The organism is Micromonospora sp. NPDC049282 (assembly GCF_043197045.1).
Classification (GTDB): domain Bacteria; phylum Actinomycetota; class Actinomycetes; order Mycobacteriales; family Micromonosporaceae; genus Micromonospora.
The window spans coordinates 338915-396585 of record NZ_JBICSL010000001.1 but is presented as its reverse complement, the minus strand read 5'-3'; the positions used below and the strand labels follow the sequence as shown (position 1 = coordinate 396585).

Sequence of the window (57671 nt, the reverse complement as noted above, 5' to 3'; positions counted from 1 at the left end):
CCCGACTCGGACGCGGCTCTGCTGCGGCATCACACCAACGCCGTCTACGCCGTCGGGGACGTCGTCATCAAGATCGCCCCTGGTGACCAGGACTTGGACCGGGTGCGCGCGATGGTGGCCGTGGTCGACTGGCTGGTGGACCGAGATTTCCCCACAGTCAGCCTTCACCCGGGCCTGTCTCAGCCGTTGAAGGTGGGCGGACACGCCGTTACGGTCTGGCAGCGTCTGGACCCCGCACACGACCGTCCCATCACCGTCTCCGAACTCGGAAGCCTTCTCCGGGACCTACACGCCTTGCCGGCACCGCCGGTGCGATTGCCGGTACTACGGCCGATCCACGGCATCGAGCGATCCGTGACCCGTTCGGAGATCCTGAACGGCAAGGAACAGGATCTGCTGATGAGCCGGCTCGAGGCGCTGGCCGCCGGCTGGGAGGCGATGCGGTTTCCCCGCGGCACGAGCTTGATCCAGTCCGATCCGCAGATCCGCAACGCGCTCCGGCGCTTCGACGGCAGGCCCGTACTGGCTGACTGGGACGGCGCCGCCGTCGGGCCTCGAGAGTGGGACATCGCCACGGTCGCTGTCCACTGCCGCCGGTTCGACCCGCCCGGTCCCGAGGCGTTCGCCGGCTTCACCGTCGCCTACGGCTGGGATGTCACATGCTGGCCGGGGTTCGAGGAGCTGTGCCAGCTCCGCGAATTGCAGATGATCGCCACCAACGCCCGCAAGTCCCGGCCCGGAACCGACGCCGCCGACGAGGTGCACCACCGGATCGCAGGCCTTGTTCACGACGGGCCGGAACTCCGCCGCTGGCACATCCTTTGAGATGAGTCTTGTAGGGACGGGTAGTACCGCCTGTCCTCCTCGTATCGGTCGAGGCCGACCACAGTGAGGCTCACCGTGGCCCACCACGCTGGGTCTGTCTTGGGCCCGTGCCGCCCGCGATTGTGGACGTCAGGAACACGTCGGCGGAACGGTCCAGGATCATCCTGATCCCATGGCGCTGGCGGGTCAGCGGCAATGTCACGCCAGGGAGAACCAGATGGACGTGTCGATCGGCGACAGGTCGGAATGCGACCCGACGCACCGGCAAGTGCTCGCGCCGAGCACTCCGTCGACCGTACGGGTGAATCCCCGTTCGCGTACCGCCAGCGAGGCTGTGTGGGCGGGTGACCGGCGGTCTGCTCCCCGCCGCCGGCCGACGGCGGTGGGCTTGCCGGCACGCCGGCGAGCCCACCGCACTCAGGCGGCGGACCCGAGCGGAGACCGGCCGTGACCGTCTATCTCTCGCGCAACGTGACGATGGGCGACCCAACGAGAGACTGCCCGGCAGCGGCTCAAGCGGTGCGACCAGCGTCGGTCGATCCGCCGCTGCTGACGCATGTCTGGCAGATCCTGTTCGAAAGGCAAACGCGGGAGCGTGAGGCTCGATGAGCAGCGACCGGAGCCCCTACGCGGAGATCGGTCCGCCTATATCCCTGGCGCATCTGCGGTGCGTCGGCTGGCGCTGCCGGGGTGGTCGGGATGACGGCCTCTGACGAGCACTCCCGGCCGCACGTGCCGATGCGGCCACTGTGGCTGTGCCGACGGTGCGGCCAGCCGTGGCCCTGCGGCGCGGCGAAGGTCGCCCTTCTGGCGGAGTACAGGGACGACCTGGTCAGTCTCTTTCTCTACCTGGCCAGCTGCCTGCATGACGCGATCGACGATCTGCACCAGCTCCGGCCCAGCGACACCGGCAGCACCGCCCATGTCTTCGACCGTTTCCTCGGCTGGCCCGCCCGGCACACCCGCTCCTACCGGCTCTCCACCAGAACTTCTCTCAATGAGGAGGAATCTCCATGAGCAGCACTGACGTCATCAACGCCCCGCCGCAGACGATCCGGTTGAGGGTCCCGGCAGGAGCGGCAAATGCACTCTGCCAACTGGGGCCGACGCTGAACGGCACCATCTCGGCCACGGTGGAGGTGCGCGGCGGGCGGATCGAGATCGAGGCGCCGGCCGCCGGCACGGTCCTCATCCCGACTGACGTGGGGCTCACGTTGCTGAGCGCGCTCAACGCCGACCCGGGCCTGCCTGTGGCGCGCGCCCGTGCCTTGGATATCGGGTGCGGCTCCGGCTTGTATACCGTGGCGCTGGCCTCGGCGGGCGCGGCACATGTGACCGCGTTGGACGTCAACCCGGCATGCGCGGAGGTGACCCGCGACAACGCGTCCCGCAACGGCATCCCGGCCGCCCAGGTGGCCACAATCGTCGGGGACCTTGCCGAGATGGCAGTCTCCGAACCCTGGGACCTGGTCGTCTGCAACCCTCCGCACTTCCCGCATGATCCGGCCTACGCCGCTGACGATGGCATTGAGGCCGCACTGGTCGGTGGCAGTGACGGGCGGGCGTTGTACGACGTCCTACTCGCCCGCCTCGACGAGCTGCTCGCTCCGGGCGGCACCCTGCTGCTGACGCATTCGTCCCTGACCAATATTCCCCATACTCGCCAGACGCTACGACGCAACGGATACGAGTGCCGCACGGTGCAGATCTGCGAGCTGGACATCCCCATGCGCCGCTACGCGAAGCACCGCGACGTGTTGCTGTCGCGGTTGTACCCACTGAGGGCCGCCGAACGGGCAGCTTTCCGTGGCCTCCGGTTCGAGGTGCACACCCTCGCTGCCACCCGAATCGATTCCCTGGACGGATCAGGTGAGTGACATGAACCAGTTCGTAACCGATGTTGTCGTGGCCGGCTCCGGCCTGCTCGGGCTCGCTACCGCGTTCGAGCTGCTCAGCCGGGACCTGGACGTCACCGTGGTCGGGCCTCGGACCGGTGACCACGCGGGGCAGGCATCGCGGGCCGCCGGGGCGATGCTCACCGTGTTCAGCGAGGTCGAGGCGAGCCATGATCCCCAGCGCGTCAGCCTCGAAGTTGGCGAACGGTTGGCCGCCCGGACCGGATACGAAGCCTGGCTGGACCGCGTCGGCACGGCCAGCAAGCGGACCCTACCGCTGGTCCCAGGCGTGTGGGTGATCAGCAACGGCTACGGGCCGGACGACGCAGCGAACCTCCGGGCCATCGTGATGGCCGCCGAGACCCACGGGTGCCGCGCCGAGTCCGCCGCACCGACCGACGTACCGGGGCTGGCACCGCAAGTCCGGGCGCACGAGGCGCTATGGCTGCCGGACGAGGCAAGCGTGGACCCCATGCTCTTGGTCGAGGCGCTGGCCACGGCACTGAGCGTCAATCCCCGCTGTCGATGGCTCGACACCAACGTCACCGCCGTCAAGGAGCGCGGCGAGCATCTGGCCGTTGACGCGGCTGACGGCAGCACCGTCCTGGCCGCTCACTTGGTGCTCGCCGCCGGTACCGGGACGACGGGTCTGCTCGCCCCAGCGCTCGCCGAGCAGGTCGACGCACCTCCGTTGCGGTCCGGGCGAGGCGTGTCACTTCTGGCCCGCGTCCCGTTCTCGCTGCCCGCTGCGGTGCGAACCCCGAACCGGGGCTTCGCCTGTGGCAGCCACATGGTCCCGCGCGGCGACGGCACCATCTATCTGGGGGCGACGAATAGGCTCTCCACCGCACCCGACTATAGCCAACCCGCCGCTCTTGACGAGATCGCCACCTTGATCCATGACGCGACTGCTGAACTCAACACTCAGCTGCGCGATGCCGCGCTGATCGAGGTCCGAGTGGGGCACCGGCCGGTAACCCTCGATCACCTGCCACTGATCGGCTGCACCGGACATCCGATGATCCACCTTGCGACCGGCACCTACCGGTGCGGCGTGCTGCTGGCTCCGCACGCCGCAGTCATCGTCGCCGACGGGATCACCGCTCCTGGTTCGACCGCCACCCATCCCTACAGCCCTCGGCGCGCGATGCACCTGCCAGCACTCGACGACCTCATCGGCGGCGCGACCCGCGGCCTGGTGGACATGCTCTGCCAACCGGGTGGCAGCCTCCCGCCGGGCACGCACGAGATGCTGGAGCGGTTCCTCGAGGCGGCTTTGCAAGAGTTCGCCTCCGGCACCTCGACCAGGGCGGTCGCCGTCCGCAGGCTCTGGCAGCGTGCGCCGATGGCCGAGTGCCTGCCGCTGCTGCTCGACGCCGCCGGGCGGGTCCGATGAGCACGGGCGCTCTGAACCGGCAGGCAGTAGTCCGGCAGATTCTCGTAGAGATCAGCGGCCGGGCCATCGACACGATCATCGCCTCCACGCGGCTGTCCGATCTCGGTCTGGACTCGCTCGACCGGCTCACACTCGCGGTGCTGCTGGAGGAACGAACCGGTCATCCCCTGCCCGACGACGAGCTGATCAGCGTCAGGACGCTGAGCGATCTGGAGCGGCTCCTGAAACCCGCGGAGCGTTCGGTATGACCAAGACGCCAGTACCGACACCCGGGCGCACGTCGGACACGCCCTTCATCGCTGAGTCGGCTGAGGTCGCAGACGCAGCCTTTGTCGGCGCACGAACCAGGATCTGGCACCACGCTCAGGTCGACGGGGACGTCCGGATCGGCGAGGACTGCGTACTCGGCAAAGGCGTTCATGTGGCCTCGGCAGCGGTCATCGGCAACCGGGTCAAGATCCAGGACGGATGCGGAGTGTACGGGGCTGTTCTGGAGGACGGCGTGATGCTTGCCCCCGGCGTCTACCTGCTGGAGGACTCCGCACCTCGAGCTGTCAACCCCGCCGGCCACCTGAAGGGCCGCGACGACTGGCGGCGGGAACCGGTGACGATCCGCTACGGCGCCACCGTCGGTGCCAACGCGGTCATCGCCCCAGGCGTCACCATCGGCCGATACGCCATGGTCGCCATCGGCACCGTTGTGGGACATGACGTGCCGGACTACGGCCTCGTCATGGGCAACCCGGCCCGGCAGATCGGCTGGGCCTGCAGGTGCGGACACCGCCTCGACGACAACCTCACCTGCCCCGCCTGCGGGCGGTTCTACCGCCAAGGATCGAACGGTTTGTCCCTGGCTGCGTAACCGCCGACTGTCCCGCCCGTGCCTGCTCAACCACTTCCTCTGCTAAAGGAACGTCACATGACCGAAGTTCGCTATCGTGTCCGCCCCGCCGGCCCGCTCAACGGGACCGTCGTCGTGCAGGGCGCCAAGAACGCGGCCCTGCCCATGATCGGTGCCGCGCTGCTCGCCCGACGCGGTCAGACGGTGCTGCGTAACGTCCCCGCGATCACCGATGTCCAGCATGCCGTGGACCTCGCCCGGCTTCTTGGCGCTGAGGTCGAGTACCACCCGGGCGACCGACTGCTCGTCATCGACGCCACCGAGATCACCAGCTCACGGCTACCAGCCGATCTCACCCGCCAGTTTCGGGGCAGCGTCTTGTTCCTTGCCCCGGTGCTGCACCGTCGAGGCGAGGTGATCTTCGAGGGTGCCGGCGGCTGCGCCCTCGGCACCCGGGGGCTTGACTTCCACTACCGGGGCCTGGCCCGCCTCGGCGGACACATCGAGGAACACGGCACCACGATCAGCATCAAAGCCAGCAACCTGCGCGGCGCGGACCTCTACCTCGACACGCCCTCGCACACCGGCACCGAGAACCTCGTCATGGCCGCAGCCCTGACGCCCGGCCGGACCGTCATCGAGAACGCCGCGCTGGAACCCGAAGTTCTCGACGTAGTCGCGATGCTCACGGCCATGGGCGCCCAGATCACCGGCGCAGGAACTGGCCGCATCGCCGTCACCGGGGTCGACGTGCTCAACGCGGTCGAATACACGATCATGCCGGACCGTATGGACGCCGGCGTGCTCACCATCGCGGCTGCCATCACCGGTGGGGCGATCAACCTCGTCGGTGGGACCGTACTGGATCACTTCGGAGTCGCCGCGCACAAGCTCCACCAGATGGGCATCGAACTCAGCGCCGCCGGAGCGGTCACTAGCGTCATCCGACCCGGTCAACTGCATCCGATCAACGTCATCACCGACACCCACCCCGGGTTCGCCACCGACCTGCAGCCTCCGCTGATGGCCCTCGCCACCCAAGCAGCCGGGACAAGCTACTTCCGTGAGCGCATACACGACGCCCGCTACGCCCTCGCCGGTGAACTGACCAAGCTCGGCGCGGACCTCACCGTCGACGGCGAGAAAGCCGTGGTCCACGGTGGTAAGCCGCTGCGCGGCACCGAGGTCATCGCCCGGGATCTGCGGACCGGCATCGGCCTCGTGTTGGCCGGACTTGTCGCAAACGGCGAAACCGTTATCGGCAACGGCGCCATGATCGACCGGGGCCACGCAGACCTGACCGGCCGTTTCACCGCCCTCGGCGCCGACATCACCCGCGAGGAGTTCGGACGACGGGCTTGCTGAGCGAGCACAAAACCTCCTGCCGTGCCGTCCCCGGCTGAGGAGCGCCATTTGCAACCTGTGGCAGGCCGCCGCGACGATCGCCGCCGCCGAGGCCACCCTCGCCTCGGCGACAACCGATAGCTCCGTTACGACGTCTGGTGGCGTCGGTGCCGTGCCGGTAGGTTCAACCCTCCTGAGAGCTCTCGTGGCTATATGGAGGGATCCGGCAGCGTGTCGCACGTCGAGAGGATCACTACTGAGCTACGTACGCTGGCCGTCGGGGTCGAGCGTGCGCAGGGTCTGGCTGCCGCTGCTGATCAGCAGGCGCAGGAGATCGCGCTGCGCGCGGCGGGTGCCGGGTTCGTTGCGGTCGCCGCCGGTGTGGCGCGGCTTCGCGGTGCCATCGCCACCATCCGGGGTGGACTGGGTGGACTCGCTGGTGCTGTCGGTGATGCCGCGAAGGTGACCGCTGGTGTTCCGCAGCAGGCCAGTCCGGGGGAGACGATCAGCGGGCTGACTCCGGTGCAGAGTGCGGTCGACAGCATCCGCGACCAGACGGCCGCCACGATCACCCAGGTTGGTGAGGCGCAGCAGCTTGTCGTCGGGGTGTTACAGGGTGGGCAACCGGGCCCGCTGCTACAGGCCCTGGAGAGCATCAAACAGGTGCTTGTCATGCTGGTCCAGCGCACCGCCACGACCCGCCAGGCCGTTGACGCGGCGATCGCCGAGGCACGACAGCTGGGGTCGTCGGGAAACTGAGCGGGGCTGGCGGTGCCGTGCCGACCAGCCCTGCCTCGGATCCCACACCGTCCGCCGGCACACCAGTGACGACACCGTGGACGCGCAAGCCCACCGGCGAGCACGGCGGCTCGCCCACCGGTCGGCGTACCCGGATCCCTCCGAAGGAGGACGAACGCGTGCGGCGCTCCCTGGAACTGGAGAACCAGTGTGCCGACACCGTCGCCGCGAAGAGCTACCGGCTCCACCAGAACCCGACCCGGCAGGAGGTCGCTGACGCCCGGCTCGGTACCGGTGATTCCGGTAAACCGGGTAAGGACCCCGACTACCTGGTCGAGGGACACGTCTTCGACTGCTACTCCCCGACGCCGGCCAAGAGTGTGCGAGGCGTGTGGAGCGGGGTTGCCGACAAGATCGCCAGTGAGCAGACCCAACGGGTGGTGGTCAACCTCCACGACTGGCGTGGCGATCTCGCGGCGTTGCAGAAGCAGTTCGACGACTGGCCGATCGCAGGGTTGAAGGAACTGGTGGCGGTGACGCGCAGTGGGGCGATAATCCAGATCCTGCGACGAGACTGAAGGGCTATCCATGGCGACCGAGTACCGCTTGACGCTGGCCGGCGACGTTCCGCTCGATGTGCTGGCCGGCGTCGTCGCCCCAGACGGTGCCTTGGAGTCGGCGGGAGATGGCAGGTCGCGGGTGTTGAGTGCGGACCTGAGCGATCGGTGTGGCTACACGGTGAGCATCTACGGCGGCTCCCACGGCTACTTCGAGGCCGAGGATGGTGACGGCTCGATGTGGGAGTGGGAACCGGAGCGGTACGTCACCATCGGCTTCCGGCTGCGCAAGGACGAGTCCTCCGAGCGGGCGACGCGGGAAATGCTGGCGTCCGTGGCCCGGGTCCTGAGCGAGCGGTCGGAGGACGCCGCGCTGATCCTCGACGCTGACTGGCTGCTGCTGACCCGGCTCTCGGGAACGCTGCGCAGGCACGCGCCGAGTTGGTGGGGTGTGCACGGCGGGGAAGATCTTGTCGACCGGTGAGTGGTTCGGAGCCGGTCGTTGTCGATGACGCCGGTGGCGTGAGGAGACCTCGCCGGCTTCGTGTGCAGGGGGCGACCCCTATGTCCCGGTACCGGGCTGTGGTCGAGGGTCCGTGTTGACGACTAACTGTTCGAGGTCGCGACTCCATCCTCAAGGTAGACACCGCCATGGCCGATAGCGGCGATCGCCGCGGTGACCCGCCGAGCCAGTCGGGGAATCAACATCTCGTCCAGGCGTTCCGGCTCGACGAACTCGAAGCCGTCCAACTCGTCCCGGCACAGTCGCATCGCCGCGATCTGATCCGCCGTCAGTACTCCGCCGTCGAAGACGAACATGAGTCCGCCGTCCCACGGTGGGTTCGCCGGCACCCAGTCGACGCACAGCAGCCCTCCTGCGGGTATCGACAGGCCCAACTCCTCTCGGATCTCGCGGGTGCAGGCGTCTGCCGGGGACTCGTCCGGCTCCACGGTACCGCCGGGAACTTCCCACACGTCCTTGTAGACCGGGTGGACCAGCAGCACCCGGCCGGCCTGGTCGCGGAGAATCACACCGGCCGCCGCGCGGACCCGCGTCACGCTGGCGATATAGGACAGGTCCGGTTCGGTCCACGTCTCGGCCACGCGACCGACCCTACGGGCTTGCCCTCGGCGCATCGCCCGTTCCTGAAGGAAGACGCGGCAACATTCCCCCGGGCGTTGTTACTCGGAGTAACCGTCAATTCGGCGCGTGGCGTTCTATCGTTGAGTCGGCCTGGCTTTGTCTCGGGCCTCCGACAGATCGGTGCCGCAGTCCGGCGTCGATCACGGAGATCAACTAACGGCGGTCTGATTTGACCGTACCGCGTTTTCTATCCTCAGCTCTTCGGCTGATTCACTGAACAGTGATCATCAAAATCGGCCCCAAAACCCCGGTTTGTATATGTGGGTGCTCGCACGGCCCGCCGACGCCCCGGTCGACGGCCGACGGCGAGCGCTGTCTCCGGTCACGGCGGTCCCGGCTTCCGATGTTCCCGTCGGCGCATTGACCACTCTCTGTTACTGCTGTCAGGACCGGATGTCGGACCGTCGACGCCAGGAGGATCATCAGGGGATGGGCGACCAGGGTGCCACGCGGCGGTTGTCCCCGCGGCGGTGGCGGATCCTGTCATACCTGGCGCAGCATGGTGCCACGACGACACTGGACGTGGCGCTTGTCTGCGGAGTGTCGCGGCTGACGGCTCACCGGGACCTGGTGGGGCTGCACGAGGCGGGATTGGTGCGCCGCGACCGCTCGGCGGAGGACCGGACCCACACCTGGTGGTACGAGGTCACGGCCGAGGGAACCGACGTGCTCCGGCGAGCCCTGACAGCAACGGGGCGGCCGGTTCCGCTGCGGCTGGGGCAGCGTTCCTCCGGTCGGGCGGATGCCTTGCTGTTCCTGCCGTTGGTGGAGGTGTCGCGGCGCGACTCGGGGCGGTGCGAGCTGTTCCAGTGGCTGGCGATGATGGAGACCTCGGCGTGGTTGCGCCAGCACGACCTGGCGCAGGTGCGGGCCGATGGCTATGGCGTCTGGCTGCAGGACGGGCGGTGCCTGCGGTTCCTGGTCCACGTCGACCGTGGCCCGATCGGCGGCGTTGTCGCCGAGCACGAGCGAGCGACGTCAGGTCTGGGTGGATTGTTGGCCGGGTACCGGCGTGCGGACCGGCTGGTGCCGGTCGGGGCGGTTCTGGTGATTGCTCAGGACGCCGAGCGGGAGGAACGGCTGCGGGCCGACCTGCTCCGCGAGCCGCTGCGGAACGTGGTCGCCACGACCACGCAGCAGTTGTTGTACCGCCACTGGCCGGACGACCAGGTATGGCAGGTACCGGGCGAGAGTGGCATGCGTCGCCTCATCGAGGTCGGATCCTGACCGCACCACGTCACGATTCCCGGGCTGCGGCCGACGCCAGCGGGATGGTGGGGGACCTCACCAGCGACGGCCCCGACTGGCAGACAGCCGTCCGGCGCGGCACCCGCGACGGCTGGAAGCTGGCCCTACTGCGCCCGCCTGAGCCAGCTCCCGATGACAGTGAAGTCCTGCTCGGTCAGGCCGCGATGTGGATCGACCCGATGCAGCAGGGCCGGGCCAGGGTGATGAATCGATACCCACTGCTGATCGGCGTGGGAGATCTCGTCGTCGACCCAGACGAAGGGGCGTCCCTGCGCCCACTCGACGAGCCCACGGGTCTTCCAGTGCAGGGGGCCTATCTCGTCGGAATCGGGCCAGTCCACCACGGGCAGGGTCGGGAGCCCGAGCAGCGGTGCGAGCAGGTCGTTCGCGTCGCTCATCCAGGTCGTCGCCCAGACCAGATCACACGGCAGGGCCCTCAGTCGGCGGCCGTGTTCCGGATTGACCTTGTGCAGCAGGGGATGGGCGTCGGCCGGTAGGGCCGGTGTCTCGGTGTGGCCGTGCCGCATCCCCTGCTGAACCGCCGTGGGTGTGCCGAGCGGGATGAGGGTGCCGTCCACGTCGAGGAACAGCAACGGGCGTGTGGCAGGGGCGGACATGACCGAGAGGCTAGCCCTCACCCCGCCAACGGCTACCTCCACGCGCTTGCCCCAAGGCCATTCGTCGCGCCGTTGCTCCCGGCGGTCGGCACTTACGAGCCGCTGACGGCTACCACGGCAGGGGAGGCGCCGGGATTCATCTCACCGGGCTCTTTCCATTTCGGCGGCGCTGTCGTGCCCGGACCAGGCCACCAGCACCACATTTCACATCCTCAACCAAGGAGTTCCCGTGTTTTCGTTGACACCTTCAACGACTGCCGTAGGCATTGGCAGTGACGAGGTCCGGCTTGATCCCCGTTCGGGGGTCGGGCTTGGCGTCAGCGTTGACGTCAGTCTTCAGCCGGACCCCCGAACCGACCCCCTGTTTCCTCTCACACAGCAGGCCAGCGCGTCTGTCAGCGCCGTCGGCTTGTCCTGCGACAGACCCTGCTGGTCTCGGGTCTCTCCCCTGGGGCTGGCATTCCCTACCCGGGAAGGAGGTGGTAGCCGGTGGATGATCCGGTCCTTCGGGTCCAGTCCCAGCTGACCGGCCGTGACCGTGTGCTGCTGGGCTGGTTGTACGACCACGGCGTGTTGACGTCGTTCCAGCTCGCGACCGCCCTGTTCCCGTCCCTCGATTTCTGCCAGCGGCGACTGCGGACCCTGTACCGGCTGCGCCTCGTCGCTCGGTTCCGGCCACAGCGGGCCGACGGCGGCTCGTACCCGTACCACTACGTGATAGATCAGCTCGGCGCCGAAGTCGTCGCGGCCAGCCGGGACGAACGTCCACCGCGGCGGGACCACGCCCGGGTGGAGCGGCGGCGCTGGACCTCGACCCGCAGCCTCGCCCACCGGCTCGGGGTGAACGGCTTCTTCACCGACCTGGCCGGGCACGCCCGTACTCATCCGGGCACCGGGCTGGTGGAGTGGCTGCCGGAGGCGGTGTGCCAGCGCGCCGGGACGTTCACCAGCCGGCAGGATCCGGGGCTGATACGGGCGTTTCAGCCGCGGGTACGCCCGGACGGCTACGGCCGGTGGGTCGATGGCGGTGTCGAGGTGCCGTTCTTCGTCGAGTACGACACCGGCGCGGAACAGCTGTCGATCCTGGTTGGCAAGGTGGACGGCTATCAGGAGCTGTTCGGCATGCTCGGGCGGGCGTGGCCGGTTCTGTTCTGGCTGCCCTCGGCCGCTCGCGAGCGCAACCTGCGCCGCGTGCTGGCAGACGTGCCGCTGTCGGTGCCAGTCGCCACCGGGACCCGCGACCACGCCGCGACGGCGGGCCTGGGCCCGGCAGAGGCGGTGTGGGCCGTAGCCGGTGGGGAAGGGCAGCGGCTGCGGCTGGTGGATCTTGCCCGGTACGCCGTTGACGCCTCCAGCCAAGCGGGTGAGGCCGCGTGATCGGCGACAGCACGGCGGCGGCGGACGCAACCTCTGTCGAGGAGCGGACCGTGAGGGCTGGCGTCTGTCACGGATCTGTCGTAAGAGGCTCGGCCGGTGCTGACAGATCCGTGAGAGCCCCGGACATCCGCTCCCACCGCGCGGTGACCGCGGCCCCGTCCGGCGTCCGTGGCAGGCGGTCCGCAGCCGGCGCCTGGGCCCCGTGCCGACAGGTGTCCGCCGTCGGGCCGGTCCGCGATCTGGTCCGGCCACCTCGGCTGGCGGACGGGCCGTCGCCCCGGTCCGGGTCGGGGAGGTGATCGGCCACGACGGCACCGATCCCTGACCCGAACGCCCGTCCGCGCGGCAGCCGCGTCGAGGGCGTCGTCCAGGTCGTCATCATGCTGGCCATCGGCGGCGCAGCGGGGGCGGCCAGCTTCACCCACGTCCACAACGTGGCCGCCGCGCACGGCCAACCCGGCTGGTTGGCCTGGGCCGACGCGATCGTCCTGGAACTGATGTCCATCGCCTCCGGCCTGGAACTACGCCGCCGCAAACGCACCCACACCTCCACCGTCTTCCCGGCCACCGTACTGGCCTGCGCGGTCACCCTGTCCCTGGCGGCCCAGGTCGTCGAGGCCGAACCCTCGATCATCGGCTGGATCGCCGCCGCCGTACCCGCGCTCGGATTCCTCGTCATGGTCAAGATCGCCCTCGGACGGACCAGCACCACCACACCCGCCTGGACGCTTGGGGACGGCCGACGGGATTCGGCCGGGCGGACCGTTCCGGACAGCGGACTGGACGAGGCGACCCAGTCCGCTGTCACGGCGGGGGAGCGGCGGTCCCGGACCCGGACCGTCCGCTCACCGGATGCTCGTCGCCGATACGGCGGACGGACCCGGCAGCGAGCGGACCGGGGACGGTCCGCGCAGCCGTCCGGCGACGTGGCCGAGCTGTTGCCGGCGGCGCGCAAGGTCCGGGACCGGCTCGCCGCGGACGGTCAGGCACTGACCCGGGCGGCGCTCGCCGAAGCGCTGCGCGCAGCCGGTCACACCGTGTCCAACACCCGAGTATCCGAACTCCTCAAGACCCTCAAGGTCGAGTCGTCGGCACCACCCGAGCTGATCGTTAGCCCGGCCGTGCCGACGAATCCGATGCCACCGCCTCTGTCACCGGAGCGGCGCAACGGTGGCGGAGCAGCCACCCCTGCGCCGGTCGACCCTGACGGGGCTACCCCGCTCCTACCGCATTGCCATCCCTCTCACAGCCAGGAGAAGCCTGATCATGAACAGCCCAGCGAACCCAGCTGACCAGACCACCCGCACCACGACCGACAGCACCACCACCGCGTCCAGCATCGGGGAGGTGTGGACGATCGAGCGCGTCCGTGCCCTCGGCGTGACCACCACCCTCGCCACCACCGCCTCCGTGCTCGGGATCAGCCGATCCCAGGCGTACCGGCTCGCCGCCACCGACCAGTTCCCCATCCCGCTGATCCGGGCCGGCAGCCGCATCATCGTCCCGGTCGCCGGCCTTCTCCAGCTCCTGCTGGTCGCGGACCCCGCTTCGACCAACGACCACCGACAACTTGATGCCGACGCGAAGGTGAGCGTGGATGCGATGACCCCGCCACCAGCGGATTCCACCCGACACCGCTGGCGGCACCATACGAAGCATCCGGGAGACGATGAGTGAAGGGATCCACCTTCAAACGCTGCGGCTGCCGCGACACCACCACCGGCCGGCGACTGGGACGCTCCTGTCCCCAGCTTCGCCGGCCCGGCGGCGGCTGGTCCCGCACCCACGGCCACTGGCACTGGCAGATCGAAATCCCCGCCCGCGCCGACGGCACCCGCCGCCCACTCCGCCACGGCCCCTACGCCACCCAGGCCGACGCCGACGCCGTCCTCGACCGCATCCGGGCCGCGCTCGCCGTCCCCGACCCCACCGACCCGCACACCACTGTCAAGACCGGCGACCTGATCGAGGCCGCCGTCAAGACCGGCGCACCTATCCCCACCCCGGATCAGGTCCGGCGGGCGCTGCACCTGGATATCACCCCCACCGAGCTGCCCACCATGCAGGCGTACCTGACCGACTGGCTCGCCGGGCGCAAAAACATCAAGAAGGGGACTCTGCGCTCCTACGAAGGACACATCCGCCTGTACCTGATCCCGCACCTCGGCCACCTGCGCATCGACCGGCTCCGCCCCGGCCACATCGACGCCATGTACGACGCCATCGCCGAACGCAACACCACCATCGCCACCCTGCGCGCCAGCCGCCACCCCGCCAAGCGCGACCAGGTCAAGAACCAGCGGACCGTCGGTAACCGGACCCTGCACGTCATCCACGCCACCCTGCGCAAGGCCCTCAACGACGCGATGCGCCGCCACCGCTACATCGACACCAACCCCGCCCTCATGATCGAACTACCCACAGCCCGACCACCCAAGCCCACCATCTGGACCGACCAACGCATCCGCACCTGGCGCGACACCGGCAAAACCCCCAGCCCTGTCATGATCTGGACCCCCGAACACACCGGCAAATTCCTCGACCACACCCACGACGCCGGCGACCGGCTCTACGCCCTCTACCACCTCATCACCTTCACCGGCCTACGCCGAGGGGAAGCCTGCGGCCTGCACTGGGACGACCTCGACCTCGACGCCGCCACCCTCACCGTCCGCTGGCAACTCGTCCAACACGGCTGGGCCACCGCCGTCGACACTCCCAAAACCACCGACAGCGAGGCCGCGGTCGCCCTCGACACCGAGACCGTCGCGGCGCTACGCGCCCACCGCGCCCGGCAGCACCGCGAACGCCTCGCCGCAGGTGCTGCCTGGACCCCTACCGGGCTCGTGTTCACCACGCCCACCGGTGGCCCGCTCCACCCTGCCCACGTCACCGACCACTTCCATCACCTCGCCACGCAAGCCGGGCTACCACCCATCCGGCTTCACGACCTTCGGCACGGCGCTGCCACCATGGGACTCGCCGCTGGCGTTCAGATGAAGGTCATCTCCAACCGGCTCCGCCACTCCAGCCCACACTTCACCGCCAAGTTCTACGGCGACGTCCTCCCCGAGCTCTCCCACGCCGCCGCCGAAGCAACTGCCTCGATCGTCCCGCGCCAGCGCGCCGCTCAAGGTCGGCGTAGCCCGGCCCAACACCCTGTCGACCACTGACCCCGAACAATCAAGATCAGCCGCGGAGACGGGTCGCGGCCTCGAAGGCGATCTGGAAGGCGTTCGGCGGTGCCTCGCTGCCGCTGCCGACGCGCACCAACGATCAAGGCCCTGGCCTGGTAGATCTCGGCCAGGTCAGGGCCTTCTTCACGTACGCCGGTGGTGGTTTGTGGCTCGATGGGTGCTGGGCAGCTGTTGGACCGGGATCGGCGTCGGTAGGACGCGATGCGATGCAGCGGACAGACGAGTAGATCAGGACCAGCTTTCAGCTGGCTGACCCAGTTCGGCGGCAAACCGCACGCTCGCCTAAGGTGACGGGCAGGTAACCGGAGGTTACCTCGCAGTTGGCATACGGAATGTTCGGCGAGGCCACTCCCTTGTCGCGCCGACGAGCTCTGGTAAGACTTCACCCTGTGACGACAGAGCCAGCCTGGACCACCGCTGCTGAGGACCGCAAGAAGGAGCGGGAGCGAGCTGAACTTCACCGGGTGATCTGGAAGATCGCCAACGACCTGCGTGGAAGCGTGGATGGCTGGGACTTCAAGGCGTATGTGCTGGGGATGCTCTTCTACCGATTCGTCTCCGAGAACTTGACGGCCTACCTCAACGAGGCGGAGCGCAGCGCAGGCAACGGGGACTTCGATTACCGCTACCTGTCCAACGCCGACGCCGAGCTCGGGCGCGAGGAGACGGTGAAAGAGAAGGGCTTCTTCATCCTGCCCCAGGACCTGTTCGCGAACGTGCGTGAGCGGGCCAGCAAGGATGAGAATCTCAACGAGACTCTGACGCGGGTGTTCACCAACATCGAAGCCAGCGCGGTCGGCACCGCTTCCGAGGACGACATCAAGGGCCTTTTCGCCGACCTCGACGTCAACAGCGGCAGGCTCGGCCCCACCGTCGCGAAGCGCAACGAGAGGCTGGTCAAGCTCCTCGACGCGATCGGATCGCTGAACTTCGGCAACGGTGAGTTCAACGAGAACACCATCGACCTGTTCGGTGACGCGTACGAGTACCTGATGCAGATGTACGCCTCCTCGGCCGGCAAGTCCGGCGGGGAGTACTACACGCCGCAGGAGGTCTCCGAGCTGCTCGCCAGGATCACGGTGGTCGGCAAGACCGAGGTGAACAAGGTTTACGACCCCGCCTGCGGCTCGGGTTCGCTGCTGCTGAAGTTCAAGAAGGTGCTGCCCAATGGGGTCCGGCAGGGCTACTTCGGTCAGGAGATCAACCTGACCACGTACAACCTGTGCCGGATCAACATGTTCCTGCACGACATCCCGTACGAGAAGTTCAACATCGCCCACGGCGACACGCTGATCGACCCGTACCACTGGGACGACGAGCCGTTCGAGGCGATCGTCTCCAACCCGCCCTACTCCACGCGCTGGGAAGGTGACTCAAACCCGCTGCTGATCAACGACGAGCGGTACGCCCCCGCCGGTGTGCTGGCGCCAAAGTCGAAGGCTGACTTGGCGTTCACGATGCACATGCTGTCGTGGTTGGCGGTCAACGGCACGGCCGCGATCGTCGAGTTCCCGGGTGTGCTCTACCGCGGCGGTGCGGAGCAGAAGATTCGCAAGTACCTTATCGACAACAACTACGTCGATACCGTCATCCAGCTCCCACCCGACCTCTTCTTCGGGGTGTCGATCGCGACCTGCATCATCGTGCTGAAAAAGTCAAAGATCGACAATCGGGTGCTCTTCATCGACGCCGCGGCAGAGTTCACGCGCCAGGGAAATAAGAACAAGATTGCCGCCGACCACCAAGCCAAGATCCTGGAGGCGTTCACCCGCCGGGAGGCCGTCGACCACTTCGCAGCCTTGGTCGACTACGAGATCATTCGCGACAATAACTACAATATTGCGGTTAGCTCCTACGTCGCGGCTGAGGACGTCCGCGTAGCGGTCGACATCAAAACGCTTAATGCCGAAATCGCCCGGATAGTCGCCCGACAGGCTGAGCTGCGCACCCAAATCGACGCTATTGTCGGTGATCTGGAATCCGACGATGCGACTGTCTGAATTGTTGTCCAAAGCCCCTGCCAACGAAGAGGCGCAGGTCGAGCGATTCCTCAATACCCGCCTAGCCTGGGGCAAGCACAAGACGATCGAGGTTGGCAAGGTCGCCATCAACTTCAAGTGCAAGAACTGCGACGACGTTCGGACGTTCATGTCGGGCGACAAGCTGTCCTGCCTTGGTGTTGGTGACCGTGTGGTCAGCATCGACGCGTGCCTAAAATGCCCAGTCTGCGAAGCGGCCATAGAAGCCTGGTTCCTTGTGGTGTCCAGGGATGAACTGGACGGGCCGGCACCAACCGTACGGTTGGAGCGCTATGTAGAAAACCGGCGCGGCATGGCGAGTCGGGTGGGAGTTGGCGCCGGTGGTTTCGATGATCTGCTGGAGCGCGCGCAGCTTGCCTACGAGGTACAGCTCGGTGCCGGAAGCATGGTCTACCTCCGGAAGATCTTCGAAGCAATCACCAACCAGGTCGCCAATATCGCAGGCATACCCACCACCGGCAACAACGGCGGTCGCAAGCCGTTCCGCAACCTCCTGCAAGAAGTCGATGAGCAGCACCACATCATCCCGTTGGCATTCTCCAGTGACGGATATAAGTTGTTCAAAGAGCTGAGTGAAATCGTCCACGGAGATTCAAGTGACGAAGTGGCCCTGCAGAAGTATGACCCATGCCGAAGACTGGTCATCGGAATCATCCAGAATGTCGCTAGCGATCAGGAGATGAAGCGGGCAATCGACGCACTCGGATGGAATGTTGACAGGGTGAACCTGCCTTCGAGTGGGGCGATGGCGCCATGAGCGAGATCGATAGGTTACTCGCCGAGCACTGTCCGGATGGTGTCGAGGTAATGACGCTCGGCGAGATCGGAAGCTTTGTCCGCGGACGTCGCTTTACCAAGGCTGACATGGTCGAGAAAGGAATCCCCTGTATTCACTACGGGGAGATCTACACACAATATGGCGTGTCCGCGCGCACGACCATCTCGTATGTGAGGGAGGGCCTGCGCAATCAGCTGCGCTACGCCCGCCCGGGGGACGTGATCGTCGCTGGCGTCGGTGAGACGGTCGAGGATGTCGGCAAGGCCGTGGCGTGGCTCGGCGAAGAACAGGTGGCGATTCACGATGACTCGTTTCTGTTCCGGAGCGAACTCAATCCGACATACGTTGCCTACTACTTCCAGACCAGCGCCTTCCACGCCGAGAAGGAGCAGCATGTCGCTCGCGCCAAGGTGAAGAGGCTCTCCAGTAGCGGTCTGAGTAGGGTCACCATCCCGGTTCCTCCCGCTGAGGTTCAGAGCGAGATCGTACGGATCCTCAACAAGATGACTGAGCTACGAACTGAGCTGCGAAGTGAACTGCGAGCCGAGCTGCTGGGCCGCACGCGCCAGCACCAGTACTACCGCGACCGAGTTTTTACTCTTACTGAAGGCGAAGGCGCCAGGCATGCAAGGTTGGGCGAACTGCTGAGAGAGCCTTTGACTAACGGGCGATCGGTCCCAGATGGATCTGGATATCCGGTTCTTCGTCTTACGGCACTGCACGGGTCTGTTGTGGATACTGGCCAGCACAAACTTGGCAATTGGGATGACGCGACTGGGCGGCGCTTCCGCATCGAGTCCGGAGACCTGCTCATTGTGCGTGGGAATGGTTCGAAGGACCTAATCGCGCGGGCATGCATGGTGGAACGCACGGAAGAGGTCGCTTTCCCGGACACGATGATTCGAGTTCGGCCCGATCTTAGTCAGGTGTCGCAGCGATATCTGTTTCATGTTTGGGAGAGTCCCGCGACGCGAGTGCAGCTCCAGAGATCGGCGAAGCTCACCTCGGGAGTGTGGAAAGTCAGTCAGCGCGATCTGTCTGAAATCATTCTTCCTGTGCCCCCGCTTGAGGAGCAGGCGCTGATCGTGTCGATGCTCGACAAGTCTGACAGAATAGTGACCGACTTGTCTGCCGGCCTGTTAGCGGAGATCGAAGCTCGGCGGAAGCAGTACGAGCACTACCGGAACACGCTTCTTACGTTTAAGGAGCGGGTGGCGTGAGTCAGGGCGGCGGTGTGGAGGCACCGAATTCGGGGCTGCGGTACGAGCCGATCGTGGTAAGCGACGAGGCGACGGTGGTCGCGACGTACGAACCGGACAACGGCAGCGATCAGGGCTACCAGTCTGAGGCGGAGCTCGAGGCCAAGTTCATCGAGATGCTGAGGCAACAGGCGTACGAGCGTCTCCACATTAAGTCGTCGACCGACCTGGAGGTAAACCTGCGGCGTCAGTTGGAGTTGTTGAACAATGTGGTCTTCAGTGACGACGAGTGGAAATGGTTCTTCGCTAAAAAGATTGCCTCGAAGAATGAGGGCATCGTCGAGAAGACGGCGCGCATTCAGGAGGACCCGATTCAGGTCCTCGCGCGTGACGACGGCACGAGCAAGAACATCAAGCTGCTCGACAAGTCGAACATCCATTCCAACCGACTCCAGGTGATCAACCAGTACGAGGCGGTCGGTCAAGGTGCCGGGACGGCTCGCAAGCACCGCTATGACGTGACGATCCTGGTCAACGGGCTGCCGCTGGTGCATATGGAGCTGAAGCGGCGCGGGGTTCCCTTGAAGGAGGCGTTCAACCAGATCAACCGCTACCAGCGGGAGTCGTTCTGGGCCGATGCCGGACTGTTCGAGTACATCCAGCTCTTCGTGATCTCCAACGGCACGCACACCAAGTACTACGCGAACACGACTCGTGCCCGAAAGGTGGCTGAGTCCGAGGGCGGCAAACGTAGGCGGAAGCAGACATCAAACTCGTTCGAGTTCACCTCGTGGTGGACCGACGCGGAAAACCGGCGCATCGGCGACCTCACCGCGTTCACGCGGACATTCTTCTCCAAGCACACGTTGCTGAACGTGTTGACGAAGTACTGTGTTTTCGATGTCTCTCGTACCCTGCTGGTGATGCGGCCTTACCAGATCGTGGCGGCTGAGCGGATTATGCGGCGAGTGGAGTCCTCGGCGAAGGCGACCGGGCCGAAGGCCGGCGGCTACATCTGGCATACCACCGGGTCGGGAAAGACGCTGACATCGTTCAAGACCGCGCAGCTCGCGTCGAAGATGGATGGTATCGACAAAGTCCTCTTCGTAGTGGACCGCAAGGATCTCGACTACCAGACGATGCTGGAGTACAACCGCTTCGAGAAGGACTCGGTCAACGGGTCACGCTCGACCGCCGAGCTCAAGCGTCAACTCCAAGACCGGAACGCCTCGATCATCGTCACCACGATCCAGAAGCTGTCGCGGTTCATCGAGCAGAACAAGGGCCACGAGATCACCGAGGGTCACGTGGTGTTGATCTTCGACGAGTGCCACCGGAGCCAGTTCGGGGACATGGGGACCGCGGTGCGCAAGGCGTTCCGCCGCTCCCACCTCTTTGGGTTCACCGGCACCCCGATCTTTCCGCAGAACGCCGGCGGGGCGACAAAGGATACTACCGAGAAGATTTTCGGCGACCGACTACATAGCTATACGATCCTGGACGCGATCAACGATGGAAACGTGCTGCCCTTCCGCGTCTCCTACCAAAACACCGTGCGTGCAGCGGACGACGTCGAAGACAAGCAGGTCGTCGGAATCGACACCGAAGAAGTGCTGCGCCATCCCGAGCGAATTCGGAAGATCGTGGCGTATGTCCTCGACCACTTCGATACCAAGACCATGCGCACCCAAGGGTACAGCCTGGGTGAGAAGCGGGTACGTGGCTTTAACTCGATGCTGGCGACCGCGTCAATCCCCGCCTTGAAGATTTATTATGACGAGTTCGCCCGGCAGCAGACCGAGCGTGCGGTCGCGGACCCGGCCTACCAGCGGCTGAAGATCGCCACGATCTTCAGCTACGCGGTCAACGAGGACGAGGAGGTCGGCGGCATCCTCGATGACGAGGCGATGGACGCGGACCAGCTCGACGCCTCCTCCCGCGACTTCCTCGCACGCGCGATCAGCGACTACAACGCCGACTTCGGCACGACGTACGACACCTCGGCGGCCAAGTTCGAGAATTACTACAAGGACCTCGCGCGTCGAGTGAAGGATCGTGAGGTCGACCTGGTCATCGTGGTCAATATGTTCCTGACCGGGTTCGACGCAACCACACTGAACACGCTATGGGTAGACAAGAACCTCAAGTCCCACGGGCTGATCCAAGCGTTCTCCCGCACCAACCGGATCCTCAACTCGGTCAAGGCCTACGGCAACATCGTCTGCTTCCGCAACCTGGAGCAGGCCGTCGACGATGCTCTGGTGCTCTTCGGCAACTCCGAGGCCAACGAAGTGGTGCTGCTCAAGCCGTACACCTACTACCACGCTGCGTACGTCGGCCTGGTTGAGCAACTCCTGGAGCAGTGCCCACCCGGAACCGAGCCGTTCGGGGAGGCTCAGGAGAGGGCGTTCGTCGTGCTCTTCGGCCGGATTCTCAGAGTGCGCAACATCCTGACCTCCTTCGACGAGTTCGCTCACGACGAGTCGCTGCCACCGAGGCGACTACAGAACTACACGAGCGTCTACAACGCACTGTGGGAGAGGCACCGCAAGCGGGACAACGGCGAGAAGGAGTCGATCCTCGACGATGTCGTCTTCGAGATCGAGCTCATCAAACAGGTTGAGGTCAACTTCGACTACATCCTGATGCTAGTACAGAGGTGGCGTGACGAGGGTCAGGCCAATATCGGTGAGGACGGCAGGATGCCGCTGCGTGCCATCGAGGACGCCATCGATGCCAGCCCATCGTTGCGGAACAAGAAGGACCTGATCATGGACTTTGTCGACTCCATGTCGGTCACCGGCGATGTCAACGACGACTGGCGCGTCTTCGTCACTCGACGACGAGAAGCCGAACTCGCCGAGATCATCGACGCCGAGCGCCTTCGGGCCGAGCAGACGAAATCGTTTATTGAAGCGGCCTTCCGCGACGGCGCGATCGCAACCAACGGAACGGCGATCACCCAGGTCCTGCCGCCGGTCTCGCGCTTCGCGAAGGACAACAACCTCGGCGCCAAGAAGGAGCGCGTCATCGCGAAGCTGACCGAATACTTCGAGCGCTTCTCCAAGTTGACCTGAAGGTGCCGCCTATCTGGCCCACCAGGGAGCAAGCGCGTCGAGGTGGGCGCGTACGGCATCGGTGAAGGCGGTCTCCAGCGGGGGCAGCGACGATAGGTCGATGACTGTCGGCGGGATGTTCATCCCGGGGTCTTCGGTGATTGGCGTGGCTTGCCATGCCTCGCGCATCGCACCCCCGGCGACCTTCCGCAGTTCGCGCACGAGGGCGGTGTACGCCTCGCCTACAGTGCTGGACTCGGCGGCGGTCCAGGCGGTGAAGTAGCTCAGTTTGCTTTGGATCTCGCGCGTTGCTTCGGACAGGCGGACACGTTCGGCGGCCCCGTCGTCGTGGCGGCGCCTGCGGATTGCGTACGGCATCTCCTTGTATGTCGCGTACGCCTGAAACGCGCTGGCGAAGAGGTCACGTTGCCGGGCTCGTTCCTCCTCGCGACTCTTGCGCCGCGCTGTCCACACCGTGATACAGGCGGTTAGGACCGCAGCGAACACCGCCCCAGACAGCACGCCAGCCACTGCCAAGGTGGAGACCGCCTGCGGCTGTGGGGCCTGGGGCGGCGACCCGGTGCCGACCGTCGCCACGGTGGTTGGGCTGTTTGAGGACCGAACCGGTGGGGCGGTGCCGGAGACGGCCGGCATGGGGCCGGCCGATGCTGTCGGCGGTGGCGTAGGGGGCACACGTTCTCCTAAGTGTCGTGGGGTGCTTCGTTGCCAACCCACTCGCCGGTGCGGCGCCACCATTCTTCCCGAACCAGATGCGCGATGACGTGCCCGAGCAGCGCTGCAGCGCCGTCGCGGCGCAGCCACCGCTGCTCCGGGTCGTCGAACGGCAACCACATGCATAGCTCCCCACCGTCGTAGCGGTGCGGGGACTCAGTGGGTCCGTCTACGAACACCCGTGGCACCTCCGGCGAGCCGGTGGAGAACACGATGGTCACCTGCCTCGGTTCGATACCCGGCGGGTACACGGTGCACCGCACCGCGTACCCGCCCCGGAACCGCCGAGGTGGGCGAACTACCCCGACTGGCACGCCGGTGGCGGCGAGCTGAGCAGCGAACCGTAGCCGTGGAGCCGGCTTGGCGAACCAGGCCGGCTCCCGCCAGGGCCTCCGGGTCACCGCGGCGACCGGCCGCCGTAGGCGCGGGTCGGGACCACCAGCGCCGCCGGCCCGGCGAGCCCCAGCGCGGTGGTGGGTACCGGCTGGCGCTGGCGCAGCAGGTCGGCTGCGGCGGCCAGCCCGTTGTTGTTCGGGTCGTCGATGTACTTCCAGAACATCTTGTGCAGCGCCGCCTGCACCGCCATCTCGTCGGCGTCGTTCGCGAGGGCCTCGGCGAGCGCGTCGGCGGCCTTGCGCAGCCGGGTCGCCACGACCGTGCGGTCGAGCAGCAGCTTCAACGGTGCGGACACCCCGGCGGGGTCGGGCGTGGCGTACCCGCGGCTGATCCGGGTGGCCGCGCTTTCGAGCACCGTGTGCAGGGCGGTCGGCACGCCCATGCCGGTGTCGACGAACTCCCACGCGAGCGTGGACAGGTGGAACGACGACATGCCCGGGGCCGTGTACTGCTTGTTCCAGGCCTTGAGGAGCCGGATCACGATCCGGCGGGTCGAGCGCAGCGAGGCCGGGCCGGCGTTGAACAGCTCGACATGGCCCTCGGGGTGCGAGGCCTCCCAGCGGTCCTTCTCCAGGTTCGGGATCCACAGGCCGTCGCCGTCGCGGCGGGTCAGTGCCACGACCAGGTCGACCGTCGGGTCCTGGCCATCGACCGGGGCGCTGAACGACAACTTCGGTCCACGCTTCGAGGTGCCGCAGCGTGCCTTCGGGTACGTCTTGCGGACTCCCGGACCGAGTAGCGCACACAGCTGCTCGGCCACCCTGGTCGGCGTCTCACCCCCGCCCTCCGGGCCGAGGTTGGGGTAGCAGCGACGGTCGAGCACGAGCCCGCCGTCGCCGTCGGTCACCGGGTGGTTCATGGTGTGGTGCGCCAGAGAACCGCTGGCGTAGGTCCGGAGCGAGCCGGGCAACCCCGTCGCGAGGTCACGCACCAGCTGCAGCCGGACGCGGGCCTCCTTCAGCGGGACGTCGCTGGCGTCGATCTGGAGACGGACGGTGGACAGGAGTTCGGCGGTGTGACCCATATGGTGGCCCCCAATCCGCGCTGCATCGCGGCGCAGCGCTTCGTCGGCAGCACCCTGGTCGGGGTGCTGAAGGGCCGTCGTTGGCCCTCATCCACCTCTGACGACGCATCTCGGGATCCGTCCAACCCTGCGATGAGGCGCAGGTCAGAGGCAGTCCCGGCAAACCGTTCCGCCGGCCGGGAACATGGCCAGCCCGTACGTCAACATGCAATGCTCGCAGCGGCGCTCGCGTTTCAGCGTGCATGTGCAGTGTCCGGAGGGACAGCGGGGCTCGTTGCAGGTGGCGCAAAGGCCGGTCACCTCGAAGAGGTTGCCGCACACCTCGCACTCGGCCTCGGTCGGCTGCCGCTGGGCCGGCACGCCGGGCCGGGGTGGGGAGAACGTCTGCCACGGGGCGTGGTCCGTCACCAGGACGGCGATCAGGTAGCCGTCGCACCACGCGGCCTGCCCGTAGAGCGGGTCGCTGCTGTGTCCGGAGCGGTAGCGGATCGTGGTGCTGTCGACGGTGAACGCCGCGCCGTCGGCACGCCACGGGTCGCGCAATGCGGCAGCGACCAGTTTTGTCTGGGACTGGTCGCTGCTGCGAGCCGGCGGGTAGATGCCCTTGGCCGTGGCGAACGACACGGCGCCGTCTGCGTCGTAGAGCACGACCGCGCCGAAGCTGGCAAGGTGTTCGGCCGCACGGACGACGCAAGCGGCGCGCGACGCGCTGGACTTCCGGTAGAGCGCGACGATGTCGCCGGCCGTGGGCGTCTGGTCGCCGAAGCAGCCGGACACCACCGCGTCGGGCAGCAGCACTCGGGCAGCGAACAGGTCGCAGGCGTCGTCCTCGAAACGGTCGTCGGCGGCCGTCAGGATCCTGGTGCCGAGATCTGTGTCGGTGTTCTGAAGATGGTGGCCGAGCTCGTGCAGCGCGGTGAACTGACGACGACCTGGTGAGGCCGACACGGCCACGCAGAGCGTTGGCGGCTGAGTTTCGTCGTTGTAGCTTCCCGCCACCGAGCAGCCCCCGGCGGTCGGCGAGATCTCATCGACCAGCCGCACCTGCACGTCCGGCCAGGTCTGCACCTCGGCGAGCGCATCGACGCGCAGCCGGTCAAGTACGCCGGGCTGGCGCTGCTCCACCCGGTCCAGCATGGCCATAGCCTGCGTCTTCACGGCGGCCGATTTTGCCCTACTCGCCATGCTCGGCTCCGCTTGTCGCGGTCTCGGAGGCTGCGAGCCATTGGCCGATCCGCCTGCGCCAGTCCGGGGCGGCGCCGCCAGTCTGACGAAACGCCATCGCGAACGTTCCAGTCCCGGCTCGAAGCCGTGCGACGTCTTCTGAAACGCCCAAACGACGGGCGATCGACCGCCATACTGTTCGCCATCGCGGCTGCTCCAATTCCACCGCAAGGCCCGCAGGCAGCCCGTCCGTCGTCGCCATGATTTCCTCGGCGGCATAGCCAAGCAGTTGAGCCAGGACCTCGGCCTGGTGCAGGGTCACCGGCTGCTTACCCTGCAAAATCTTCATCACGGTGGGCTGTGGGAGCCCGAGAGCGGTGATCACGGCAGGTAGTCCCACACGGGCGGCAGCCGACTTGAGGTTCACGGCCTGCGCTGCTTGTACCGGGACCAGCGGCGCAGCTGCCAGGACATCAAGGTCGTCCAACAGGCTGGCACGGATCGCGATACTGCTAGCGAAAGGATCGACGGGCAGCCGTCCTCGACGGGTACCTGGCGGGGGTGTGCGGATGGTGCCCGCCGAGGTGTCGGCGCACCAGGCGGTGATGTTGGCGGACCAGTTGTCGATAGCGCGGCTAAGCGTCCCGGTCGGAATCGAGGTGGCCAGCCCTGCCCATGCTGTTACCTCGACTGGAAGCGCTGTGCAGTTCGGGCTAACGAGGAGGCTTTGTTCATCTTCCCCGGTCGGCTCGACCGACACCGGCACGACCTGCCAGTGCCGCCCCTCCGCAGCGAGGAGTAATACCAGCTGCGAGACGCTGTCCCATTCGGCCTGCCACACCTGTCCGGTCGCCGGGTCGACCTCCCAGGGATCGCCGAGCCGGTCACGCGCAGCCGCAGTGGTCAGTGTGCGGGGGACCTGTAGCGACTCCGCGAGGCGGCGCAGACGGTCAGGCAGCTCGGCCATCACTATGAACCTCCTCTGGCGCTAGGGCACGCTCTACCAGGAACTGACGGCACACCAGCCAGATTGTCCAATCCCAGCAAGCGGGCGACGCTGGCGTGCCCCTCTAGGGCACCTATTGGCCGGTACACAGCACCAGTACCTCCCGCCCGACCTGTTCGGGGTCGTCGCAGGCGCCGGTAAGCTCCTGAATCAGGACCTTCAACTTCTTAATCTTGGTGTAGGCGGTGCTGCGTCCACAGCCCAGATGCGCCTGAACGGCCGAGACGTCGACGAGCAGGGGTAGCAGATGCCGCTCCTGGGTCGTGAGCTGGGCGAAGATGCTGGCTGCGAGGTCGATCTGCTCTGACGCCTCCAACTGAACCTCCCATGCAAGGTCCGGAGGCAGCTCGGTTGCCTGGACTGGGTGGCGCTCCTCGTCGATCGCACGGGACTCCGGGTCGAGCGTCGCAGGGAAGCGCTGCACGATCACCACTACGAGCTGATGCAGCTCGACACTCTGACCACCGGCGGCTTCAAGCACCTCCCGCAATACGGCCGTCAAATCAGCAGCGTGGGCGATCGGAGGTCGCCGAGTCGGATCACTCCAGCGAACCGCTCGGGCAGGCACCCGATATGCAGCGGCAACTAGGTCCTCGATGCGCCCACCCCAGGGCGGCCCGTCGGTGTCTGACAAGCGCCACCGCCCCGCGCCCGGCTCGCCGTCGGCAACCATCTCGAACGTCGAGTCCTCGGCCATGTGCTTTCGAAGTCGGCGCAGCACGGATCCGACGTCGGTCTTGCGGACCTGGTCGATTAGCCAGTGGTGCACGATCTTGGATAGCAGCGGGTGCACGGACTCGTCGTCGCTTGCCATGGTCAAGATCGCGGTGACCGTACGCTCCCAACGTTGCTCGGCAAAGTCCTGCACGTAGTCAGCCACAAGATCATCATCTAGGCGCCGGTCAGCGTGCAGGACCGGAAGGCGTTCCAACCGTGTTCGCATGACCTTGGTCAGCAGCTGGATGAAGTCGCTGCCGACCTTGCCTTCACGCAGGTTCGTCAGGACGGAAACCTCGGGCTCCTCTCATCGCTGCCACCTGCTTGCTCGACGTTCTGCAGCTCAGATCGTCGCGGCGACCACGATCACCGCATCAGCGGCATGCTTCCAGGGGGACACGCCGTAGCGCGACTCTCAGCCGGCAAGAAGACAGAGGCTTGCATTTGGAGGTGCCGGCCTTCAGGGCTAGAGATCCGGTGTTTGGTGATATCGAGGTACGCCACGACGTGCTCGTCCGCCAGTGGATGGGGCTCGCCTCCGGCGTCCCCGCCTGCCCGTGCAGAGCGCCGCAGTGCATCAGGCTCTGGCCGCGCTCACGATCCGGCCACTAGGGACGGCGTCGTCGCTGCTCACGCCGCCTTCACAACGGCTTCGGCCGATTGACTCGCCCGGCGGCACGACCCTCGGCGCGAGCTCGTCGCCAGGTTCGCCGTTGGATCGACGGTGCGACTTAGAGGTCGCGCGTATTGCCCTGCGCGTTGACGCGCAGGGCAATACGCATCTACAGTGGAGCCAGCTACCGATGAGAGGAGCGCACCCTTGGATGTGATGAGGTCCCTGGCTGTGGGGCACGCCGCTGCAGGCGTACCGCGCGGCCGGAACTTCCGACTGCCTGGCGAGCTTCGATGATTGCCAAGCTGCCGCCTGGGGCGTTGGCCGGCGTGGTGGCGCCGGTCGGTGTGGCGTTGGCCGAGGCGCCGTGGTGGGTGGTCGCCGGTGCGTTTCTTTTTGCGCTGGCGAATCGGATACTGCCTCGGGACTCGAAGGACTTACTTAATCTCTGGCTGCGGATCATCTCGCGCCGGAGCGGGCCAACGGACAAGCGGGACAAGGAGCGGGACGCATGAACCATGGACCGGGCGAGCTTGCGCCAGTGACGGTAGGCGCGGCGGCGCGGCGTATCGCTGAAGCGGTCTGGCAAGACCTTGACCGATACCGCGGGGTACTCAATGTCGTCGAGTTTGGCGATGTCGTGCTCGTCCTGTTGTACCTGAGGTGCCGTCCCGCATGGCAGGTTTTGGTTGACGGTGCCTCAGACGTCGAGCGGGTACTTCGCTCTGACCTGCCGGCAGACAGGGAGAATCCCTTGCTCCTTCGTCCCTTGCTGGAGTCGGTGCGCAAGGCTAGTGATCTGCGTCAGTTGGCACCGCTCGTGGAGCTGGTCGACCGGCTTGGCCCGGATGATCAAGTCTCTCTTGCCCAGGTCTTCAGTGCGGTACTCGATCGGGTGAGCGGGTTAACGACCCGCAAGGGCAGCGGGGATTTTCACACTCCCAGGGCCATCACGGAACTGTCCGCACGGCTGCTCGACTCGAAAGAGGGCGACGAGATCCTCGATCCCTGCTGTAAGGCAGGCGGATTTCCCGCCGCGATCGCCGATCGGCTGATGCGGCAGGGGAAGGCCGTCGACCGGATGGCGGTGGCAATTGCCGACTACTCGATGCGGTCGTGCGCGTTGGCGTACCTGCAGCTGCGTCTGAGAGGGGTAACGCCGCAGGTGCTGCCAAGCGTTGCCGACAGCCTGCCATCCGGGGCACCGGAGAACGGCTACGACGTGGTAACGGCGAATCCGCCGTTCAACTTGTCGAACTGGCACGGCGATGGTCGATTCAGTGGACGCTGGAGGTACGGCGCGCCACCGACGCACAACAGCAACTTTGCATGGCTGCAATACGTCATCGCCTCGCTTAAGCCCGGTGGCCGGGCGGCAGTGGTAATGCCACACGGTGCCGGGCTTTCAGAAAACCCACAGGAGCGCAATATCAGGGAGGCGATGCTCGACGACGGCGTGGTCTCGGCAGTCATTGCGCTACCCGGTCAGATGTTCGCCGGCACCGACATCCCAGTCACGTTGTGGCTCCTGCAGCGCTCGCCCATCATCCGCCCCTTCGAGGTGCTGTTCGTTGATGCGACCGAACTCGGCAGCATCCAGCAGCGCCGCCGAACCCTCGACCCCGAAGACATTGACAGGATCGTCGAGGCGTACCGGAACTGGTGGAAGCATTCACTTGATCAGGTCGCAGGGTTCGCCGCTGCGGTACCAATTGAGAGAATTCGCAGCGACGGGTACCGGCTGAACCCCCGCGCTTATATCCCGTCAATCAGGGACGCGCCAGACTTGCGGACGCGAGCCCGGGAGGTAGGCGAACTCACGCGGCGACTGGATCGGCTTGCCAAACAAGCCGCGCGTCTCGATCGGATCCTCGAGGAGCACCTGAAGGAGCTTTCCCTGTGAACTTCCTGGTCGGTCCTGTCCCAGCCAGCTGGCAGGAGATGCCGCTAGGCAAGGTATGTGACGTGGTAGCGGGCCCGTCGAACAGCATGATTCGGCCGTTCGACGCCGATGGCGTGCCGGTTGAAGTCGTCGCACCTAAGCACTTGATGTACGGGCGCATCGCGGGTAGCAGCACTGTATTGGTGGCGGCTAAGGCATCCGCGCAGCTGGATCGGTATCGACTCGTCCCCGGCGACCTGATCTGTGTGCGTACCGGAGATCTCGGCAAGCAGGCCCTCGCCGGCCCGGAGCACGAGGGATGGGTAATCGGGACAGCCTGCTTCCGGCTACGTCCCGAAGCATCCGTCGATCCCCGGTACCTGCTGCACTACATGCGACATCCGGCGGTCCGGGATTGGATCGACAGGCATGCCTCGACAGCCACCGTGCCAACGCTGACCCTAAACACCCTCCGGACCATGCCGGTACTGGTTCCGCCCTCCGCCGTCCAAGAAACCATCGGTGACACCATGAGTGCTCTTGACGACAAGGTTGCACTACACCGGGAGATCGTCGAGGTTGCGGAGCAGTTGCGCGATTCGCTGTTGCCGCTGCTGTTGACGAACCAATCAGCGCCTTAACCATGGACAACCCGCGACCGTGTCATGGGGTGCTCCGCGGGTACTCGGCCGCCCATCGACAGCTTTGATCGGGGGTGGACTCTTCGGCACCATCGCGGGGCGCAGGCAGGAAAATCCGGCAGAACGTGGATTGGTGGGATGCACAGGGACTAGGAAAAATCGGCCAACGCCGGCTCTTAATCCGCGGGTTCGGGGTTCGAGTCCCTGGCGGCGCACCAACGATCAAGGCCCTGACCTGGCGGTTATCGCCGGGTCGGGCCTTTTTCGGGTCAGTGGGTGGGCGGCGGGTGGTGCCGTTGGACGCATCCCACGCTGCGCCGTCGCGCATCTCAGCTGTCGAGCATTACCTTGACGTTCATCTATCTGTAGCGAGATGGTCCACGCATGGTGGGCACTGGTCTCAAATCGTTGGTCCGTCGCCTGTGGCCGGCCTTCGTGGCCGTGGCCACGCTGCCGGTCGCGGTGCTGGGCGTGGGTCTGGTCACCGCGCCCCCGGCCGGCGCCGGCGCCGTGTCGGCGCTGGCCAGCACCGTCCCGCCATCGCTCCCGCCGATCTCGCCGGCGCCACCGGCCACGCCCGCGCTGCTCACGGCCACCACCGTGACCTCGACGTCGGTCACCCTGAGCTGGACCGCCGCCACTCCCGGCTGCTGCGCCATCACCAACTACACCATCATGTACCCCGAGCCGTTCAGCGACGTGATCCCGACCGTGACGGTCGGAAACGTCACCACGACCACGATCACCATCTCGCCGGCGCACCAGTACAACATCAGGGTGGCGGCCAAGGACTCGGTGGGACACACCTCCCCCTGGTCGAACCAGATCATCGTGGTGGCTCCGGTCACCGACAGCGGCCCGGACACCGTGCCACCGGGCTCGCCGACGAACCTGACCAACCGGAACGGCACGCTGTACTGGTCGGCCGCGTCGGACAACGTCGGCGTGACCGGCTACCACGTCTACAGGTTCGACGGCTGGTACACCTCCACGCTGCTCGGCACCGCCACGTCGACGACGTACCAGCTGCCGCCCTCGGCCACGACGGGACCCGGCCCGCACATCCAGTTCTACGTACGCGCCACGGACGCCGCGGGCAACCTGTCGGCCGCGTCCAACACGGTCGACGCGACCAGCTCGACGCCCCCGGCCGACCTCCCGCCGACCGCGCCGAGGAACCTGGCGGTCAGCCGGATCACCTCGACGTCGGTCACCCTCACCTGGACGGCAGCCGAGCCCGGCTGCTGCGACGTCACCGGATACACGCTCGGATACTTCCAGGCGTTCTACGACCTGGGGGGTTCCGTCCGGGTCGGCAACGTCACCACGGCCACGGTCACCCTCAAGCCGGCCACGCAATATCGCTTCATGGTGCAGGCCGGTGACTCGGGCGGGCACAGTTCACAGTGGTCGGATCCGCTCACCGTCATCACCCCGGCGACCGACACCGGCCCCGACACCGTGCCGCCGAGCGCCCCGGGGACGCTGACCGCAGGCGGCGTGACCACCACCTCCGCCACGCTGAACTGGACGCCTTCGACGGACGACGTCGGGGTGACCGGCTACAACGTCTACCGCTGGGACGGGGTCTTCGTCTCGACGCTGGTGGCCACCGTGCCGGGCACCAGCCACACGGTGTCGCTCGCGCCGTCCGGGCCCAACCGCTACTACGTACGGGCCCGGGACGCGGCGGGCAACGTGTCGATCGCGACCAACGAGGTCGGTGTCCAACCGCCAACCAGCCCCACCTGCACGGTGACCTACCAGAAGCAGTCGGAATGGTCCGGCGGGTTCATCGCCGACGTCACGATCAAGAACACCGCCACGACCGCCGTCAACGGCTGGGCCCTGGCCTTCACGTTCCCGGGTGACCAGCGGATCACCACGCTCTGGAGCGCCAGCTACACCCAGTCCGGCTCCGCCGTCACGGTCCGCAACGTCGGTTGGAACGGCACGATCGCGGCCGGCGCGAGCGTTTCGTTCGGCTTCCAGGCCACGTGGAGCGGCAGCAACGCGACCCCCACGAGCTTCTCCCTCAACGGCGCCCCCTGCCGGTAAGGAGGGGTCCCTGTTTAGCGCTTCCTGTATAGGAGGGCCCCCTCCTAACCTCCGGGCCCGCACCGAGCTCAGCCAGGTGGTGGGCGGCGACCACTGAGCCGTTCTCGTTGCGGGCAATCTCAGTCGCCACCCATGCCGGCCTCAGATTGTGCGATTATCGCACTATGGCCGTGGAGCAGCAGGATTGGCGCCGCATAGGTGAGCAGGTGCGGCAGGCGCGCCTGTCAGTGGGCATGTCCCAGCAGGACCTCGCCGATGGCGTGGGGCTCGACCGCACCATGCTGGCCAAGGTCGAGGCGGGCAGCAGACGCCTCGACGGAGTGGAACTGGCGCGGCTGTCCCGTGTGCTCAGGGTGTCGATGGAGTACCTGATCGAGCCGCGGCCAGCGGTGCTGTCCCGACGGGCCGCGATGTTGACCGAAGAGACCGACACGGTGGCCGCGCGATCCTCCGAGCGTCTGGAGATCGCCTTGGTCGAGTGGCTGCGTAATGTGCAGCAACTCGTGGATGTAGGCGCTCTGCGGTCAGTGCCGCTACTTCGGTACCCCGGCACGGTGGCGTCCGAGGCTGACGCGAGACAGGCGGCCCGGTGGTTGCGACAGCAGATCGGCCTCGGTAGTGAGCCGGTCGGTAGCGTCATGGATCTCTGTGAGCGCGCCGGGCAGTGGGTGCTGGTGACCGACCTGCCAGGCGACGGTGCGTCCCTCGTCGAGGGAGATCTGGCTGTCGCGGTGGTGAGCACGGAAGGTGACCCTGGTCGTCGGCGAGCTACCGCCGCACATGAGCTGGGTCATCTGGTCGTCGGCGACGAATACTCCAGTGATCTGGGAGTCAGCACGTCTCGCGCGGAGCGCGAAGGGGTGATCGACGCGTTCGCCGCAGAGTTGTTGCTGCCGGTCGATGCGATGACCGGGGCCTTGGGCGGTGGGCGCGCGAGTCGGGGTTGGCTCATTTCTTATGCCGCTCGCTACCGCACGTCCTGGGTGCTGGCGCTACGACAGGCCGAGCGGGCGGGGGTGATCGATGCCGCGACACGTCAGGCATGGAGCGTCCCTCGGCCCACCCGGGCAGAGTTCATGGAGGCTCTAGGCTGGGCGCCCCAGCCGGATCTTGCCTCGGTGCGTGTATCACCGGGCTACGCACAGGCGGTCATCGAGGCATGGCGGGCCAGCCGAATCACCAGAGCCCGAGCGATCGAGCTGATGTACGGCGAGCTGACCGATGCTGATCTGCCTGAGGAGGATGACCTGGAGGCGGCTCCGTGAACCAGTCGCTGCCGCCGGGGTCGATCCTCGTGCTCGACACGATGCTTCTGTCCCACTTCACTCTTGCCGACCGGTTGGACGTTCTACAGGACCTGCTCCTGGACGCCGAGTGCTGGACGACGCAGGTGGTGGTGGAGGAATTGCGGGCCGGAGCCGCGACCCGACCGGAACTGTTGGTCGCCTGCGAGGCGGACTGGCTGAGGCGGGCGCAGTTGGACACGCTTGACGAGATCAGGTGCTTCACCGCGTGGGTCAGAAGACTGGGTGCCGCGGAGCGCAACCTCGGCGAAGCGTCCGTCCTCGCGGCTGCCGAGTTGCGGAGCGGCGTCGCGATCACTGACGACCGGCAGGCCACCAGGGTTGCCCGCTCCTACGATGCAGAGGTCCATGGCACGATCTGGCTTCTCGCTGCGGCCTGTCGGACCGGCAAGCAGACCGAGGCAGGTGCGGGCAACCTCATCGACGCGCTGCGGGCGACGAGTGCTCGCCTGCCCTGCTCGGGCGCTGAGTTCCCGGCCTACGCGCGCCGGCACCGCCTGCTGTGAACCGACGATAGACGGCTCGCGCCGGCCCGGGGCCGTGCCTGCTGTCAGTGGCGAGGCTGGCTGTGCGTTTTCGGCGGATGGGAAGAGCGGTAGGGAACTCGAGGGTGAATCAGAGGCTGAGGTAGGCCAGGCCGCCCAGGCAGAGGGCGGTCCAGCCGAGGACGGCCGCGACGATTCCGGCCAGGGTTGGCGCCTGCCACGCGCGAGCGAGGTACCGGCACAGCGGCACCGCCACCAGGAGGCTCGGGGTCAGGACCAGGGCCGTCTTCCCGAGAACGACAACGATGTCCGCCGGCTGCGTGGGACATCCGAGGCGGCCCACGCAGCTCTCCAGGCGGCCCGTGACGCCCGACTGCGTGAAGCCGGGGGTGCTGCCGGTCCCCGATGCGTTCACCAGCGCCGCCAGGATGGCCGGCAGGCACCAGACCGCCAGGTAGCAGATGGCGAGAACCCTGTAGGCGCGCCGCGTACCCCGCTCCTGGGTCACCGGCGCGCGCGTGGTGCGGTCCCTCGCCATCCGCCGATCCTGACAGACTGCGGCCGAGCCTGGGGGACGTCGAACTCATTGCATTGCTAAGTGTCGATGGATTGACTTGATATAGACGCTCAGTAATATATACGGCGGGTTCGGTCCGTCCTGGGCTGATCGGCGGCGGGAGTCTCTCATGGGTGTGCAACGACGGCGCAGGCCACGTCCGACCACGGTGATCGGGGTGGCCGGATCGCTCGTGGCGGGGCTGCTCACCACCCAGGCGGTCGCCGGTCCGGCGGCGGCCGCCGACGGGCTCACCCTGGCCGTGGACGTGTCCGCCGCCCGGCACGCGATCAGCCCCGACATCTACGGCATGAACGGCGGCGACCCCGCGCTCGTCGCCGAACTCGGCACGCCGGTGGCCCGCTGGGGCGGTAACGCGAGCAGCCGCTACAACTTCAAGAACCACACCTACAACACGGGCAGCGACTGGTACTTCGAGAACATCGTGGCCGGCCCCGACAACACGCTCGAGGCGTTCGTCCAGCGAAACCGGGACCGGGGGACCAAGCAGGTGGTCGCCGTGCCGCTGATCGGATGGGTGGCGAAGGACTCGCCCTCGTCGCACCCGTTCGCCTGCGGCTTCCCGGCCACCCGCTTTCCGGAGCAGGACTCGTTCGACCAGTGGGACCCCAACTGCGGCAACGGCCGGCACGCCGACGCGAACCTGACCGGGGCGGACCCCACGGACACCTCGATCCCGGCCGACGCGTCGTTCGCCGGCGAGATGGTGTCCCATCTCGTGAACCAGTTCGGCCCGGCGGCACGCGGCGGCGTGCCGATCTACGAACTCGACAACGAGCCGGTGCTGTGGAACTCCACCCACCGCGACGTGCATCCCGAGCCGGTGAGCTACGACGAACTGGGCGGCAAGGGTACGGCGACCGCCGCGGCCATCAAGGCCGCCGACCCACGCGCGAAGGTGCTCGGCCCGTCCGGCTGGGGCTACTGCGAATGGGTGGCGTCCGGCGTGGACGGCTGCGGGCCGGGTGCGGACGCGGCGGCGCACGGCGGGCTCAACCTGTCCCAGTGGTACCTGAAGAACATGAAGGACTACAGCGACGCCCACGGCGGCAAGCGCTTCCTCGACTACTTCGACCAGCACTACTATCCGCAGATCAGCGGCGGTAAGGACCCGGACGCCAACGCGCTGCGGCTGCGCTCCACCCGGTCGCTGTGGGATCCGACGTACGTCGACGAGTCGTGGATCGGTCCGGGCGGGGTGAACGCGCCGCCGTTGCAGTTCATCCGCCAGATGAAGGCGTGGGTCGCGCAGCACTACCCCGGTACGAAGGTCGCCATCACCGAATACAACTGGGGCGCGCTGGACGACATCAACGGCGCGCTCGCGCAGGCCGACGTGCTCGGCATCTTCGGGCGCGAGGGCCTGGACCTGGCCACCATCTGGGGCGAACCGAAACCGACCGACCCCGGTGCGTACGCGTTCCGGATGTACCGGAACTACGACGGCGCCGGGAGCAGGTTCGGGGACGTGAGCGTGTCGGCGGTCAGCGGTGACCAGGGGAAGCTCGCGGTCTACGCCGCGCAACGCTCGTCCGACAAGGCGCTCACCGTCATGGTGGTCAACAAGACGGGCGACGATCTGACGTCACGGATGGCGCTCGCCGGACTCCACGGCCGGGACACGGCGCAGCGGTTCACCTACGGCCCGGCCGATCTCACCTCGATCGTCCGGGGTGCGGATCTGCGGGTGACCCGTGGCGGTGTCAGTGCGACGTACCCGGCGAACTCCGTGACGCTGCTCGTCCTGCCGCAGCGGCGACACTGAGCGGTCGGCAGGGGCGGTGCCGGCCTAGAGGACGTCGAACTCGTTGCCCTCCGGGTCGGCCATCGTCACGTGGTCCGGCGTGCCGTCCATCTCGTCCACCCGGAGCACGGACCCGCCGGCCGCCACCAGCTTGTCGACCATCGCCTGGACCCGCGGCCAGCGCACCTCGAACGACTCGTGCCGGCCGCCGCCGGCGTGGATGTCGAGGTGCATGCGGTTCTTGACCACCTTCGACTCCGGCACCTTCAGGAACGAGATGCCGGGTCGTACGCCGTCCGGATCCTCGATGTGCGCGCCGTCGTCCCACTCGTCCTCGGGCACCTGGAAGTGGACCAGCCAGGCCTCCCAGGTGGCGAACCCTTCCGGCGGGGCGCCCGGGACGTATCCCAGCGCGAGGCACCAGAATGCCGCCAGGTCGCGTGGGCGGGCGCAGTCAACGGTCAACGACCAGCGTTCGGACATCGCCCCACCATAGGCCGCCGGTCCGTCGAACGCCGGCGCGGGCCGGTCAGCCCGACCGCTTCGGGAGCAGCAGCTCCTCGTGGTCGAGTTCGCGCTCCAGCACGCGCAGTTCCTCGTCGGGCAGCCGGCCGGCGTCACGCCAGCGCACCAGCTCCTCGCGCTGCGCGTCGATGGCCGACCGGCGGACCCGCAGCGCCGTCTCGTACTCCGGTGAGGTGGGCCGCTCGGACGACCCGCTCTGCTGGATCAGGTCGAGCCGGCCCTGGTAGCGGGCCAGCCGGGTCAGCAGCTGGGTACGGGTGGTGTTGACCGCCACCGCGCTGTCCGGCTCCTCGGCCGCGACCGTGTCCAGGCGGGCCAGGGCGGCCTCCACCGCGGCCGAGCGGGCCTCGTTGCGTACCCGGGCCTGGTCGGCCTCGTTGGCGCGCAGGCCGAGGCGCCGCACCAGCGGCGCGAACGTCAGGCCCTGCCCGACCAGCGTGACCAGGACGACCACGAAGGTGCAGAACAGCAGCAGGTCGCGGTCGGGGAAGGGCGCCCCGCTGTCGGTGGTCAGCGGCAGCGTGAAGATCGCGGCCAGGCTGATCACGCCCCGGGTGCCCGACCAGCTCAGCGCCGCCACCTCGCGGGAGGTCAGCCGGTCGGCGTTGCGGTCGGCGCGCGCGACCTGCCGGGCGCTCGCCGGCTCGTCGGCGTCGTCCGGCTCGTTGATGCCGCCCAGCCGGGTGTGCAGCGACCGGGGGAGCGACTGGGTCAGGATCAGCCAGGCGGGGCGCAGGAGCAGCACCACGCCGACGGAGACCGCGACGGCGGCGACGATTGTCGACGTGTCGTACTCGCGCAGGTTCTTGACGACCTCGGGGAGCTGCTGGCCGATCAGCAGGAAGACGAAGCCCTCGAGGAGGAAGTCGACCAGCCGCCAGACCGCGTTGGTCTGCAACCGGGCCGCCCCGGACCCGAACTGGGGCGTCTGGTGGCCGACGATCAGCCCGGCGACCACCACGGCGAGCACCCCGGAGACGCCCAGTTCCTCGCCCAGCAGGTAGGCCACGAACGGCGTCGCCAGCGAGATCGCGTTGGACAGCAGCGGGTCCGCGGTGAGCGGCCGGGCCAGCCGCTTCGCCCAGGCGACGGCCGCGCCCACCGCGACGCCGCCGACCGCCGCGAGCACGAACTGCCCGACGGCGGCGGGGAACGAGAACTGGCCCCCCACGGCGGCGGCCACCGCGACGCTGAGCATGGTCAGCGCGGTGGCGTCGTTCAGCAGCCCCTCGCCCTGGATGATGGTGACCATCTTCGGCGGCAGGTTGACCCGGCGCCCCACCGCCAGGGCGGCCACCGGGTCGGGCGGGGCGACTGCCGCGCCGACCGCGATGCCGGCGGCCAGGGTCGCCCCGGCGACGAAGAGATGGAAGCCGAGGCCGACGACCAGCCCGGTGAGGAGCACCAGCACCACCGACAGGCTGACCACGATGCGCAGGTTGCGGCGCAGGTCCAGCAGCGAGGAGTCCAGCGCCGCGCTGTAGAGCAACGGCGGCAGCACGACCATGAGGACGAAGTCGGGTTCGAGGCCGATGTTGGGGCCGGGGAGCAGCGCGTACGCGATGCCGATGAGCGGTAGGAGCGCGGCCGCCGGCAGCCCGGTGCGGGCGGCCACCCAGCGCACGGCGACGATCACTGCGACGGCGGCGAGCACGAACAACAACATCGAGTGGAGGCTCACCTCGACCGAGCCTACCCACGCCTGCGATCATCATGCGATGCGGGGAGCGGCATGAGCATCACCTCGGTGATCAATTACAAGGGCGGGGTCGGCAAGACCACGGTCACCGCGAACCTCGGCGCCGAGCTCGCCGCGCGTGGCCGCCGGGTCCTGCTGATCGACCTCGACCCGCAGGCCAGCCTCACCTTCTCGTTCTACCCGGCGGACGAGTGGGAGAAGGACCTCGCGTACGAGAAGACCATCCTGCAGTGGTACGGATCGGTGCTGGCCGACGAGCCCACCGGCCCGCTGCACCCGTACGTGGTCACGCCGGAGCCGGCCAACGCGCTGCTGCCCGAGGGCGGCCGGCTCGACCTCGTCGCCTCCCACCTGGGCCTGGTCGACGTCGACCTGGACATCGCCGCGGCGCTCGGCGGGTCGCGCTTCCAGCACGGCAGCCCGCACTTCCTGCCGTTGCACCGGGCGCTGGCCGACGCGCTCGCCGGCGAGGAGTTCGCCGGGTACGACGACATCCTGATCGACTGCGCGCCGAACTTCACCATGGTCACCCGGACCGGCATCGTGGCCAGCGAGCACATCCTGACCCCGGCGCGGCCGGACTACCTGTCCACGCTGGGCATCGACTACCTGCGCAGCAAGGTCTCCGAGCTGGTCCGCGACTTCAACCGGGTGGCCGCGCCCGGACCGACCATCGACCCGCAGTACCTGGGCGTGGTGTTCACTATGATCCAGTACGCCGCGGGCGGGCCGATCAACGCGTCCCGCAACTACATGAAGTTCACCGACAGCCTGGAGGTCCCGGTGTTCCGCCAGACCATCCGGGAGAACAAGACCCTGTTCGGCACCGCCGGTGAGCGGCGGCTGCCCGCGGTGCTGGTGCCGAACGCCAACGAGACGGTGCAGCACGAGCTGCGGCAGCTGGCCAGCGAGTTCCTGGCCCGTACCCGCCTGTAGAAGGAGACTCCCGGTGTCCGACCCCGCCGACCTGGCCCACGCCGTCCTGCTGCGGGTGGCGGAGTTCGTCCGCGCGCTGCCCGCCGACCAACTCGCCGCGCTGGCCGACGGCACCGCGAAGCTGGCCGTGATCGACAGGACCCGGACCGCCGCCCGGAAGACCGCCGCGGCCTCGGCCGGCGTCGACACCGACCGGGTCCGCGCCGACCTCGCGGCGATCGGTGACCGTGCGGCCGGCGTGCGCTATCTCGCCGACCTGAAGCTCACCGTGGCGAAGCTGCGGACGCTGGCCGAGGAGCTGGGCATCACGGTGCCCGGCAAGGCCAGGAAGGCCGACATCGAGCACGGCATCGTGCAGTGGACGGTGGGCCGGCGGCTGGACTCGGCCGCGGTCAGTCGCCCGCCGGCCGCCCGGCACTGACCGCGTCCTCCGGCAGGAGGGTCGCGCGCACCTCGGCGAGCACGTCGGCCCAGAACGCCTGTGGCGCGGCGCTGCGCAGCTGGCCGGCCAGGTGCTCGGCCAGCCGGTGCGCCTCCCGCCGGGTGAACGGCGGGTCCGCCTCGCCGCCCACCCGTGGCCGGGGCCGGACCGGCGCGTCCAGCGGCACCGGGTCGCCGGTGCAGACGATGTCGAGGTGCCCGGTGGTGCGGGTCAGCGCCACGTAGAGCAGCCGGTGACCGCGTTCGTCGCCGGCCACGATCTCCGCCGGCTCGACCACCACCACCGCGTCGAACTCCAGGCCCTTGGCCTCCTGCGGGCTGATCAGGTTGACCGACCCGCCCAGCTCGCCCCGGTCGGCGCTGCTCCAGGTCATGCCGTTCGCCGCCAGCGCCGCCTCGACCGGGCGCCGCTGCCGGGGCGGGCAGACGATGCCGACGAACCGGCCGGCCTCGGCGTGCTCCCGCGCCACCGCGACCGCCCGGGCGGCCAGCTCGGCGAGGCCGACCCGGTGCACGCCGGTGTCCGCCGGCCCGTCCCGGACCACCTCCACCGGCGTCACCCCCGGCGCGGCGACCGGCAGCAGCGCCGCCGCCGTGGCGTAGGCCTGCCGGGGTACGCGGTAGCCGTACCGCAGCGGGGTGATCCTTGCCGGATGCACGGCGGGCAGGTGGGCGAGCACCTCGTCCCACGAGTCGCGCGCCCACCTGCCGGTCGACTGGGCGAGGTCACCGACCACGGTCAGTGACCCGCCGGCGCTGCGCCGGGCCACCGCGCGAAGCTGCATCGGGGACAGATCCTGCGCCTCGTCGACCACCACGTGCGCGTACCGCCGGCCCGGCCCGTCGATCAGGTGCGCCAACTCGTCCAGCAGCGGGAGGTCCGCCGGCGACCAGGTCTCCCGGGACAGCCGGTCCGCGCCGCGTCGGTGCAGCGCCGCCACCTCGGCCGGGGTGAACGCGTCCCCGGCGGCGGCGCGCAGCCGCGCGGTGGAGCCGAGCAGGTCGCGCAGCAGGCCGGTCGGAGTCTGCTGCGGCCAGAGCCGTTCGGCGAGGTCGCCTACCGCGTCGGCCCGGCCCGGATCGGCGCCGGTGCGGGCCGCCACCAGGGCGGCGAGCCGGTCGCGCAGCAACCGTCGCCGGCCCGCGTACGGCAGGTCGCCGGCCCGCGCCACGGCGAGCGCCTCGGCGACCTCGGCCCCGGGCAGCGTGACGAACCGGCCGCCGACCAGCAGCCGCTCGGCCGGGTCGGGGACGCCGACCCGGGCGTCCAGCGCGCGCGCCAGCAGGCCGGCCATCCGCGCCTCGCCCTTGATCCGGGCGACCCCGTCCGGCTCGACCCGACCGCGCGGCACGTCGGGGGCGAGCCGGTCGACGTCGCGCAGCTCCACCCCGTCGTCGCCGAGGGCGGGCAGGATCTGGCCGATGTAGCGCACGAAGGTCGGGTGCGGCCCGACCACCAGCACGTCCGCGGCCGAGAGGTCGGCGCGGTGGTGGAACAGCAGCCAGGACACCCGGTGCAGGGCCACGGCGCTCTTGCCGGTGCCGGGACCTCCCTCGATCACCAGCACCTGGTCGCGTGGGGCGCGGATCAGCGCGAACTGGGCGGCCTGGATGGTGGCCACGATGTCCCGCATGGTGCCGGTGCGACCGCGGCTCAGCTCGGCCAGCAGGTGCGCGTCCACCGCCTCGGCGATCTCGGCGAGGATGGTGTCGGTGAGGTCGTCGATGGTGTTGCCGGTGCAGGTGAAGGCGCGCTTGCGGCGGACCCCGGCGGGGTTGGCGGGGGTGGCCTCGAACCAGCCGGCGGCGGCCGGGGCGTGCCAGTTGACCACCAGCACCTCGCCGTCGGCGTCCCGGATGAGGTGCCGTCCGACGTAGCGGACCTCGCCGGCCTCGTCGTCGATCCGGCCGAACGCCACCGCCTCGTCCGCCGCGCCGAGCGCCCGCCGGGCGGCATCGGCGTAGCGGCGCAGGTGGGCGGCGGCCGCGGTGTGTGCGGCGGCGGACGGCAGCCGGGCGAGGGTGTCGCGGCGCCGGTCGCGGTGCTCCGCCGCCGCGTCGAAGTATGCCTGCTCGGCGGCGATGTCGGCTGCCCTGGACGCCACGCGGCCCTCCCTCGCACCGGCCCCGGTCCGGCCGGCGGGACTCGGTCGGAACACCGTACCGGCTCAGTCCGACGCCGGCGCCTCACCTGCCGGACACGGCATTGACATATTTCACTGCCCCGCCTAGGGTCGGCTCGAATCGATTCGACGCCGTGCTGTGGCGTTCCAGCGCTGACGTCGGACGGTTCTGGTCCGGGCATCCGAGTCGACCATGCCGCGCGCCCGTCGTGCCCGCCCTCCGCCGCCGGTCGGTGGCATGGCGCAGCGCCCCCCGTACCCCGAAATCGGTTCATACCGAATGGCGAAGGAGCCGCATCATGGCATTACGCAGAACTCTCTTCGGACCCCTCGCGGCCGCGGCGATCCTGGTCGTGGCGGCGGCCGGGGCCACAGTGGCCGGCGGCGCGGGTGGCGCCGCGTCGGCCGCGGCGGCCGGCACTGCCGCGGTGACCGCGGGGTGCGGCAAGGCGCCCACGTTGACCAGCGGTTCACGGACCATCCAGAGCAGCGGCCAGAACCGCAGCTTCATCCTCCGGATTCCCGACAACTACGACCGGAACCACGGCTACCGGTTGATCTTCGGATTCCACTGGAACGGTGGCACCGCGGGCGACGTCGACTCCGGCGGAGCGGACCGGGAGGCCTGGTCCTACTACGGTCTGCGGCAGCAGGCGAACAACAGCGCCATCTTCGTCGCGCCCCAGGGCAACGGCAATGGCTGGGCCAACCCGGGCGGCCAGGACACCACCTTCGTCGACGACATGATCAGGCTGATCGAGGCGGACCTCTGCGTCGACACGACGCAACGGTTCGCGCTCGGCTTCAGCTACGGCGGCGGCATGAGCTACGCCCTGGCCTGCGCTCGGGCCAACGTCTTCCGCGCCGTCGCGGTCTATTCCGGCGGCCAGCTCAGCGGGTGCTCCGGCGGCACGCAGCCCATCGCCTACATGGGGATCCACGGCATCGGCGACCCGGTGCTCAACGTCTCCGCCGGTCGGTCCCTGCGGGACACGTTCGTGCGCGCCAACGGGTGCACCGCGCAGAACCCGCCCGAGCCGAGGGCGGGCAGCCTGACGCACGTCACCACCACCTACTCCGGCTGCCGGTCCGGCTACCCGGTCGTCTGGGCCGCGTTCGACGGCGGCCACACCCCGGGGCCGGTCGACGGCGGTGGCGACAGTGGCGCCCGGACCTGGACGAAGACCGAGGTGTGGCGGTTCTTCACCCAGTTCGACGGCGCCGGCCCGACGCCGACTCCCACGGCCACGCCGACGACCAGCCCGACCACCCCGCCGCCGGGCGGGACCTCGGCGCTGCGCAACGTCGCCTCCGGCCGGTGCCTGGACGTCAACGGCGCCTCGCAGACGAACGGCGCCGCGGCGATCATCTGGGACTGCCACGGCCAGAGCAACCAGTCCTGGACCGCGACCGCAGCACAGGAGCTGCGGGTCTTCGGCGGCAAGTGCCTCGACGTCAACGGCGCCGCGACCGCCAACGGCAGCTCGGTGATCATCTGGGACTGCAACGGGCAGTCCAACCAGAAGTGGCGGATCAACGCCGACGGCACGATCACCGGCGTCGGCTCGGGCCGGTGCCTGGACGTGGTCGGTGACGGTACGGCCAACGGCACCCGGACCCAGATCCGGGACTGCACCGGTTCGGCGGGCCAGCGGTGGACCCGTTGACGGTCATGTTGTGTGAACGTTAACATGTGATGTCTTTAGATTGATCTACGTCGATTGAATGTGCTCGGGAGGCGGATCGGATGTTCAGCACAGTGAGTCGTCCACGACGTTCGTGGCGGGCGGTGATGTCCGCAGTGGCGGCATCGTTCCTGGCGGCGGCGGCCGTACTGACCGCATCCGCCTCCCCGGCGCAGGCCGCCACCGCCATCACCATCAACGGCGCGTCCGGCGGGCGGGCGCTCGACGGCATCGGCGCGGTCAGCGGTGGCGGCGGAAACAGCAGACTACTGATCGACTATCCGGAGCCGCAGCGCAGCGACCTCCTCGACTACCTGTTCAAGCCGGGCTACGGCGCCGCCATGCAACTGCTGAAGACGGAGATCGGCGGCGACACCAACTCCACCTCCGGCGCGGAGCCCAGCCACGAACACACCCGGGGCAGCGTGAACTGCAACCGGGGCTACGAGTGGTGGCTGATGGAGCAGGCCAGGCTGCGTAATCCCAACATCGCCCTGGCCGGCCTGGCCTGGGGCGCGCCCGGCTGGATCGGCAACGGCAACTTCTGGTCCACCGACTCGATCAACTACCTGGTGGGGTGGCTGGACTGCGCGGCGACGCACGGGCTGACCATCAACTACCTGGGCGGGTGGAACGAGAAGGGCTACAACATCGCCTGGTACAAGAACCTGCGCTCCACCCTCAACTCCCGCGGCTACGGCAACGTGAAGATCGTCGCCTCGGACGACTTCGGCTGGGGCGCCGCCGACGACTCGCTGCGCGACCCGGCCTTCGCCAACGCCGTGCAGGTCTTCGGCAGCCACTACGTCTGCGGCTACCGCAGCGCCCAGACCAGCTGCCCCAGCTCCGGCAACGCGGTGTCCACCGGCAAGCAGCTGTGGGCCAGCGAGAACGGCTCCGACGACTACAACGCCGGCGCGCCGGCGCTCGCCCGGGGCATCAACCGCGGCTACATCGACGGCAAGATGACCGGTTACATCAACTGGCCCGCCATCGCCGCCATCACCCCAAACATCCCGTGGGCGACCACCGGCGTCGCGGTGGCCCAGCAGCCGTGGTCCGGCGCCTACTCGATCGGCAAGAGCACCTGGGTGATGGCGCACACCACCCAGTTCACCGCGCCGGGCTGGCGCTACCTCGACGCGTCCAGCGGATACATCGGCGGCAACCGCAACAACGGCAGCTACGTGTCGCTCAAGTCCACCAACAACAGCGACTACAGCACCATCATCGAGACGCAGGACGCCGGCTCGGCCCAGCAGCTCGACTTCACCGTCACCGGCGGTCTGTCCAACGGCACCGTGCGCGTCTGGGCGACGAACGTCAGGTCCAACAACAGCGCTGACCACTTCGTCCGGGGCGGTGACATCACCCCGAACGGCGGGCGCTTCTCGCTCACCGTCCAGCCCGGCTACGTCTACAGCATCACCACCACCACCGGGCAGGGCAAGGGCACGGCCGTCAGCCCGGCCCAGGGCAACCTGAAGCTGCCGTACGCCGACAACTTCGACAGCTACGCCACCGGCCGCGAGGCCAAGTACCTGATGGACCAGCAGGGCTCGTTCGAGATCGCCGGTTGCGGTGGCGGCCGGACCGGGCAGTGCGTCCGCCAGATGTCCGAACAGACGCCGATCTTCTGGACGTCCGGCCAGGCCGAGCCGTACACCCTGCTCGGCGACCTGACCTGGCGCAACTACACCGTCTCCTCGGACGTGCTGCTGGAGAAGTCCGGTTACGCCCAACTCATCGGGCGCGGCAACACCTACAACCACCAGGGGCCGCAGAACCTGAACGGCTACTACTTCCGGGTCACCGACGGCGGCGCCTGGTCCATCCGGAGCAACAACACCAGCGGCAACTGGCGCACCCTGGCCAGCGGCAACACCGCGGCGCTGGGCACCGGGCGCTGGCACAACCTCTCGTTGAAGCTCAACGGCAGCACGCTCACCGCGGCGATCGACGGCACCACCGTCGGCACCGTGTCGGACTCCACCTGGGTCGCCGGCCAGATCGGGTACGGCACCGGCCAGGGCGTCACCGCCCAGTTCGACAACCTCTCGATCACGCCGGGCGACGGTTCCAGCAGCCCGACCGGAGAGGTACGCAGTGCGAGCGCCAACCGCTGCCTGGACGTCAACGGCGCCAGCCAGGCCGACGGCGCGGTGGTGCAGATCTGGGACTGCAACGGCGGCGCCAACCAGCAGTGGACCGCCGGCACGAACAACCAGCTCACCGTCTACGGCAACAAGTGCCTCGACGTGCCGGGCACCGCGTCCGGCAGCCGCGCGCGCATCATGACCTGCAACGGCGGCAGCAACCAGCAGTGGCGGCTCAACGCCGACGGCACCATCGTCGGGGTCGCCTCGGGGCTCTGCCTGGACGTCAACGGCGCCGGCACCGCCAACGGCACCGCGGTCCAGATCTGGACCTGTAACGGCGGCAGCAACCAGCAGTGGGTGCGCGGCTGACCCCGCCACCCGGACGCCTCACCAGCCCGGCCGCACCTGGGTGCGGTCGGGCTGGCGCGATCTCTCTACCATGACGGCCATGGATGTGGCCATGGTGACCAACGCGGTGGTGGCCGCGGTCTCGGTGATCACCGTCGGTGTCTCGGCGTTCTTCGCGCTCCGGCAGCTGCGGCTGGCACAGGGCGCGAACCACACCATGGTCGCGATCGAGCTGCTCACCCGCGACCGGATGAGCGACGCGTTCCTGGACAGCCAGCAGTACGTGCTCACCGAGCTGCGGGCCGCCTGCCCGCCGCCGGTGCCGGTGGGCGAGCTGCCCGCCGACGCCCGCCGGCACGTGAACCGGATCGCGCTCTACTACAACGGCCTGGGGCAGATGCTGGCCTTCAAGGTGGTCGAGCCGATCCTGCTGCTCGGCGCCGGCGGGGTCCGCGCCCGGGAGGCGTGGGCCGTGCTGGAGCCGTACATCCTCGCCGAGCGCGAGGTGCGCGGCGGGGGATACCTGGCCAACTTCGAGCACCTGGTGGTGCTCGCCACCGAGACGTCGTGGCCGGCCGCGGCGCGCAAGCTGGGCCTGCGCCGGTTCGACAGTTATCCGGCCGAGGTGGGTCTGCCGGCGGAACCCGGCCCGGCGTCTCCGGATGGAGCGTCAACCGAGAGTTGACGGTGGGAGATCGTCAACCTATGGTTGACGTATGACCGAGACAGAGCCGCTCAAGATGAGCCAACCGGTGCGCCTCGACGATCTGATCGACGGCATCAAGAAGGCGCGCCCCGACGCACTCGACCAACTCGCCGACGCGGTCCTCCTCGCCGACCACCTGGGCGACGTCGCCGACCACCTGATCGGCCACTTCGTCGACCAGGCGCGCCGCTCGGGCGCCTCGTGGACGGAGATCGGCCGCAGCATGGGGGTGAGCAAGCAGGCCGCCCAGAAGCGCTCGGCCGCCAAGGCGGAGACCGCCGCCGCGCTCGACCCGAACGCCGGGTTCGGCCGGTTCACCCCGCGCGCCCGCAACGTGGTGCTGGCCTCGCAGGAGGAGGCGCGGACGGCCGGCAACGCGGAGATCACCCCGGGGCACGTCGCGCTGGGGCTGCTCGCCGAGCCGGAAGGGCTGGCGGCCGCGTTGATCAAGGCGCGGGGCGTACCCCTGGAGATGCTGCGGGAGGCCGTCACCGCGACCCTGCCGGCGAAGGCCGACCAGGTCCCGGACCTCGTCCCCTACGACGCGCGGGCCAAGAAGGTCCTGGAGCTGACGTTCCGGGAGGCGCTGCGGATGGGCCACAACTACATCGGCACGGAACACATCCTGCTCGCCCTGCTGGAGGAGGAGGGTGGCGACGGCGTGCTCGGTGGGCTCGGCCTGGCCAAGGAGTCGCTGGAGGCCGCGGTGGAGGGCGCGCTTGCCGAGCTCGCCCGCAAGCGGGCCTGAACCACGCCGGGCGCGCGCCACGGGGGCGCGCGCCCGGCGTTCGGGTGGTCAGTCGGCGGTCGGGAAGCCGTACCGTGCCGCGTGCTCCGGGTCGGCCGGATCGACCTGCCGGATGCCGGCGTCGGCGAGGCGCTTGTTCACCTCGTCCAGGCGGTCCCGGACCAGCCGGGCCTCCTCCTCGGTGACCCGGCCGCGGTGCGGCCGGCCGGCGTGCTCGACGGTGCCGTAGTCGATCTTCTCGGCGGTGCGCCGGGCCTTCGGCGGCCTCACCCGCTCGGCGGTGCGCAGCAGCCGCGCCATCGGTACGTCGGTGGCCATCGCGTCGAACTCGCTGGCGGTCAGCACCACCCGGCGCGGCTCGCCGCCGCCGTGCCGGTCGTGGATCTCCACCACGGCCACGTCCAGCGCCGCGTCGTCGATGCTCTCCACGTCGACCGGGGTGGCGTCCAGTTGCACGGGCCCGGCGACCAGGTCCGGGTGCTCCAGCACGACGACCTTGACCACCTCGTCGTCGGGGGACAGCACCTGGCCGGTGAAGTCGGAGACGTGGATCGTCTTCTTGCCCATGCGCGGAGCTTCTCCTGTCGTAGGCCGGAAATCGGACCACAAGACGCTACCGCACAGGCGTACGAAGGTCGCCACGCCCGCCGGCCGGTGTGTCGCCGCCCGCCCCCCGGTGTCAGCCGGTCGTGAGGCCGCGCCAGGCGGAGGTGCCGGCCGGCTGTGCGTTCAGCTCGGCCCAGGAGCCCCGCCGGTGGCGGGCCTCGCGGTACTCCGGTTGGGCAGGGAAGCGTCCGGTGGAGTCGGCGGCCCGCCAGCTCCGCTCCGCGTCCTGCTGGAATCGGTCATTCGGCTTCTGAGGCATGACCACTACCGTCCCAGAGAAACTTGTCCATGTATGGAAATGAATATGACGGGGGAAGGATGCGTCGGGTTCCCGGGACGCGTCAGATCCCGGCGGCCGGCAGGCGGACCACGAATCGGCATCCGTCGCTGACGTTCTGCACCTCTACCCGCCCGCCGTGCGCCTCAACCAGCCCGCGCACGATCGCCAGCCCGAGCCCGCCGGAGCCGCCCGGCTCGACCGCCGCCGGGGTGCGGGCCGGCTCCCCCCGGAACGCCACGTCGAAGACCCGGGGCAGGTCGTCCTCCGGGATGCCGCCGCAGGTGTCCGCGACGGCCAGCCAGGCGGTGTCGACGTCCCGCCCGGCGTCCACCCACACCGTCCCGTCGGCCGGGGTGTAGCGGATCGCGTTCAGCAGCAGGTTGCCCACCACCCGGGCCAGCTCCCGCTCGCCGGCGGTCACCGTCGGCCAGCCCGCCTCGGCCGCGACCAGCCGGATCCGGCGGGCGGCGGCCAGCGGCGCGGCGCCCGCCAGCGCGTCGGAGACCACGTCGCCGAGCGCCACCGTGGACAGCGACAGCCGCAGCGCGCCGGCGTTGATCCGGGACAGCTCGAACAGGTCGTCGACCAGCCGGGTCATCCGGTCGGCCTCCACCCGGATCCGGCGGTGGTACTCGGCCACCGTCGCCGGGTCGTCGACCACCCCGTCCTCCAGCGCCTCCGCCATCGCCCGCAACCCGGCCAGCGGCGTACGCAGGTCGTGCGAGACCCAGGCGACCAGGTCCCGGCGGCCCTTCTCGATCCGGCGTTCCCGGGCCCGCGCCTGGTCGGCCCAGACCGCGGCGGCGGCCAGTCGGCGGCCGAACAGCCAGCCCACCGCCAGGCTCACCACGGCGGCGGCGGAGACCGTGATCAGCACCACCTGGAGGTCGTGCGGGGAGAGGAACATCGCCCGGGCGACCCCCGCCACCCCGGCGGCGACGGCGGCGACCGTCATGGCCAGCAACACCGAGATGTGCACGGTGATCGACCGGCCGCGCAGCAGCCGCAGCGCGACCGCGCCGGCCAGCCCGACCGCGAGCGCGGCGGCCAGCGCCACGCCGAAGATCAGCGCGAGGTCACGCATCGGCCGGCTCGTAGCGGTAGCCGACGCCCCACACCGTGACGATGCGACGGGGCCGGGCCGGGTCGGCCTCGATCTTCTCCCGCAGCCGTCGCACGTGCACGGTCACCGTCGACTGGTCGCCGAAGCTCCATCCCCACACCCGCTCCAGCAGCTCGGCCCGGCGGAACGCCCGCGCCGGATGCCGCATGAGATGCGCCAACAGGTCGAACTCGCGCAGCGTCAGGGTCAGCTCGCGGCCGTGCAGGCGGGCCACCCGGGGGCCGGTCTCCACCTCCAGGCCGCCGTCGGCGAGCAGCACCGGCGGCGCGCCGGCCGGCTCGCCACCGGCCCGCCGCAGCACCGAGCGGACCCGCAGCACCAGCTCGCGCGGGGAGAACGGCTTGCTCAGGTAGTCGTCCGCGCCCAGTTGCAGGCCGAGGATCCGGTCGGCCTCGTCGCCGCGCGCGGTGAGCATCACGATGGGTAGGCCGTCCGGCCGCTCCCGCAGCCGCCGGCACACCGCCAACCCGTCGAGCACGGGCAGCATCAGGTCCAGCACCACCAGGTGCGGCGGTCGGCGGGACACGGTGTCCAGCGCGGCCGCACCGTCGCCGACGTGCTCGACCTCGTAGCCGGCGTGCTCCAGGTAGCGGCAGACCACGTCGGCGACCGTCCGGTCGTCGTCGACCACCAGCACCCGTTGCGCCACCCCGCACCTCCCGCGTACCGAGAGGCCAGCGTAGCCACGGGCGAACAGGTGATCCATTGCCAGGTTCTTACGGCACGGGCGGGCCCGCGGGGCGTACCATGATCATGTGCTCGACCGGCGGATCCTCCTGCACCTGGCGACCTGGTTGGGGCAGTGGCCGGCGGGCCCGGGGCTGCACGTGGTCCGGTCCTGGCGCCGCGCCCGCCCGGCCTGGGACGGGCGGCCGCGCCCCGCCGTCGCGGTCTCGGCGGGCGGCAGCACGGTCCTGTCGGTGCCGCCGCAGCGGATCGAGGCGGTGCGGGCCCTGGTCCGGGGACGGCCGCTCGAAGAATGGCTGCCCGCGCTGCCGGCGGCGGTCGGCACGCCGGAACTCACCTCGCACCGGGGGGTCTTCCGCTGGTGCACCGACCCGGCGCCGCTGCCCGACGTGGGGGAGTGGCTGCCGCCCGAGATGCCCGGGGCCCCGCCCTGGCTGGGCCTGTTCGACCGCGACGTGCTGGTGGTCCGGGACGCCGACGGCGCGTACCTGGCCGGGGTGGGGATCAAGCGGCACGACGCGTACGGGCACGAGCTGGCGGTGGGCACGTCCCCGGCGGCGCGGGGGCGCGGGCTGGCCCGCCGGTTGGTCGCGCAGGCGGCCCGGCGGGTGCTGGCCGAGGGGGCGATCCCCATCTACGTGCACGGCCCGGGTAACCACGCCTCCGCTCGGGTGGCCGAGGCGGCCGGGTTCCCGGACCGGGGCTGGACCTCGTTCGGCGTCTTCCCGCACTGACCGGCGGCGTGGGCGCGGACCGTGGATCCCGGGCCGGATCCACGGTCCGCGGCCTCTCCCCCCAGGTTCCGATGTCGGTAACGCTAGGTGAACGTATGCGGGCCGGGCAAGATGCTGGCCTTGTCCGGTTGTGGACTTGACCTGCGAAATCGCCGTCGCAGTCGACTCGGTAGGTCAGTGACGCAATGTGTGGATCAGGGTGAGCGCCTGGCGGGTGGCCGGGCGCAGCACCCGCAGCCGGGACAGCCCCACGAGCCGGTCGACCAGCGGCACCACGCCGTCGACGAGCTGCCGGGTCCTGGCCTGCCCGGGCGAGCGGTCGTGCACCCAGTAGAGCACCACACCCAGGTAGCCGAGCCAGAGCAGCTCCGGCAGCGCCTCCCGCAACTCCTCGTCCAGCCTGGCGGTCGAGCCGGTGAGCACCTCCCGGAACAGCGACACCGACGCGTCCCGGGCCGCCGACGACTCGGCGGAGAACGGGCTCAGTGGCGAGGTCGGCTCGGCCGCCGTCCTGAAGAACGTCCCGGCGAACGAGTGGTAGGGGCTCAGCACGTCCACACCCGCGTGCAGCACGCCGGCCAACCGCGTCGCGAAGTCCCGCTCCCCGGCGAGCACCGGCGCGGCGGCCGTCCGGTGCTCGCGCTGGGTGTCCGCGTAGAACTCCTGGATCAGGTGTTCCTTCGAGCCGAAGTAGTAGTAGGCGTTGCCCACCGACACGCCGGCCTCCTCGGCGACGGCCCGCATGGTGGTGCGCGCGTACCCCCGTTCGCGGAACAGCCGCATGGCGGTGTCCAGGATCAGCCGGCGGGTCTGTTCACCCCGGGCGGTCGCCCCGGTGCCCGGGTTGCCCGCGGCGGTCGTCGGCGCGCTCTGCTCGGTCATCGTGGTCACCGTATCCCGGCTCCCGGGCGTGTTCGCGGACCACGGACGCCGCCGCCGGCCGCCGCCGGGTGGACGGCGGGCGGCGGGTACGGACGGATCAGTCGGTCAGGCCGAGCACCCGCGCCGCCGCACGACCGTTGGCGTGGCTGGCCCCGTAGGTGGCGACGAACGCGCGCGCCCCGGCCGGCCGCCAGCCACCCGGCCAGCCCATCTCGACCACGGTCACCGGGTGCGTGGCGGCCAGCGCCTCGACCAGCTCCCGCGCCCCGGGCAGCCGGTGCAGGTGCCGCCCGACCAGCACCACCGGCCGCTCCCCGGCGAGCCGGCGCAGCTCGGCCGGGTCGGTCTCGCCGGCCACCGCGCGGGCCTGTTCGACCCCGGTGGCCAGGTGCGGGCCCAGCCCCCACGGCACCCGACCCTCGGCGACGGTGGAGGTGGCGTGCACCTGCACCACCAGCGCGGGGGCCGGGCCGGGAAGCTCGCCCTCGACGTGCACCGCCCGCAGCGCGGCGGCGTAGCCGAGGTCGTCGGTGGCCGGGGGCGGGGCGCCGGCCGGCCCGGTCCAGCCGGCGAGCGCGGCGGTCCGGCCGGCGGCCTCCTCCACCCGGGCTCGCGTCAGCCGGCCGTCGCCGAGCGCGGCGACGATCTCGGCCGCGACCAGCTCCACCAGATCGGCGTCGACCTGGGCGCCGATGCAGAGCAGGTCGGCGCCGGCGGCCAGCGCGCGTACCGCGGCCGGACCCACCCCGCCGGCGGCCAGCGCGGCGCCCTTCATCTCCAGCGCGTCCGTGATCACCGTGCCGGTGAAGCCGTACTCGGCGCGCAGCAGGTCGTGCAGGACCGCCCGGCTGAACGTCGCCGGTCCGTCCCCGGTCAGCGCCGGAACCCGGATGTGCGCGGTCATCACCGCCCGTACGCCGGCGTCGATCACCGCGGCGAACGGCGGCAGGTCCCGCTCCCGCAGCACGGCCGGCGGCACGTCGACCGTGGGCAGCTCATGGTGCGAGTCGGTGACCGTGGCGCCGTGCCCGGGGAAGTGCTTGGCGCAGGCGGCCACGCCGGCCGACTGGAGGCCGGCGACCGCGGCGGCCGAGTGGACCGCCACCCGTTTCGGGTCCGCGCCGAACGAGCGGGTGCCGATCACCGGGTTCTCGTCGGCGGTGTTCACGTCGACCGTCGGCGCCAGGTCGAGGGTGAGGCCGAGCGCGGCCAGCTCGGCGCCGATCGCCGCGTACACCGCTCGGGTGAGGTCCGGGTCGTCGACCGCGCCGAGCGCGGCGTTGCCCGGGTACGGGCTGCCGGTGGCGTGGGCCAGCCGGGTGACGTCGCCGCCCTCCTCGTCGATCGCCAGGATCACGTCCGGGCGGCCGGCGCGCAGCGCCGCGGTGGACGCCGCCAGCTGCCCCGGGTCGTGCACGTTGGTGCCGAACAGGGTGTGCCCGGCGAGTCCGTCGGCGAGCAGGTCGACCGCCCAGTCCGGCGGGACCGGGCCGGCGTACGCGGCCAGCAACGTGCCCAACGCGAGCCGACGGAGTCCTGGATCCAGCCCCACTTGTGCCCCTTTCCCTGCCGGATCGTCCGACCTCTCTCGGAACGGGGTGGCCGATACGCTAACGGGCACCCTTCGGCAGGCGTTTTATGGTTAGAAACCTTACTGAAAAATCGAGGACCTTTGGCATGAGTGCGACCCGGCTGCCCGGCACCCCCCGACTCCTGCGGGCGCTCAACGACCGTGCCGCGCTGGAGCTGCTGCTCGAGCGCGGGCCGCTGACCCGGGCCCGGATCGGCGAGCTGACCGGGCTGTCCAAGGTGACCGCGTCCCAGCTCGTCGAGCGGCTGGAGGAACGTGGCCTGGTCGCCCGGGTCGGCGAGCAGGCCGGTGGGCGGGGCCCGAACGCCCAGCTCTACGCGGTGCGCCCGGGCAGCGCGTACGTGGTCGGCGTGGACGTCGGCGCGGAGCGGGTGGTGGCCGCCTGCGCGGACATCACCGGCACGGTCGCCGGCCGGGTCGAGCAGTCCACCCGGGATACCGACGACCCGGTGGGTGTGGTGCACAACGCGGTGGTGCAGGCGGCCAGCAGCGCCGGGGCGGAGCTGTCCGCGGTCCGGCGCGTCGTGCTGGGCACGCCCGGCCTGGTCGACCCGCAGACCGGTGACATCACGTTCGCGTTCAACCTGCCGCGCTGGCACAGCGGCCTGCTCGCCGCGCTCCGCGAGGACCTGGACACGCCGGTGGTCTTCGAGAACGACGTGAACCTGGCCGCGGTGGCCGAGGCGCAGTCGGGCGCGGCCCGGGACACCGCCGACTTCGTGCTGGTCTGGGTGGACGCGGGCGTCGGCCTGGCGATCATGCTGGGCGGCCGGCTGCACCACGGCAGCAGCGGCGCGGCCGGCGAGATCGGCTACCTGCCGGTGCCCGGGGTGCCCATCCCGCGCGACGTGTCCCGGCGCGCCAAGCCGGCGTTCCAGCAGCTCGCCGGCGCCGACGCGGTCCGCGCGGTGGCGGCCGAGCACGGCTTCGCCACACCGGACGCGGTTGAGCAGGGGGTAGCGGCGGCCCGGGCGGCCGAGGCGGTCGGCGCGGCCATCGCCGCCGGCGACGCCGGCGGCCCGGTGCTGGACGAGCTGGCTCGCCGGCTGGCCCTCGGCGTGGCGAGCACCTGCGTGGTGCTCGACCCGCCGCTGGTGGTGCTCGCCGGCGCGGTCGGTCGGGCGGGCGGGGCCGCGCTGGCCGAGCGGGTGCAGCACGAGGTCGCCGCGATCACGCTGGTCCGACCCCGGGTGGTGAGCACCGGGCTGACCGAGGAGCCGATCCTGCGCGGCGCGCTGCGCACCGCGCTCGACGCGGTTCGCGACGAGGTGTTCGGCTCGACGGTCGGCTGAGCGCGAGGAGTGGGCCGGTTCTGCGAGCCCCACGCTCAGATCAGGTCACGCCGGCGGAACACCACGAACGCGGCCGCCACCAGCGCGCCGGTCAGCGCGCCCAGGACCACCAGCCCCGACGGCCAGCCGAGCGTGTAGGAACCGTCGCAGAACCCGGAGATCCCGGCGCCGCAGGCGTTGCCGTCCCAGAACCGCACCTCGCCGGTGAGCCAGGCCCCCAGATAGCTGGAGAGCATGAACCGGTCCGGCCGGGCGACCTGCAGGATCTGGAACACCAACCGCGCGCCCAGCTCCCACACCACCAGGTACGCGGCCACCGTGCCCAGCGCCGCCGAGGTGTGCCGGCCCAGCGTGGCCACGGCGAACCCGAGCGCCGCGGCGAACAGCACGAGCACCAGCCCGCGCACCCAGGTCGCGCTGAGCGACGCCCAGAACTCGCCACCCATCCGGCCGGTCAGCCCGGACGCCTGACCGATCAACCAGAATGCGCCGAGATAGGCCACCGACGCCAGCACGGAGAGCCCGAGCACGCCGCCCAGCAGCGTGCCGAGCTTGGCCGCGAACACGGTCGGCCGGCGCGGCCGCCACAGCAGCAGGTTGACCACTCCGCCCGAGTTCAGGTCCGCCCCGATGTAGGAGGCGCCGACCAGGAACCCGAACAGCGCCAGGAACGCGATCAGGAAGTAGAGCAGCGGCCCGGCCTCCTTGGCGAAGACGAAGACGCCGCTGAGATAGTCGGACGCGGTCGGCAACTGCTCCGACCGGGCCGGGTCGATCTGCGCGCAGTCCCGCGGCAGGTAGTCGTTCTCGACCGGGGCGACCGTGCCCGCCTTGATCTGCACGCAGCGGTCGTGCGTCAGCTCCAGCCGCTGGACCTCCTGCGCGGCCTGCGCCTGGGCCCGGCTCAGCTCGATCGCGGTCGGCCGGTGCGAACCGCCGAGCGTGGTCACCACCGTCACCGCGAAGGCGACCGCCAGCAACGCCACCATGAGCTGCACGAAGCGCCGGGCGGCCAGCCGCTCCAGCTCGGCACGGACCAGGTTCACGCGTCCACCTCCCGGCCGTCCCGGACGTCCAGATCGATCACTCCGTCGTGCGCCGGCGCGCCGTCCACCTGGCGCGGCACCGCCGGCACCGGCTCGTGGCCGCTGGTCAGCTCCAGGAAGACGCTCTCCAGATCGGGCCGGAGCGGCACCAGCTCACGCACCCACAGCCCCTGCTCGCCCAGCGTGCGGCTGATCACCTCGGGATCCTCCACACCGGTCACCACGAGGTGGTCGGCGTGCCCGGTCACCGACAGGCCGGCCCGGCCCAGCAGTTGCGCGGCCCGCTCCGACTCGGCCACCCGGACCTGCCACTGGTGCTCGTCGAAGCCGGCCAGCACCTCGTCCACCGGCCCGTACGCGACCCGCCGGCCCCGGCTGACGATCGTCACGTGGTCGCAGATCAGCTGGATCTCGGCGAGGATGTGACTGGAGAGCAGCACCGTCACCCCGGCCGCGGCGAGCGACCGGGTCAGGTCGCGCATCTCCCGGATGCCGGCCGGGTCGAGCCCGTTCGCCGGCTCGTCGAGGATCAGCAGCTCCGGGTTCTTCAACAGGGCCGAGGCCACCGCGAGCCGCTGCTTCATGCCCAACGAGTAGCCCTTGACCCGCTCGTCGCCCCGGTCCCGCAGGCCGACCTGCTCCAACACCTCGTCCACCCGGCCGGTCGGCACTCCACCGGCCACGGCCAGCAGGCGCAGCGTCCGGTGCGCGGTGAAGTTGCCGAAGAACTGCGGGCTCTCCACGATCGCGCCGACCCGCCCGGCCACCTCGGGCAGCCGGTCCGGGGAAGGGGCGCCCAGCACGCTCATCCGGCCGGAGTCCGGGCGCACCAACCCGAGCAGGGCCCGCAGCGTGGTCGTCTTCCCGGAGCCGTTCGGGCCCAGGAAGCCGTGCACCTGACCCGCCTCGACCAGCATGTCGAAACCGTCGACGGCGACGCGGCGCCCCTGACGCAGGGTGTGGAACGTCTTGCGGAGACCGGCGATCTCGATGACCGGGCTCATCCGCAGGCCTCCCGGCAGCGGTCGGGCATGGGTCGTCCTTCCGGAGCGGTGACCAACGACACGGGGCCCCACCCTACGGCCGCGACGCCGCCGGTGGGGGGCGACGGGCCGGTGCGTGGTTGGATGGGGCGGTGACTGGTGACCTGATCCCCGGCGCCGCCGGCGCCCCCGCCCCCTCGACCGTGGACGCGGATCTGGTGGTCAGCCTCGCCGGGGTCGGCGTCAGGCGCTCCGGCACGGCGCTGGTGCGCGACGTCGACTGGCAGGTCGAGCTGGACGAACGGTGGGTGCTGCTCGGGCCGAACGGCGCCGGCAAGACCACCCTGCTCAACCTGGCCGCCGGCCGGATGTACCCGAGCCACGGCGTCGCCCACGTGCTCGGCGAGCGCATCGGCCGCACCGACGTCAACGAGCTGCGGACCCGGATCGGCCTCACCACCGCCACCCTCGCCGAGCGGATCCCCGCCGAGGAGCGCGTCACCGACGTGGTGGTGACCGCCGCCTGGTCGGTGGTCGGCCGCT

The 57671-nt window shown here is 69.3% G+C and carries 56 protein-coding genes (2 of these 56 running past the window's edge); 36 read left to right on the top strand and 20 right to left on the bottom strand.

Going from position 1 to position 57671, the window contains the following annotated elements; genetic code table 11:
• The 11 genes from ACGFI2_RS01850 to ACGFI2_RS01800 all read left to right on the top strand — a co-directional run.
• A protein-coding gene (locus tag ACGFI2_RS01850) for a phosphotransferase (RefSeq protein ID WP_393509026.1) crosses the window boundary here: on the top strand, positions 1-825 show its 3' portion. Its footprint begins 60 nt before the window's first position; only the last 825 of its 885 coding nucleotides appear in the window; its start codon lies beyond the left edge, outside the window; its stop codon occupies positions 823-825.
• Positions 826-1272: 447 nt separating this feature from the next.
• On the top strand, positions 1273-1434 hold the full coding sequence (gene amcA, locus ACGFI2_RS01845; RefSeq protein ID WP_393509023.1) for a multiple cyclophane-containing RiPP AmcA: 162 nt from the start codon (positions 1273-1275) through the stop codon (positions 1432-1434).
• Between the two features lie 90 nt (positions 1435-1524).
• Positions 1525-1842, top strand: a complete 318-nt coding sequence (locus ACGFI2_RS01840; RefSeq protein WP_393509020.1) for a hypothetical protein — start codon at positions 1525-1527, stop codon at positions 1840-1842.
• On the top strand, positions 1839-2702 hold the full coding sequence (locus ACGFI2_RS01835; protein WP_393509018.1) for a methyltransferase domain-containing protein: 864 nt from the start codon (positions 1839-1841) through the stop codon (positions 2700-2702). The genes ACGFI2_RS01840 and ACGFI2_RS01835 overlap by 4 nt, the downstream gene beginning before the upstream one ends.
• 1 nt (position 2703) lies before the next feature.
• Positions 2704-4116 (top strand): NAD(P)/FAD-dependent oxidoreductase, encoded by a 1413-nt coding sequence (locus ACGFI2_RS01830; protein WP_393509015.1) that lies wholly within the window; start codon positions 2704-2706, stop codon positions 4114-4116.
• Entirely contained in the window at positions 4113-4364 is a 252-nt protein-coding gene (locus ACGFI2_RS01825) for an acyl carrier protein (RefSeq protein WP_393509013.1), read from the top strand. The genes ACGFI2_RS01830 and ACGFI2_RS01825 overlap by 4 nt, the downstream gene beginning before the upstream one ends.
• Positions 4361-4978, top strand: coding sequence for a DapH/DapD/GlmU-related protein (locus tag ACGFI2_RS01820; RefSeq protein WP_393509010.1), 618 nt, complete (start codon positions 4361-4363; stop codon positions 4976-4978). Before ACGFI2_RS01825 ends, ACGFI2_RS01820 begins: the two co-directional genes overlap by 4 nt.
• Positions 4979-5035: 57 nt before the next feature.
• Entirely contained in the window at positions 5036-6322 is a 1287-nt protein-coding gene (murA, locus tag ACGFI2_RS01815; RefSeq protein ID WP_393509007.1) for a UDP-N-acetylglucosamine 1-carboxyvinyltransferase, read from the top strand.
• 210 nt (positions 6323-6532) lie between these two features.
• Entirely contained in the window at positions 6533-7060 is a 528-nt protein-coding gene (locus tag ACGFI2_RS01810; RefSeq protein ID WP_393509004.1) for a DUF6244 family protein, read from the top strand.
• 158 nt (positions 7061-7218) lie between these two features.
• Positions 7219-7617, top strand: a complete 399-nt coding sequence (locus ACGFI2_RS01805; RefSeq protein WP_393510049.1) for a hypothetical protein — start codon at positions 7219-7221, stop codon at positions 7615-7617.
• Positions 7618-7627: 10 nt separating this feature from the next.
• Positions 7628-8080, top strand: coding sequence for a SitI3 family protein (locus tag ACGFI2_RS01800; protein WP_393509001.1), 453 nt, complete (start codon positions 7628-7630; stop codon positions 8078-8080).
• A 122-nt stretch (positions 8081-8202) separates the two neighbouring features.
• On the opposite strand, the gene ACGFI2_RS01795 is transcribed toward ACGFI2_RS01800, so the two are convergent.
• The gene (locus ACGFI2_RS01795; protein ID WP_393508998.1) at positions 8203-8700 is read right to left on the bottom strand and encodes an NUDIX domain-containing protein; all 498 of its coding nucleotides are present in this window, start codon (positions 8698-8700) and stop codon (positions 8203-8205) included.
• 469 nt (positions 8701-9169) lie between these two features.
• Between ACGFI2_RS01795 and ACGFI2_RS01790 the strand changes: the two genes are divergently transcribed.
• Positions 9170-9967: a DeoR family transcriptional regulator gene (locus tag ACGFI2_RS01790; protein ID WP_393508995.1), complete on the top strand. Its 798-nt coding sequence runs from the start codon at positions 9170-9172 to the stop codon at positions 9965-9967.
• A 125-nt stretch (positions 9968-10092) separates the two neighbouring features.
• Here the strand turns inward: ACGFI2_RS01790 and ACGFI2_RS01785 are convergent, their stop codons facing one another.
• On the bottom strand, positions 10093-10605 hold the full coding sequence (locus ACGFI2_RS01785; protein WP_393508992.1) for an HAD domain-containing protein: 513 nt from the start codon (positions 10603-10605) through the stop codon (positions 10093-10095).
• Between the two features lie 489 nt (positions 10606-11094).
• Between ACGFI2_RS01785 and ACGFI2_RS01780 the strand changes: the two genes are divergently transcribed.
• From ACGFI2_RS01780 to ACGFI2_RS01745, 8 genes are all read left to right on the top strand, one after another.
• Complete coding sequence (locus tag ACGFI2_RS01780; RefSeq protein WP_393508989.1) at positions 11095-11982, top strand: replication-relaxation family protein; 888 nt, start codon at positions 11095-11097, stop codon at positions 11980-11982.
• 377 nt (positions 11983-12359) lie between these two features.
• Positions 12360-13274 (top strand): DUF2637 domain-containing protein, encoded by a 915-nt coding sequence (locus tag ACGFI2_RS01775; RefSeq protein WP_393510046.1) that lies wholly within the window; start codon positions 12360-12362, stop codon positions 13272-13274.
• Positions 13249-13659: a helix-turn-helix transcriptional regulator gene (locus ACGFI2_RS01770; protein WP_393508986.1), complete on the top strand. Its 411-nt coding sequence runs from the start codon at positions 13249-13251 to the stop codon at positions 13657-13659. Before ACGFI2_RS01775 ends, ACGFI2_RS01770 begins: the two co-directional genes overlap by 26 nt.
• Positions 13656-15155, top strand: coding sequence for a tyrosine-type recombinase/integrase (locus tag ACGFI2_RS01765; RefSeq protein ID WP_393508982.1), 1500 nt, complete (start codon positions 13656-13658; stop codon positions 15153-15155). Before ACGFI2_RS01770 ends, ACGFI2_RS01765 begins: the two co-directional genes overlap by 4 nt.
• 413 nt (positions 15156-15568) lie before the next feature.
• Positions 15569-17179, top strand: a complete 1611-nt coding sequence (locus ACGFI2_RS01760; RefSeq protein ID WP_393508979.1) for a type I restriction-modification system subunit M — start codon at positions 15569-15571, stop codon at positions 17177-17179.
• Positions 17148-17975, top strand: a complete 828-nt coding sequence (locus ACGFI2_RS01755) for a hypothetical protein (protein ID WP_393508976.1) — start codon at positions 17148-17150, stop codon at positions 17973-17975. The genes ACGFI2_RS01760 and ACGFI2_RS01755 overlap by 32 nt, the downstream gene beginning before the upstream one ends.
• On the top strand, positions 17972-19216 hold the full coding sequence (locus ACGFI2_RS01750) for a restriction endonuclease subunit S (protein WP_393508973.1): 1245 nt from the start codon (positions 17972-17974) through the stop codon (positions 19214-19216). Before ACGFI2_RS01755 ends, ACGFI2_RS01750 begins: the two co-directional genes overlap by 4 nt.
• Positions 19213-22272: an HsdR family type I site-specific deoxyribonuclease gene (locus ACGFI2_RS01745; RefSeq protein WP_393508970.1), complete on the top strand. Its 3060-nt coding sequence runs from the start codon at positions 19213-19215 to the stop codon at positions 22270-22272. The genes ACGFI2_RS01750 and ACGFI2_RS01745 overlap by 4 nt, the downstream gene beginning before the upstream one ends.
• Positions 22273-22281: 9 nt before the next feature.
• Here the strand turns inward: ACGFI2_RS01745 and ACGFI2_RS01740 are convergent, their stop codons facing one another.
• The 6 genes from ACGFI2_RS01740 to ACGFI2_RS01715 all read right to left on the bottom strand — a co-directional run bounded on the left by ACGFI2_RS01740 (position 22282) and on the right by ACGFI2_RS01715 (position 27453).
• A complete protein-coding gene (locus ACGFI2_RS01740; protein ID WP_393508967.1) occupies positions 22282-22848 on the bottom strand; it encodes a hypothetical protein in 567 nt (188 codons plus the stop codon).
• A 104-nt stretch (positions 22849-22952) separates the two neighbouring features.
• Positions 22953-23204 (bottom strand): hypothetical protein, encoded by a 252-nt coding sequence (locus ACGFI2_RS01735; protein ID WP_393508964.1) that lies wholly within the window; start codon positions 23202-23204, stop codon positions 22953-22955.
• A gap of 176 nt (positions 23205-23380) precedes the next feature.
• Entirely contained in the window at positions 23381-24403 is a 1023-nt protein-coding gene (locus ACGFI2_RS01730; RefSeq protein ID WP_393508962.1) for a hypothetical protein, read from the bottom strand.
• Positions 24404-24547: 144 nt separating this feature from the next.
• Positions 24548-25540 (bottom strand): ImmA/IrrE family metallo-endopeptidase, encoded by a 993-nt coding sequence (locus ACGFI2_RS01725; protein WP_393508959.1) that lies wholly within the window; start codon positions 25538-25540, stop codon positions 24548-24550.
• Positions 25541-25577: 37 nt separating this feature from the next.
• Positions 25578-26537: a hypothetical protein gene (locus tag ACGFI2_RS01720; protein WP_393508956.1), complete on the bottom strand. Its 960-nt coding sequence runs from the start codon at positions 26535-26537 to the stop codon at positions 25578-25580.
• A gap of 109 nt (positions 26538-26646) precedes the next feature.
• Positions 26647-27453 carry a hypothetical protein gene (locus ACGFI2_RS01715; RefSeq protein WP_393508953.1) on the bottom strand — a complete coding sequence of 269 codons (807 nt, stop codon included), beginning with the start codon at positions 27451-27453 and terminating at the stop codon, positions 26647-26649.
• A gap of 743 nt (positions 27454-28196) precedes the next feature.
• Here ACGFI2_RS01715 and ACGFI2_RS01710 point away from each other — a divergent pair.
• The 6 genes from ACGFI2_RS01710 (at position 28197) to ACGFI2_RS01685 (ending at position 34294) form a co-directional block, all read left to right on the top strand.
• Positions 28197-28418 (top strand): hypothetical protein, encoded by a 222-nt coding sequence (locus ACGFI2_RS01710; protein ID WP_393508950.1) that lies wholly within the window; start codon positions 28197-28199, stop codon positions 28416-28418.
• Entirely contained in the window at positions 28415-29806 is a 1392-nt protein-coding gene (locus ACGFI2_RS01705; protein ID WP_393508947.1) for an N-6 DNA methylase, read from the top strand. Before ACGFI2_RS01710 ends, ACGFI2_RS01705 begins: the two co-directional genes overlap by 4 nt.
• Positions 29803-30426 (top strand): restriction endonuclease subunit S, encoded by a 624-nt coding sequence (locus ACGFI2_RS01700; RefSeq protein WP_393508944.1) that lies wholly within the window; start codon positions 29803-29805, stop codon positions 30424-30426. Before ACGFI2_RS01705 ends, ACGFI2_RS01700 begins: the two co-directional genes overlap by 4 nt.
• 384 nt (positions 30427-30810) lie before the next feature.
• Positions 30811-32484 (top strand): cellulose binding domain-containing protein, encoded by a 1674-nt coding sequence (locus ACGFI2_RS01695; protein WP_393508941.1) that lies wholly within the window; start codon positions 30811-30813, stop codon positions 32482-32484.
• A gap of 164 nt (positions 32485-32648) precedes the next feature.
• Entirely contained in the window at positions 32649-33749 is a 1101-nt protein-coding gene (locus ACGFI2_RS01690) for a helix-turn-helix domain-containing protein (protein WP_393508938.1), read from the top strand.
• A complete protein-coding gene (locus ACGFI2_RS01685) occupies positions 33746-34294 on the top strand; it encodes a hypothetical protein (RefSeq protein ID WP_393508936.1) in 549 nt (182 codons plus the stop codon). Before ACGFI2_RS01690 ends, ACGFI2_RS01685 begins: the two co-directional genes overlap by 4 nt.
• 109 nt (positions 34295-34403) lie before the next feature.
• Here ACGFI2_RS01685 and ACGFI2_RS01680 read toward each other — a convergent pair whose 3' ends face one another.
• A complete protein-coding gene (locus ACGFI2_RS01680; protein ID WP_393508933.1) occupies positions 34404-34811 on the bottom strand; it encodes a hypothetical protein in 408 nt (135 codons plus the stop codon).
• A gap of 196 nt (positions 34812-35007) precedes the next feature.
• Here ACGFI2_RS01680 and ACGFI2_RS01675 point away from each other — a divergent pair, with 196 nt between their 5' ends.
• Complete coding sequence (locus ACGFI2_RS01675; RefSeq protein WP_393508931.1) at positions 35008-36615, top strand: glycoside hydrolase family 44 protein; 1608 nt, start codon at positions 35008-35010, stop codon at positions 36613-36615.
• A 24-nt stretch (positions 36616-36639) separates the two neighbouring features.
• Here ACGFI2_RS01675 and ACGFI2_RS01670 read toward each other — a convergent pair whose 3' ends face one another.
• Positions 36640-37077 (bottom strand): VOC family protein, encoded by a 438-nt coding sequence (locus ACGFI2_RS01670; RefSeq protein ID WP_393508928.1) that lies wholly within the window; start codon positions 37075-37077, stop codon positions 36640-36642.
• Between the two features lie 46 nt (positions 37078-37123).
• Entirely contained in the window at positions 37124-38800 is a 1677-nt protein-coding gene (locus ACGFI2_RS01665; RefSeq protein ID WP_393508925.1) for a Na+/H+ antiporter, read from the bottom strand.
• Positions 38801-38851: 51 nt separating this feature from the next.
• Here ACGFI2_RS01665 and ACGFI2_RS01660 point away from each other — a divergent pair, with 51 nt between their 5' ends.
• Positions 38852-39754 (top strand): ParA family protein, encoded by a 903-nt coding sequence (locus tag ACGFI2_RS01660; protein WP_393508922.1) that lies wholly within the window; start codon positions 38852-38854, stop codon positions 39752-39754.
• A 13-nt stretch (positions 39755-39767) separates the two neighbouring features.
• Positions 39768-40175, top strand: coding sequence for a hypothetical protein (locus tag ACGFI2_RS01655; protein WP_393508919.1), 408 nt, complete (start codon positions 39768-39770; stop codon positions 40173-40175).
• Here ACGFI2_RS01655 and ACGFI2_RS01650 read toward each other — a convergent pair.
• Complete coding sequence (locus tag ACGFI2_RS01650; protein WP_393508916.1) at positions 40147-42300, bottom strand: HelD family protein; 2154 nt, start codon at positions 42298-42300, stop codon at positions 40147-40149. The genes ACGFI2_RS01655 and ACGFI2_RS01650 overlap by 29 nt on opposite strands.
• 317 nt (positions 42301-42617) lie before the next feature.
• Between ACGFI2_RS01650 and ACGFI2_RS01645 the strand changes: the two genes are divergently transcribed.
• The 4 genes from ACGFI2_RS01645 to ACGFI2_RS01630 all read left to right on the top strand — a co-directional run bounded on the left by ACGFI2_RS01645 (position 42618) and on the right by ACGFI2_RS01630 (position 47904).
• Positions 42618-43985 (top strand): ricin-type beta-trefoil lectin domain protein, encoded by a 1368-nt coding sequence (locus ACGFI2_RS01645; protein WP_393508913.1) that lies wholly within the window; start codon positions 42618-42620, stop codon positions 43983-43985.
• 125 nt (positions 43986-44110) lie between these two features.
• Entirely contained in the window at positions 44111-46471 is a 2361-nt protein-coding gene (locus tag ACGFI2_RS01640) for an RICIN domain-containing protein (protein WP_393508910.1), read from the top strand.
• Between the two features lie 79 nt (positions 46472-46550).
• Positions 46551-47135, top strand: coding sequence for a hypothetical protein (locus tag ACGFI2_RS01635; protein WP_393508907.1), 585 nt, complete (start codon positions 46551-46553; stop codon positions 47133-47135).
• A gap of 31 nt (positions 47136-47166) precedes the next feature.
• Complete coding sequence (locus ACGFI2_RS01630) at positions 47167-47904, top strand: Clp protease N-terminal domain-containing protein (protein WP_393508904.1); 738 nt, start codon at positions 47167-47169, stop codon at positions 47902-47904.
• 48 nt (positions 47905-47952) lie between these two features.
• Here the strand turns inward: ACGFI2_RS01630 and ACGFI2_RS01625 are convergent, their stop codons facing one another.
• From ACGFI2_RS01625 to ACGFI2_RS01610, 4 genes are all read right to left on the bottom strand, one after another.
• On the bottom strand, positions 47953-48471 hold the full coding sequence (locus ACGFI2_RS01625) for a hypothetical protein (protein WP_393508902.1): 519 nt from the start codon (positions 48469-48471) through the stop codon (positions 47953-47955).
• A gap of 112 nt (positions 48472-48583) precedes the next feature.
• On the bottom strand, positions 48584-48769 hold the full coding sequence (locus tag ACGFI2_RS01620) for a DNA repair protein (protein WP_393508899.1): 186 nt from the start codon (positions 48767-48769) through the stop codon (positions 48584-48586).
• 82 nt (positions 48770-48851) lie between these two features.
• A complete protein-coding gene (locus ACGFI2_RS01615) occupies positions 48852-49874 on the bottom strand; it encodes a sensor histidine kinase (protein ID WP_393508896.1) in 1023 nt (340 codons plus the stop codon).
• Entirely contained in the window at positions 49867-50562 is a 696-nt protein-coding gene (locus tag ACGFI2_RS01610) for a response regulator transcription factor (RefSeq protein ID WP_393510043.1), read from the bottom strand. Before ACGFI2_RS01610 ends, ACGFI2_RS01615 begins: the two co-directional genes overlap by 8 nt.
• 106 nt (positions 50563-50668) lie before the next feature.
• On the opposite strand from ACGFI2_RS01610, the gene ACGFI2_RS01605 reads away from it, so the two are divergent.
• Positions 50669-51334 (top strand): GNAT family N-acetyltransferase, encoded by a 666-nt coding sequence (locus ACGFI2_RS01605; RefSeq protein WP_393508893.1) that lies wholly within the window; start codon positions 50669-50671, stop codon positions 51332-51334.
• Between the two features lie 174 nt (positions 51335-51508).
• Here ACGFI2_RS01605 and ACGFI2_RS01600 read toward each other — a convergent pair whose 3' ends face one another.
• Positions 51509-52216, bottom strand: coding sequence for a TetR family transcriptional regulator (locus tag ACGFI2_RS01600; protein WP_393508890.1), 708 nt, complete (start codon positions 52214-52216; stop codon positions 51509-51511).
• Positions 52217-52313: 97 nt separating this feature from the next.
• Positions 52314-53768: a glycoside hydrolase family 3 protein gene (locus ACGFI2_RS01595; protein ID WP_393508887.1), complete on the bottom strand. Its 1455-nt coding sequence runs from the start codon at positions 53766-53768 to the stop codon at positions 52314-52316.
• Positions 53769-53893: 125 nt separating this feature from the next.
• On the opposite strand from ACGFI2_RS01595, the gene ACGFI2_RS01590 reads away from it, so the two are divergent.
• On the top strand, positions 53894-55099 hold the full coding sequence (locus tag ACGFI2_RS01590) for an ROK family protein (protein WP_393508884.1): 1206 nt from the start codon (positions 53894-53896) through the stop codon (positions 55097-55099).
• A gap of 35 nt (positions 55100-55134) precedes the next feature.
• On the opposite strand, the gene ACGFI2_RS01585 is transcribed toward ACGFI2_RS01590, so the two are convergent.
• Together ACGFI2_RS01585 and ACGFI2_RS01580 are read right to left on the bottom strand one after the other, a co-directional pair.
• Positions 55135-56145, bottom strand: coding sequence for an ABC transporter permease subunit (locus ACGFI2_RS01585; protein WP_393508881.1), 1011 nt, complete (start codon positions 56143-56145; stop codon positions 55135-55137).
• Positions 56142-57149, bottom strand: coding sequence for an ATP-binding cassette domain-containing protein (locus ACGFI2_RS01580; RefSeq protein WP_393508878.1), 1008 nt, complete (start codon positions 57147-57149; stop codon positions 56142-56144). The genes ACGFI2_RS01585 and ACGFI2_RS01580 overlap by 4 nt, the downstream gene beginning before the upstream one ends.
• Positions 57150-57280: 131 nt before the next feature.
• Here ACGFI2_RS01580 and ACGFI2_RS01575 point away from each other — a divergent pair, with 131 nt between their 5' ends.
• Positions 57281-57671: the 5' portion of an ABC transporter ATP-binding protein gene (locus ACGFI2_RS01575; protein ID WP_393508875.1), read on the top strand. 449 nt of this gene lie beyond the right edge of the window; 391 of the gene's 840 nt are visible here — the first part of the coding sequence; its start codon is at positions 57281-57283; the stop codon falls past the right edge of the window.

Coding starts and splice junctions, on each gene's coding strand:
- ACGFI2_RS01840 (WP_393509020.1), top strand. CDS start 1,525: ATGACGGCCTCTGACGAGCACTCCCGGCCGCACGTGCCGATGCGGCCA.
- ACGFI2_RS01835 (WP_393509018.1), top strand. CDS start 1,839: ATGAGCAGCACTGACGTCATCAACGCCCCGCCGCAGACGATCCGGTTG.
- ACGFI2_RS01830 (WP_393509015.1), top strand. CDS start 2,704: ATGAACCAGTTCGTAACCGATGTTGTCGTGGCCGGCTCCGGCCTGCTC.
- ACGFI2_RS01825 (WP_393509013.1), top strand. CDS start 4,113: ATGAGCACGGGCGCTCTGAACCGGCAGGCAGTAGTCCGGCAGATTCTC.
- ACGFI2_RS01820 (WP_393509010.1), top strand. CDS start 4,361: ATGACCAAGACGCCAGTACCGACACCCGGGCGCACGTCGGACACGCCC.
- murA (WP_393509007.1), top strand. CDS start 5,036: ATGACCGAAGTTCGCTATCGTGTCCGCCCCGCCGGCCCGCTCAACGGG.
- ACGFI2_RS01800 (WP_393509001.1), top strand. CDS start 7,628: ATGGCGACCGAGTACCGCTTGACGCTGGCCGGCGACGTTCCGCTCGAT.
- ACGFI2_RS01790 (WP_393508995.1), top strand. CDS start 9,170: ATGGGCGACCAGGGTGCCACGCGGCGGTTGTCCCCGCGGCGGTGGCGG.
- ACGFI2_RS01785 (WP_393508992.1), bottom strand. CDS start 10,605: ATGTCCGCCCCTGCCACACGCCCGTTGCTGTTCCTCGACGTGGACGGC.
- ACGFI2_RS01770 (WP_393508986.1), top strand. CDS start 13,249: ATGAACAGCCCAGCGAACCCAGCTGACCAGACCACCCGCACCACGACC.
- ACGFI2_RS01750 (WP_393508973.1), top strand. CDS start 17,972: ATGAGCGAGATCGATAGGTTACTCGCCGAGCACTGTCCGGATGGTGTC.
- ACGFI2_RS01730 (WP_393508962.1), bottom strand. CDS start 24,403: ATGGGTCACACCGCCGAACTCCTGTCCACCGTCCGTCTCCAGATCGAC.
- ACGFI2_RS01725 (WP_393508959.1), bottom strand. CDS start 25,540: ATGCTGGACCGGGTGGAGCAGCGCCAGCCCGGCGTACTTGACCGGCTG.
- ACGFI2_RS01710 (WP_393508950.1), top strand. CDS start 28,197: ATGATTGCCAAGCTGCCGCCTGGGGCGTTGGCCGGCGTGGTGGCGCCG.
- ACGFI2_RS01705 (WP_393508947.1), top strand. CDS start 28,415: ATGAACCATGGACCGGGCGAGCTTGCGCCAGTGACGGTAGGCGCGGCG.
- ACGFI2_RS01695 (WP_393508941.1), top strand. CDS start 30,811: ATGGTGGGCACTGGTCTCAAATCGTTGGTCCGTCGCCTGTGGCCGGCC.
- ACGFI2_RS01690 (WP_393508938.1), top strand. CDS start 32,649: ATGGCCGTGGAGCAGCAGGATTGGCGCCGCATAGGTGAGCAGGTGCGG.
- ACGFI2_RS01680 (WP_393508933.1), bottom strand. CDS start 34,811: ATGGCGAGGGACCGCACCACGCGCGCGCCGGTGACCCAGGAGCGGGGT.
- ACGFI2_RS01670 (WP_393508928.1), bottom strand. CDS start 37,077: ATGTCCGAACGCTGGTCGTTGACCGTTGACTGCGCCCGCCCACGCGAC.
- ACGFI2_RS01660 (WP_393508922.1), top strand. CDS start 38,852: ATGAGCATCACCTCGGTGATCAATTACAAGGGCGGGGTCGGCAAGACC.
- ACGFI2_RS01645 (WP_393508913.1), top strand. CDS start 42,618: ATGGCATTACGCAGAACTCTCTTCGGACCCCTCGCGGCCGCGGCGATC.
- ACGFI2_RS01640 (WP_393508910.1), top strand. CDS start 44,111: ATGTCCGCAGTGGCGGCATCGTTCCTGGCGGCGGCGGCCGTACTGACC.
- ACGFI2_RS01635 (WP_393508907.1), top strand. CDS start 46,551: ATGGATGTGGCCATGGTGACCAACGCGGTGGTGGCCGCGGTCTCGGTG.
- ACGFI2_RS01630 (WP_393508904.1), top strand. CDS start 47,167: ATGACCGAGACAGAGCCGCTCAAGATGAGCCAACCGGTGCGCCTCGAC.
- ACGFI2_RS01625 (WP_393508902.1), bottom strand. CDS start 48,471: ATGGGCAAGAAGACGATCCACGTCTCCGACTTCACCGGCCAGGTGCTG.
- ACGFI2_RS01620 (WP_393508899.1), bottom strand. CDS start 48,769: ATGCCTCAGAAGCCGAATGACCGATTCCAGCAGGACGCGGAGCGGAGC.
- ACGFI2_RS01615 (WP_393508896.1), bottom strand. CDS start 49,874: ATGCGTGACCTCGCGCTGATCTTCGGCGTGGCGCTGGCCGCCGCGCTC.
- ACGFI2_RS01600 (WP_393508890.1), bottom strand. CDS start 52,216: ATGACCGAGCAGAGCGCGCCGACGACCGCCGCGGGCAACCCGGGCACC.
- ACGFI2_RS01590 (WP_393508884.1), top strand. CDS start 53,894: ATGAGTGCGACCCGGCTGCCCGGCACCCCCCGACTCCTGCGGGCGCTC.
- ACGFI2_RS01580 (WP_393508878.1), bottom strand. CDS start 57,149: ATGAGCCCGGTCATCGAGATCGCCGGTCTCCGCAAGACGTTCCACACC.